Consider the following 44,532-nt stretch of genomic DNA (forward strand, 5'->3'; position numbering starts at 1 on the left):
AAATGATCCAAAATTACTCCATCTGTGAGATTTCCGCGTTGACGGCAGCCAAAGCAATGACCCCTGCAAGCCGATCTCTACTTTTCTGGCAGAATGAAACTGCAGAGTTTTTGAGCTTTTTCTACATCTGAGGTTTCCGTCTGACAGGCGTCTATTCTGTCCAGATTGTCATCCATAAAGCGCCTGCTCTAACCACGAGTTGTCATGTTTCAGGATTATCCACCGCTCTTATCTGGGCACCCATGTCAGCGGTTTTTTCTTCGACACCAAAAGATGCGGCTCCCGCTCCAACACCTGATGGCAGAATGGAAACCACAACAGGGCGCAGGCAGAATCCCAACCCTTGTAAAGCAGTGGGTGGTCACTCACGCTACAGCCCAAGGCAATAAGAATGTGCACTGATTGGCACCGTTGTTTTGATCTGTGGTCGCGCAAGTGCAGCTAGCGCTTGCGGATGAAGAACTGCTTTTAAAACCAGTTTGTATTGTAAGAGACTGGACGGATACCTGAGGATCAGGACGACACAGACCGGATAAAGCGCAAAACGCCATCCCCTACGTTCTGGTAGGCGTAGTTCTGGGCGCTACTATAGATGGTGAAGTCATTGGTCGGCACAATCTGGCTTTCCGTGTCAAAATCCAGCCGCAATGTGCCTTGCAGCACAAAAATCATTTCATGCCAGCCTTCCGGGTCCGGATCAGCCGTGTAGCGCTCGCCTACTTCCAGAGACCACAGCCAGAGCTGGGTATCATGCCGGGCAGGGGCAGCCCCCAGCAATGTGGCCTGACTCTGTGGTCCTACGCCACGCCACATCACTTCCTCCAGCCGCCGGATTTCACGCTCGGGGTTGCTGACCAGTTTCAGGAAGGACGTGTTCAGGGCTTCCGCCAGGCGGTCCAGCGTGCCCAGGCTGATATTGGCGTTGCCGGTTTCCAGATTCACAATCATGCGGCGGCTGATGCCGGAAGCCACGGCTAAAGCTTCCTGACTTAAGCCAGCTTCTTTGCGTAGGCGGCGAAGATTGGTTCCCACATGGGCAAGAACATCAGAACGCGGGGCTTGATTGTGCATTATAGTGCCCATATATGCTGCAAACTATGAACCGGATTCATCCCACCTCTGTGTCGCCAGTCAAGATGCTCTCCCGTCAGGAGATGATTTTGATTGGCATTACCATGTTGTGGGGGGCAACGTTCCTCATCATTCATAATACCATGCGCCATACCGGCCCGCTTTTTTTCGTAGGGGTAAGGTTCATAACGGCGGGTATCATGTCCGTGGTGCTGTTCCATAAATCGCTGGGCGGGTTCCGGCGGCATGAGGTCAAGGCCGGGGCCTGTATCGGGGTGGCGGTGTTTCTGGGCTACAGTCTGCAAACGCTGGGGTTGAAAACCATTCCCAGCAGCCAGTCTGCCTTTATTACGGCATTGTATGTGCCAATGGTTCCGTTTCTGCAATGGGCGGTCCTGCGCCGTAGGCCCCATGCCATGAGCTGGTTTGGCGTGGCCTGCGCCTTTGTGGGGCTTGTGCTGCTGACAGGCCCGAATGCCGCTACCGGCCTACAGTTCAGTGCCGGAGAAATCTCCACGCTGTTGTGTGCATTGGCCATTGCCGTGGAAATTATTCTAATCAGCCGTTTTGCGCCGGGCGTGGATAGCCGCCGGGTGACCATGGTGCAGCTTCTGGTGGCGGGGATGCTGGCTTTTTGTGCCATGCCACTTGCGGGTGAGGCCGTGCCTGCCTTTTCCTGGGTTTGGGTAAGTGCTGCGGTCGGGCTGGGAGCCATGACAGCCATTATCCAGTTTGCCATGAACTGGGCGCAGAAAACCGTCTCCCCGACCAGAGCAACCGTGATCTATGCGGGTGAACCCGTATGGGCAGGGTTGGTAGGGCGCATGGCGGGAGAGGTTCTGCCAGCCTCTGCTCTTGTCGGGGCAGGGCTGATTGTGGCGGGCGTACTGGCCAGCGAACTGCGCTTGCCCCGTAATCGCAAAAGGACGGCTGCCTCATCAATCGAGATAAAACAAGCGCAGTAGCGCAACCACCGGCCCGGCCAGAGCTTTACCCGCGCAGTACGTTGCGCGTGTAGCTTTTTGCCAGATCAGCCGCACTTTCCGCTTCGGGCAAAAGGGAGATTAGCTGGAGTTCATCACAATACTGGGCCATCTGTTCGCGCAGGGCGTGGCCGGTCACGGGGCGGATTGTTGGCTCACTGTTCAGCATGGCCAGCACGTTGTCTGGCGTCATGGTGGGGGTATCATCCGCAATCAGGGTGGCGGCCTCGCTCCGATGGGTGTTGGTCCACTTTGCAGCATCGCGCAGGGCGAGGGTGAGGGCGGTTGCGGCATCCGGGTCTTCTTCAAAAGCGCTGGCGCTCACGCCTAAAATCAGGTTGGTACGGTCCGCATAATGGCCGCTGTTACTGCTAACCAGTTCGGCAAACAGGCCATCGCTCTGGTTAAGGAGCTGCCATGCCAGCGGATCATGCGCTACAACGGCATCCAGTTCCTTGCGTTGGGCAGCACCCAGAAGTTCTTCAGCAGGCAGGGTTTTCCAGTTCACGCCAGCCATGGCGTTAATGCCCTTGCGGCGCATCATGATGGCAAAGAACAGTTTATCCGCGGCATTCAGGTCTGGCACGCCTACGGGGCGGTTAAGGAGATGATCCAGCCGGGTCACGCCAGAGCCGCGGCGCACCAGAAGGCGGAACACGCCGGGTTGAATGCCCAGCACAAGGCTGGCTTGCAGCCCCGCGTGCAGCCGGGGTAGCCATGTCAGCGCCGGGGCAACGGCATAGGCTGCCTTGCCATGTGCCAGCGCATCCAGCGCTTCAGAACCATCCAGAAAATCTCCGGCAGTTTCCAGTTCCAGACTGTAACGGGCAAAAAAGTCTTTCTGATACGCCACGGCCAGCACCGGGGCCGTGGTGGCGTGGGGCCATGCAATGGTGAGCTTTCTGTAACGGCCATCTGGCTGCTTGTGCGGAGGCCGGTGGGCGCGGTGGAGTTCATAACCACCCACACCGCCTGCCATGGCCAACCCCGCAAGGCTGGTAAACAGGATACGGCGGCGGAAAACCGGGCTGGAAGAAGGTCCGTTTGTGCTCATGAAGTCCTTCCTACACCGTGTTTTTCCGGGTGTCGTCCTGCAAGGGAAACCGGAAATGAAAAAAAATGAAAAAAGGGGCTTTACGACCCGCCGGGAACCCGGTTATACGGTGCCTCGCTGATCCCGAATAGCTCAGTTGGTAGAGCAAGCGACTGTTAATCGCTGGGTCGTAGGTTCGAGTCCTACTTCGGGAGCCAGCCAGATTTTCCCCTGACAATTTAAACGCACGGCCTTGTCTTGCATAAAATTATGCTTGCATGTGTGCCGATAATGCCGCCGCATTTTGTTGCGGTTGCGGTTGCGGTTGCGGTTGCGGTTGCGGTTGCGGTTGCGGTTGCGTGGGGCGGAGGCAGCTTTCAGAAAAGCCGCCCCCTTTCTGTTCTGCTGCTTAGTGCAGGGCGGCGATGCCTGTCAGTTCCACGCGCCATGCGGGGTTGGCCAGTTTGGCTTCCACAGTTGCGCGGGCCGGTTTGTTATTGCGGTCCAGCCACGCATCCCAGGCGCGGTTCATGGCGGCCATATCGCTCATGTCAGCCAGAAAGATCTGAACAGAAAGCAGGCGGCTTTTATCCGTGCCAGCCTTGGCCAGCAGGGCATCCACCTGCCGCAGAATATCGGCCATCTGGCCTTCGGCATCCAGAGAGGCATCCTCCGCTACCTGTCCGGCCAGATGCACAAGGCCGTTGTAAATAACGGCACCCGTCAGGCGTTCTTCGGGCTCAAGGCGTGTAATGGTCATGAATAAGGGCTTTCTTGGTGGGGTTGGGGGTGTCTGGAGCAGAATTGGCTCAGCACAGGGGCATGTTATCAATCAGCCGCACATCGCCAAGGCTTGCCGCCACAAACAGGCGGGCTGTGGGGTCTGATGGCTGGGTGAGCTGGAGGTTTTTTCCTGAGCGCAGTTCAAGGTAATGCACCGTGAACCCGGCTTCTTCCAGATCATGCCAGCATGTTTTCAGGCAGGTTTCCAAATTTTTTCCTGCCTTCAGTTCTGCAATACATGTTTGCAGGCTGGCGGGCAGGTGGGCGGCGCGGTCCCGCTGCGTATGGCTCAGCCTCCGGTTGCGGGAGGACAGGGCAAGCTGGTCTGCCTCACGCACGGTGGGTACCGGCAGAATGGAAACCGGCAGATCCAGATCCTGCACCAGGCGACGCACAATGCACAGTTGCTGGAAATCTTTTTCACCAAAAACGGCGATATCTGCACGGGTTTGCATGAATAGCTTTGTTACAATTGTGGCCACGCCGTTAAAATGGCCGGGGCGATCATTCCCGCACAGCATGGCGTCGAGCCCGGAGACAATAACGCGGGTTGAAAAGCCGGGGGCGTAAATCTGTGTTTCATCCGGCGCGTACAGAATATCTACCCGTCCGGTTTTTTCCAGTAACGCGGCATCTGCTTCCAGCCCACGGGGGTAGAGGTGAAAATCATCCGGGTTGTTGAACTGGATAGGGTTAACAAAAATGGTCACAATACGTCGGGTGGCCTTGCCATCCAGCGCTGTAACCAAGGCAAGATGGCCTGCATGGAGAGAGCCCATGGTGGGAACTACGCCAATAGTCTCCCCCGCGCGCTGCCACTCCGTGACACTCTCAGCCAGTTCCTGCCTTGTTCTAACAAGCTTCATTGTGTGTCCTGATAAGCAAAAGAAAAGGGCCGCGACAAGGCTGGGTGGCGTCATCCCATACCCCGCGCTTGCCCGGAATGCTTTTATTTTACGGCTTTTTTGTAAAAGGTGCCAGAAGCAGGCGGTCCGCAGGGCTTAGCCGGGCGGCGGCAGTGTTGGCCTGATGCCAGTAAGGATAAAGCAGGGGCGGTTTGCTGGCCTCATCCAGCCGTTTGATCTGATCTTCAGAAAGCGTGAGGCTGGCAGCTTTCAGGTTATCTGCAAGCTGTTCATCCGTGCGGGCACCGATAACCACGGATGTTATGGCTGGGCGATGCATGGTCCAGGCCAGTGCCACCTGCGCGGCGGAAACGCCCAGTTCTTCCCCCACAGCCACCAGCACTTCTACAATATCAAACAGCTTTTCCTTGTCATGCACCGGGGGTTCGCCCCAGTTTTCAAGCTGCCGCCCTTCTGGCATGGGCTTGTTACGCCGATATTTGCCCGAGAGAAGCCCCCCGGCTAGCGGGCTCCAGACCTGCACGCCAATGGATTTATCCACCGCTATGGGCAGCAGTTCATACTCTGCTTCACGTGCTTGCAGGGTGTAATGAATCTGCTGGGCCACCGGGGCGATCAGGCGGTTCTGCTCAGCAATGGAGAGCGCCTTCATCAGATGCCAGCCGGAGAAGTTTGAAACACCAGCGTAGCGGATCTTGCCTGCTTTTGTCAGCGTATCCAGCGCTTCCAGCGTTTCGTCCAGCGGGGTGATGCCATCCCACTCATGCAGGTAGTAGAGATCAATGTGATCACGCCCCAGCCGTTTCAGGCTGGCTTCACAGGCGGCAATCAGATGATAGCGGGAAGAACCCTCTCCATTTGGTCCATCATCGGTGCGGAAGCGGGCCTTGGTGGTTACCAGCGCTTCCTTGGTGCGGCCCTTGAGCGCCTGCCCCAGAATGGTTTCTGATTCGCCCGAGGAATAGATGTCCGCCGTATCAAACATGTTGATCCCGGCATCCAGACATTGGTCAATCTGGCGGGAGGCACCTTTTACATCGGTGTTGCCGGTCTTGGCGAAGGCCCCTTTTCCGCCAAAGGTCATGGTTCCCAGTGTGAAGGCGGACACAAGCAGACCGGAACGGCCTAGCTGACGATATTGCACGTTTTTGTACTCCGTCACGTTTTTGTAAGCCCATACCCTTGGGGAGGGGGCGTGCCATGGCAAGGGCAGGGCAGCGTAACACACGGGTTTTTGAGCCTGATGAATGGCTGCTCCGCAGAGCTTGCAAGGGCGGAAGAAAGTGGGCTGACTCTGTTTTCTGTGGCTGCTGTGTCAGCCCGCACGGTCACGGAAGGCTATAGGAGGGCGATGCTGCGCCGGGAGGAGAAGCGCATGGGGAATGGCGCAGGTATCTCCCCTTCCGCATGGTTTCCGCGTCCATAAAAAAGAGGGCGCATGGGGTGCCAAATAGGGGCCTGCAAGAGGTGAGATTTCGGGCGGGCTGTGGTAGGATCAAAGGATGTCTTACGCTGATTTTGTCCATCTCCGTGTTCATTCCGCTTACTCCCTCAGTCAGGGGGCCATTCGTGTGCCAGAACTGGCGGGGATGGCGAAAGACATGCAGATGCCCGCCGTGGCTATTACGGATTCGGGCAATCTGTTCGGGGCGTTGGAATTCTCACAGTACTGCACCAAATCCGGCATACAGCCCATTATTGGCTGTCAGGTTGGTCTGCCATCCCGAAATGACAAACCCGGCAGCCCGGCGGAACCCATTGTGCTTCTGGCCCAGAACGAGGTGGGGCTGACCAACCTTCAGTTTCTCTCCTCCGAAGGGTTCAAGGAATCTGATCCGTCTGACCCGACTGTGCAGTTGGAGACGCTGTTCGAGAAATCGGAAGGGCTGATGCTGTTTACCGGCGGCACACGCGGCCCGCTGTTCCAGATGCTGGCGGAAGGGCAGAAGGAAGAGGCCGAACGCTGGCTGGCGCAGATGCATGAAGCGTTTGATGATCGGCTGATTGTAGAACTGCACCGCCACAATCTTGCTATTGAAAAGGCCGTGGAGCCCGGCGTTCTGGCGCTGGCAAATCAGTTTGGCCTGCCGCTGGTGGCGACCAATGAATGTTTCTTTCCCAAGCCGGAAATGTATGAAGCCCATGATGCGCTGATCTGTATTGCGCAGGGCCGCACCATGGCCGAGCGTGACCGTTGGCGCGTGACGCCGGAACACTGGTTCAAGCCGCCTGCCGTCATGCGGGAACTGTTTGCTGATCTGCCGGATGCCTGTGACAACACGCTGGAAATTGCCCGCCGCTGCGCCGTGAAGGTGGAAACGCGCAAGCCGCTGCTGCCCATCTGCCCCAAGGTGCGTGAAGGGGCTACGGAAGATGAAACCCTGCGGGCCATGGCGTGGGAAGGGTTGGAAAAACGCCTTGCGGGCATGAATGTGGATGAGGAAACCCGCAAGAAATATAGCGATCGTCTGGCATTTGAGCTGGATATCATCTCCAAGATGGGCTTCCCCGGTTACTTCATGATCGTTGCGGACTTCATTCAGTGGGGGAAGGCGCATGATATTCCGGTGGGGCCGGGGCGTGGGTCGGGTGCAGGTTCTCTGGCCGCATGGGCGTTGACCATCACGGATATTGATCCGCTGCCGTTCAATCTGCTGTTCGAACGGTTTCTGAATCCGGAACGTGTGTCCATGCCTGACTTTGATATCGACTTCTGTCAGGACCGGCGAGACGAGGTGATAGCCTATGTGCGGCGTGAATACGGGGCAGACCGTGTGGCGCAGATCATCACGTTTGGAAAACTGCAGGCCCGTGCTGCGGTGCGTGACGTAGGGCGTGTGCTGGGGCTGCCATATGGCATGGTCAACCGTGTTGCGGAACTGATCCCCAACAACCCCGCCAAACCTGTTACCCTGAAGGAAGCCATAGCGGGCGAGCCCAAATTGCAGGAGATGCGTGAAAGCGATGAATCGCTGCGCAGGCTTCTGGAAATTGGCCAGCAGATTGAAGGGCTTTTCCGCCACGCCAGTACACATGCCGCAGGGGTTGTGATTGGTGACCGCCCACTGGTTGAACTGGTGCCACTCTACCGAGACCCGAAGAGTGACATGCTGGTCACCCAGTATAACATGAAGTTTGTTGAACAGGCCGGGCTGGTCAAGTTCGACTTTCTGGGCCTGACAACCCTGACCATTTTGCAAAGGGGCGTTGGTTTCCTCAAGAAAATGGGCATTGAGGTTGATCTCAGCCGCATTCCGCTGAATGACCCTGCAACGTATGAAATGCTCAGCAAGGGTGACACCGCAGGCGTGTTCCAGTTTGAAGGCGCGGGTATGCGCGACGTTCTCAAACAGATGCGTCCCACCCGGCTGGAAGATCTGATTGCCGCCGTGGCGCTGTATCGTCCGGGGCCGATGGCGAACATTCCCGATTACTGTCGCCGGAAACATGGGGAGGCGTGGGAGCCCCCGCATGAGGAAATCCGCGATATTCTTGAAGAGACCTACGGCATTATGGTCTATCAGGAACAGGTGATGCAGATTGCCCAGAAAATGGCGGGCTACAGCCTTGGCGGCGCTGACCTTCTGCGCCGTGCCATGGGTAAGAAGATCCGTGCGGAAATGGATACGCAGCGCGAGATCTTTACAGAAGGGGCCGTAAAACGCGGCATTGACCGTGACAAAGCCGTTGAGGTGTTTGACCTCATGGCGAAATTTGCTGACTACGGTTTTAACAAATCTCACGCGGCGGCATACGCGCTTGTTTCCTACCAAACGGCGTGGATGAAGGCTAACCATCCTGTTGCCTTCCTTGCGGGCTGTATGTCCCTTGCGCGGGAACGTACGGAAAAACTGGCGGCCCTGCGGCAGGAAGCCGAGCGTATGGGCATCAAGGTGTTGCCGCCGGATGTTAATAAATCGGAAGCCGATTTCTCGGTTGAGACATTGCCTGATGGTACCAACGGTATTCGCTACGCGCTGGCTGCCATCAAGAAGGTGGGGTTCAGCGCCATGGAAGCGCTTGTTGCCGCACGGGGCAACAAACCGTTCAAGGACATAACGGATTTTGCTACACGGGTGGACCCGAAGCAGATCAACCGCATGCAGATGGAAAATCTGGCCAAAGCGGGGGCCTTTGAGTGTCTGGATAAAAACCGGGCCCGTGTGTACCGCTCTGCTGATACCATTTTGCGGCGGGCGCAAAGTCAGGCGCAGGAAGCGGCGTCCGGCCAGATTGGCCTGTTTGGCGGTGGTGGGGACGTGGAGCCCCTGCGCATGGTGGATGGTTCCGACTGGCCGGAGTTTGAACGGCTGGCCATGGAAGCAGAAGCCATTGGCTTTCACATGACAGCCCACCCGCTAGACGCCTATGGCCCGGTTCTGCGCCGGTTGGGGGCAACAAAATCGTCAGCTCTTCTGTCTGCGGCGGAGGCTGGGGTAGGGCGTGTCAGCATTGCCGGATGTGTGGTGGACAAGAAAGAACGCCCCACGCGCACGGGCAACAAGATGGCATGGGTACGTCTGTCTGATGCTTCTGGCGGGTGTGAAGTGACCGTGTTTTCTGAAGTGCTCAGTCGGGTGCGGGAAAGTCTGGTGCCGGGCACGGCGGTTCTGGTTAAAGCGGATCTGAAACTGGAAGGCGAAGCCCTGCGCATTACGGCCAGTGATATTATGGAACTGGAGCAGGCTGCGGCACAGGGTGCGAGCGAAATGCGCGTGTGGGTGGAGCGGGAAGATGCGCTGGCCCAACTGAGCGCCCTGCTGAACGAACAGCGCGGTGGCCCCGGTCGCATTGTGTTGATGCCGGGGCTGGATGAAACCTGTGATGTGGAAGTGCGCTTGAAAGGTGGCTACCGCGTAACTCCTCTGCTTGGCCAAAAACTGAAGACACTGCCGGGTATTTCCCGTGTCGAGCAGGTGTGACGCCAGACAGAAAAATGGGGTCGGGGCTCTCTGTTTATAGTGCGGCGTGTTGGGCGAAGCACCACGCCTTTCAGGTGAGAGAACAGGCGTGAAAGACAGCAAGCCTGCGGTAGAGAGAACCGAACGTTGATCTCCTCCGCAGGCGCTTTTTATGGTTTTCCGCACAGGAGCCCGAAGACAGCATGAAGAGCGTGCGTGTATGGGCGCGTGAAGTGCCATGGCGGGAGCCGGAAACGGTTTTTGCCGCATGGGGGGAGGCCCCATGGTGCGCGTTTCTGGATAGCGGCGGTCCGGTGGTGGACAGAAGTCGCTGGCAGATTTTCTGCACGGCGCCACGTCATGTTCTGAGCGTGAAAAATGGTCTGATTATTCAGGATGCCGAGCCTGCCGCCCCCTTTACACCCTCCGATCTCTTCGCCCGGCTGAGGCGCATCATGCCTGCCGCCATGTGGGTGGACAACGAAACGGGCACTTATGCCCTGCCGTTTCATGGCGGATGGATTGGTTTTGCAGGGTATGGGCTAGGGCAGGCTCTGGAACAGATCAGGGTGAATCATCGTGTTTCAGATGAACCGGATTTTGCCGCCGGGTTTTATGATCACGCATTTCTGTGGGACCGTCTTGAAAAACGTGCCTTTATTACCGGGTTATTCACCAGTGAAACGGAGGGCGTTCCAGCCTCCGAACCATGGCAGGCGCATGTAACAGCCTGGCATGCTCTGCCTGCGGTTTCTGCTGCCTGTGCGCCGCTGCCAGCCGTCACGTTTGTGCCGGATCAGCCACGAGAGTCCTATTGCGCGGCGGTGGCGCGGGCGCGGGATTATATTGCGGCGGGTGATATTTTTCAGGTGAACATCACGGGCCGATATAGCAGCCATTTTCCAGAAGATTTTTCAAATGTGGCGCTTTATCTGGCGCTGCGTCAGCATGCTCCGGCACCTTTCGGGGCGTATCTTGGGTGCGGGGGTGGCTATACGCTGCATTCCACATCGCCTGAACAGTTTTTGCAGGTGAACGCGCAACGGGGTGTCACGTCCCGCCCCATCAAGGGCACGGCCCCACGCGGGCGCACGCCGGAGGAGGACAGGGCTTTTGCCGCCGCTCTGGCGCAGGATGAAAAAGAACGCGCTGAGAACCTGATGATTGTGGATCTGATGCGTCATGATATCGGGCGGGTGGCGCGGGTAGGGAGCATGAGCGTGCCGGAGTTTCTGGCGGTGGAACGCTTTGCCCATGTGCATCATCTGGTGTCTGAAGTGCGGGGGGAGTTGGCCGCGGGGCGGGACGTGTTTGATCTGCTGCAAGCCACCCTGCCGCCGGGGTCGGTGACCGGCGCGCCCAAACATAGAGCCATGGAAATTATAGAAGAACTGGAAGCCTCTCCACGTGGAGCATATTGCGGCAGCGTGTTCTGCATCGGGGTGGAGGGCAGGATGGAAAGTTCCGTCATTATCCGCACGGTTACGCGCGTGGCAGACCGCCTGACGCTGGCATCGGGTGGAGGGATTACCATTCTTTCCGATCCTGAAAAGGAATATGAGGAAATGCGTTTGAAGTTGGCTCCCTTCTTTTCCTTGTTTGGTGGTGCGGCATGACGTTTGTCTGGCTGAACGGGCAGGTGTGTGTGGCCGCGCAGGCCCATGTGAGTCTGGCGGACAGAGGGCTGACGCTGGGAGACGGCCTGTTTGAAACAATACGTGTCAAGAACAGAGATTTTCTCCATTTTGATCTGCACATGCAGCGCTTGCGGGATGGCGGCGCATTGCTTGCTCTGCCGGTCCCTTCAGCGGAAGAGGTGGCACAGGCGGCAAAAGCGCTTCTGTCTGCAACAGGGCTGCAAAATGGCTCCGCGCGCCTGACCGTAACGCGTGGCACGGGCCCCCGTGGCCTTGCGCCACCGCAGAATGTCCAGCCGACTGTGTTCATGACCGTTGCGGCAGGTACAGCGCGCGTGGCGTCCGTCTTGGTCATGACAAGCCGGTTGGTGCGCCGGGATGAGCAATCTCCGTTGAGCCGTATCAAAAGTCTGAATTATCTGCCCAATATTCTGGCACGGCAGGAAGCTGTGCGTGCAGGGTATGAGGACGCCTTGCTGCTGAACGTGCAGGGGCGTGTGGCGGAAACAACTGTCAGCACTGTTGTGGTTCAGGAAGAGGAGCGGTTTATCACGCCCTCGGTGGCGGAAGGCGCATTGCCGGGCATCGCGCGGAGCGTGCTGTTGCGCGCTGGTGTGATGACAGAAGAAAGTGTGGATTTATCTCGTCTGCAACAGGCAAAGGCCCTTTATCTTGTCAACAGCCTGGGGGTGCGTGTGGTATCTCTGCTTGATGGGCAATGGATGGAACCTTGTGCGTCCGGTTTACGCCGGTTGTGCACGCTGTTGGATGTGGCGCAGGGAGGGGTAGCTGGCGCGCGGAAAGGTTCCGTTTCAAGCCATGGCAGAACGTGAGAGCAGTGTTGCCCCGCGCGGACAGGGACGTGGGACATTTGCAAAGACTGCTTGCAAGATAAAACGTCTTTGAAAGGAACTTCTGCAAAACTGGTTAGTTTAGGTGATGAGGCTTCTCTATTATAACAGAACACAGAGAGACACATCATGGCTATCCGCTTCTATTCGCTTCTGCTGGGAGCCACACTTGTTGCGGCTCCGGCCTTTGCTCTGGCACAGGATGACAGTGGCAAACCCCCTACGGCAGATTCCGCAGCCGCTCAGGTTGGTAAATCACCACCTGCGGCACAGGACAAAGACGGTAAACGGATTGATCCATCCAAAAAGCTATGGACCAACCCGCGCACGCAGGCCGAGCAACCGGGCACGCAGCCTCCGCCGAATGACAGGCCAGCCGATTCCACGCCAACCACCAAGGAATCCATTACGCCACCTCATGCTTACCAGCCCGGCAAGTATCAGGGTGGCAAATATAGCCGCCAGAAACCCACGCCTCCTCATACGGAAACACAGCCTCAGAAGTGATAAAGCGGCTTCCGGGTAACTGTTAGACCCTGCTGTTGTGACAGTGCAGGTTTCTACAGGGGCTCCTGCGGCCCTTTTCAGGAGCTTTCCATGACGCTGCCTTTTCCTTGCGGCTTTGGTGCTTGCGGGGGAGGCAGCTTTTTTGCGTGACGTGATAGGCACGCCTCTTCTTCATGGGCTAATCTGGCATGCAGAGGCCGGGGTTGTATGATGGCAACCACAGGCTCAATCGTAACATGCAGGAATTGTGTGAGGTTGTGTTCGCACCGAACAGCAGCCTCTGGTCATGGGAAAGGACGGGCACGCCATGCTGGTGGAAGCTTCTCGGAGTGAAACGGCTCAACAGGCTGAAGCGCCGGAATATGATCTTCGGCAGATCGATAGTAATCCGAATTTCTGGTACCCGGTGGCGTGGGCGCACAAGGTGCGTCCGGGCAAGGCTTTTCCCACCCGCTATGCTGGCCACCCCATTGCGCTGATCCGCCCGGAAAAAGGGCCGGTTTATGCACTGGAAGACCGTTGCGCGCATCGTCAGGTACCCTTGAGCAAAGGGCTGGTGGAAGGCGACTGCATCAAGTGCTGTTATCATGGTTGGGCGTTTGACCGCGCAGGCAAATGCGTGACCGTGCCCTACCTGAACCGTTCGGACGTGGGGCGGCCCGTGCGGGCGTATCCGTGCCGGGAAAAGGCGGGCCTGATTTTCATTTTCCCCGGAGATCCCGCTCTGGCCGAGACTGTGCCGGTGCCGGATATCGCGCAGGTAGGGAATCCGGAATACAAGACGCGCCAGTTCGGCCCGCGTCTGAAATGCCACTACACCTTCATGCATGAAAACCTGATGGACATGAACCATCAGTTTCTGCACCGCCGCCAGATGGGCTCCATCACGGCGCGCTTTCTGGGGCAGGACAAGGGCGAGAACTTTCTGGAAGCCCGTTACAGCTTTGCCCGCAAGGGCGGCAACCAGCCGCTGGCCGAAGCCCTGATTTTTGGTAAGCACCATGATCTGGAGGGGCGGGAGCAGCCGGTAGAGGAAGTGGTGTCCATCCGCACCACCTACCCGTATCAGACGCTGAAAATTCATGACAAGGATGGCGATCTGATCATGGATCTATGGGCCTGTTACGTGCCGCTGGGGTCTGACCAGCAGGGCACGCAGGCGTTTGGTCTGTTGTCTGTCAAGAAACCCAAATGGGGTTTTCTGCTTGATCTGGCATGGCCCGCGCTGGGGCTGTTCACGCACCGTATCTTTGAAGAAGACCGCGAGATTGTGGAGCTTGAGCAGAAAGCATGGCGTGAACTGGGTGGGGACCACAATGTGGAAGTGTTCCCCATCGTCAAGGCGCTGCGGGCTCTGCTGGCCCGTGGGGGCGTGCCCAACAAGGCAGCCAGACCGCTGAAAAAGGGCTGAAAACACACTTTTTGCCTTGCATGGGCCAGCGAAAACCGCCATATCGGCATCGCTTGGCCCAGGCCGGGACGACGCACGCGAAGCCTTCACCCTCTGGTGTCCTGTTCACGCAGGGCAGTGCTTCGCGGAGGATTAACCAGAATGGTAGGAAAAACGCCCCATGGCGATGCCTGATTTCACACTCCGTCAGCTTCTGGAAGCTGGCGTTCACTTTGGTCACCACACCCGCCGGTGGAACCCGCGCATGGAGCCGTATCTGTTCGGCGTGCGCAACCAGGTTCACATCATTGACCTGCAGCAGACCGTTGGCCTGCTTGACCGCGCCCTGCAGGCAATCCGCAACACTGTTGCCGGTGGTGGCCGCGTTCTGTTTGTTGGCACCAAGCGCGCCGCAGCCGAACCGATTGCTGAAGCCGCCAAGCGGTGTGGCCAGTATTATGTGAACCACCGTTGGCTGGGCGGTATGCTCACCAACTGGAAGACCATCACGGGTTCCATCAAGCGTCTGCGCCAGATTGAAGAAATGCTGGACGGCGGCACGGCCGGTCTGACCAAGAAAGAAATTCTTGATATGACCCGCGACCGCGACAAGCTGGAACGCTCCCTGGGTGGTATCAAGGAAATGGGCGGCCTGCCCGATATCCTGTTCATCATCGACACCAACAAGGAAAAGCTGGCTGTTGAAGAAGCCAACAAGCTGGGTATTCCGGTTGTGGCCATTCTGGACAGCAACTCTGATCCGAAGGGCGTGACCTTCCCGATTCCGGGGAATGATGACGCCATCCGCGCGATCTCCCTGTACTGTGATCTGGTGTCCTCCGCTGTTCTGGACGGGATTTCCGCTGAACTCGGCGCTTCTGGCCAGGATTTCGGTGCTGCTGAAGAGCTGCCGATTGATCCGGCTCTGGAAACGGAAGCAGCTCCTGCTGCTGAAGCTCCGGCTGCAAACTGAAGTTGACTGACAGGCGGGCCTTTTGCCCGCCTGTTTCAGATAAGATGGGTGCCTGCGCGCAGGCACAAACAGCCCGGTGCGCGCCCCTACACGGGCGCGTTCCGGTTTTTAAGGAGTGACAGATATGGCGGCTATTACCGCTGCACTGGTGAAGGAACTGCGCGAAAAGACCGGCGCAGGCATGATGGACTGCAAAAAAGCGCTGAACGAAGCCAATGGTGAAATTGAAGGCGCCATTGACTGGCTGCGCACCAAAGGTCTGGCTGCTGCTGCCAAGAAGTCCGGCCGTACCGCTGCTGAAGGTCTGGTAGGCGTTGCGTCTGAAGACAAGAAAGCCGCCATGGTTGAGGTGAACGCCGAAACCGACTTTGTGGCCCGTAACGAAGCCTTCCAGAACTTTGTGGAAAGCGTTGCCAAGATTGCCCTGAAGGTTGGTGAAGATCTGGAAGCCATCAAGGCCGCTACGCTGGAAACCGGCCGCACGGTTGCTGATGAACTGACGCACCTGATTGCCACCATTGGCGAAAACATGTCCCTGCGTCGTGCCCGTGTGTTCACGGTGCCGTCTGGCGTTGTGGCAACTTATGTGCATGGCGCGCTGCGTCCGGGCCTGGGCAAGATTGGTGTTCTGGCTGCCATTGAAGCCCCCACGGCTGATGATGCCATTGAACAGCTTGGCCGTCAGGTTGGCATGCATGTTGCTGCTACTCGTCCGTCTTCTCTGGATGTGACCAGCCTGGACCCGGAAGAAGTTGAGCGTGAACGCGCCGTTCTGGTTGAACAGGCTCGTGCTTCTGGCAAGCCGGAAGCGATCATCGAAAAGATGATCGAAGGCCGTATCCGCAAGTTCTATGAAGAAGTTGTGCTTCTGGAACAGGTGTGGGTGCATGATGGCGAAACCCGCGTGAAGAACGTGCTGGAAAAAGCTGGCGTGAAGCTGGTTGGCTTTGACCGCTTCCAGCTGGGTGAAGGCATTGAAAAAGAAGCCGATGACTTTGCTGCTGAAGTAGCGAAAGTCTCTGGCGTCTGATTTCAGGCGAACCTGACTGATGCAACAGGGCGGGACTTCCCAGGATAGGGAGGCTCCCGCCCTTGTGCTTTCTGCCTTCCCGTTGGGGGAGGTCAACGCCCGCGTGCATGTGCTGACCGAAGAGAATGGTCTGGTGCATGGCGTGGCGTACGGCGCACGCTCCCGTGCAGGGAGTGCGCTGTGGCAACCGGGCAATGTGGTGAAAACCCGGTTTCAGACCCGCGGCGCAGGCACCATGCCCCGCCTGTCTGGCGAGATGCTGTACGGGTGTGGTTTTCGGCTGCTGGATGCGCCGCTGGCTTTGTCCATGATGCAGTCTGTGTGCGTTTTGGCTGATACGGCCCTGCCAGAAGGCGAGCCTTGCCCGGCTCTGTTTGCCCCTACTCTGAAATTGCTGACTTTTCTGGGAATGGACCCTGCCGTATCGCAGCAGGAAGGGCTGCCGCATGTTGTGCGGTGGGAACTGGCGCTTCTGGCCGATCTGGGGTTCGGGCTGGATCTCTCCTGTTGCGCGGTGACAGGGGCGAGGGAGGGACTGGCCTATGTTTCCCCGCGCACAGGTAAGGCTGTGACGGAAGAGGGTGCCGGGGAGTGGAAAAACCGCCTGCTGCCGCTCCCGGCGTTTCTGCTGTCTGACGAAGAGACCGGCACGAAGCAGGACTGGTTGGCTGGCCTCCGTCTAACCAGTTATTTTTTGGCGCGGGACGCCTACGGGCAACGCCATAGACCCATGCCCGCAGCACGGGAACGGCTGGAAGAGCGTGTGGCGCGTCTGGCCGACGCTGAAGAAAAGGCTGAGACACTTGTTGAGCATGATCAGCCGCCCGAAAAAAATGCTAATCCTTCCGAGTGAGGGGAATGAAGATCACTCCCGCAGGGGAATAAACACCCGTTCTCTCATAACGCCTCTTTCAGCAGTTTCTGGATGTTAGCTGATGAATGACTGCTCGTGCAGGAACTGTTCCGCCAGATGGGGCCATGTGAGGGTTGGGGTGCCGGGGCGGCCTAGCCCAAAGCCATGACCACCGGCGGCAAAAAGGTGCCGGGTGACAGGCACGGCATTCTGCTGACATGCTTGCTCTAACAGGGCTGTCTGGTCCGGGGCGGCAATCGGGTCATCCGCAGCCTGAACCAGAAAGAACGGCGGGCTGCCGCGCCGTATGTAAGGGGGAATGGACCATGCCCGCGCATCTGCCTGCGTGGGGTGCGGGCCGAGTAATGTGCGGCTTGTATGCGTATGGTTGTATGGCGGTTCCAGAGAAACAATGGGATATGCGAGGAGCGCCAGCGCTACCTTGATGGGGGCGGTGTCTGCGGTATCCGTGGGGGAGTAGGTCTGCCAGTCAGGGCGGGTGGCACATAACCCCAGCAGATGTCCTCCGGCAGAAAATCCCAGAATACCAATGCGGTCAGGGTCAATGCCATACTGGCGGGCATGGGTGCGGAGCAGCCGTATGGCGCGTTGGGCGTCCTGAAATGGCGCGAGGGACGCCGCACGCCATCCTTCCATCGGCAGCCGGTAGGTGAGCACCCCTACGGTTATGCCGAGTTTTTGCAGCCAGCGTGTGGCAGGCGTGGCTTCCTTGCGTTGCGTGATGTGTTGATACCCGCCCCCTGCCGCCACGATCATGGCCGCGCCATTGGGGCGGGCTGGACGGTAGATCTGAAGCACAGGTTCGGAAATGCCTGTCAGAGAGCCGGTGGGGGAAAGATGTGGCGTGTGATTGTCCGGGCCGCCTCCGCCGGGCGGTGTGGTGGGCCATAAGGGAAGCACCGTTGCATCGGGCAGGGAGATAAGGGGGGCCGCAGGCGTTTCAGCCCGCGCGCGGCTTCTGGTGATGACGCAGGAGGCTGTGCCTGTCAGAACCGTTCTGCGCGTAAGCCGGGGCATGGGGTGTCCTCAAGAAAAAGCGGTGGGGAAGAAACCGGCGGCACAGGCCAAAGAAAGTCTATCACCTTTTCCGACTCTTTGCTGAGGGCTGGAACAAAAGGGCAAGCAACGCTATGTGTCCAGGCGGGCGAGAGCCTGCACAGTGTCCGGGGAGCAGGAAATGAGCGAGACGTTTGAAGGCCATGTGGAAGAGACCAAGCTGGCGGATGCGCTGAGCGAACGGTATCTGGCCTATGCGCTGTCCACTATCATGTCCCGCTCTCTGCCGGATGTGCGTGATGGGTTGAAGCCGGTGCACCGGCGGTTGGTGTACGCCATGCACCAGTTGAAGCTGGACCCCTCGGCGGGCTTCAAGAAGTGCGCCCGCGTGGTGGGGGATGTGATTGGTAAGTTCCACCCGCATGGCGATGCCTCTGTTTATGAAGCGCTCGTGCGTCTGGCCCAGGATTTTGCCGCCCGCTACCCGCTGGTGGAAGGTCAGGGCAATTTTGGCTCGATTGACGGCGATAACGCCGCCGCCATGCGATACACCGAAGCCCGGCTGACTGAAGTTGCTCGTGCGCTGCTGGATGGCATTGAAAACGATGCCGTGGATTTCCGCCCCACCTATGATGGAGAGGAGCAGGAGCCGGTTGTGCTTCCGGCAGCCTTCCCGAACCTGCTGGCCAATGGGGCATCCGGTATTGCGGTGGGTATGGCCACCAGTATTCCCCCGCATAACGCGGCGGAAGTGTGCGCTGCTGCTGCCTTGCTGGTGCGCAAGCCCCAGAGCACCACGGAAGACCTGTTGAAGCTGATGCCGGGTCCGGATTTTCCCACAGGTGGCCTGATTGTTGAAGATTCCGACGCCATTCTGAAAGCCTATGAGACCGGGCGCGGCAGCTTCCGCATGCGTGCCCGTTGGGAAGTGGAGCAGGGCCGATTTGGCACGTGGCAGATAATCGTCACGGAAATTCCGTATCAGGTGCAGAAATCACGCCTGATCGAGCAGGTGGCAGATCTGCTGGAGCAGAAAAAGCTGCCGCTGCTGGGGGATATCCGGGATGAAAGTACGGATGTTATCCGACTGGTTCTGGAGCCCAAATCGCGCGGGATAGAGCCGGAAGTGCTGATGGAAACCCTGTTCCGGGCCACGCAGCTTGAAAGCCGTTTTGGCCTGAACATGAACGTGCTGGGCGCGGACCGTGCGCCGGGCGTGCTGGGCCTGAAGGATGTGCTTCAGGCATGGCTGGACCACCGGCACGAGGTTCTGGAACGCCGCAGCCGCCACCGGCTGGAGGCTGTGGAACGGCGGCTGGAAATTCTAAGCGGCTTTCTGGCCGTCTATCTGAATCTGGATGAAGTGATCCGCATTATCCGTGAAGAGGATGATGCCAAGGCCAGCCTGATCAGCACGTTCTCGCTGACGGATATGCAGGCAGAGGCTGTGCTGAATATGCGGCTGCGGAGCTTGCGCCGTCTGGAAGAGATGGAAATTCGCAAGGAGCATGACAAGCTCTCGGGTGAGCGGGATGAGCTTCTGAAACTGCTGGGTGATGAAAAGCTGCGCTGGTCCCGCATTGGCCGGGAACTGGATGGCATGGTCAAACAGTTTGGGGCCGGTGCACTGGGGCAGCGCCGTAGCACGCTGCTGTCCGCGCCCAAGCCGGTTGATATCTCCGTGGTGGAAACGGTGGAGCGCGAACCCATTACCCTGATCCTGTCTCAAAAGGGCTGGGTGCGGGCCATCAAAGGCCATACGACTGATCTGGAAAACCAGAAGTTCAAGGAAGGCGATGGTCTGAAACTGGCAGTGCCGTGCCAGACGACCGACAAGCTGTGCTTCTTTGGCACGGATGGGCGGGCCTTTACCCTCAAGGGGGCAGATCTGCCGCGTGGTCGTGGTGATGGTCAGCCGGTGCGCCTGCTGTTTGATCTGGGCAATGATGAAGATCTGATAGCGGTTTTTGCGGTCAAGGAAGGGGCAAAACGGCTTGTGGTATCCAGCGCAGGGCGCGGCATGCTGGTGGAAGAAGACAGCATGGTGGCCGAAAAACGTTCTGGCCGTCAGGTGCTCAATCTGAAGGAAGGCGAATACGCCAAGATTTGCAGCCCGGCGGAAGGTGATCAGGTTGCTGTGTTGGGTGATAATCGCCGCTTCCTGATTTTCCCGGCTGAGCAGTTGCCCGTCATGGGCCGGGGGCTGGGCGTGGCGTTGCAGAAATATGCAGATGGTGGTTTGCGGCAGGCCATGGTTTTCTCCTCCACGGATGGCCTGCTCTGGCCCGGTGCGGTGCGGGTCCGGCAGTTTGCGGATTTGCAGGACTGGGTGGGCAAACGTGCAGCAGTAGGCAAAAATGCTCCACCGTGGGCGGTTAAAAAGGCCTGACCGGGTAAAGGGCGACAACCCCAGCATGGTGCAATGGAAATGGGGCAGTCTGAAGACATAAGAAATAGGCTATAATATTATTTATTAAGCCTTTTCTTATGGCTCTTCAGGGAGGCAGTAGTAAAACGCTGAGACAGCGGGCTGAGGTATTTTTTAATGACATGCCTGCCCGATACTTAGTAATTTATTTCCACTATATTTTATCAGGAAATATTTATCTGAATGGATTTCTACCTCAAATTTTTTGTCGGGTGTATCTTGGGGTATTGAAAGTATCTTTTTTGTTCCTTCCTTTGAAGAAAGGAGCAGAGACATTTTAACAGAATGCGCGGTGGCCTGATAATCAGCTTTTTCTATTTTCGCGCATATTTCGCTTTGCGGTGCAGCATATACGTTTGAGACACTGCAAAACGAAAAATACAAACTGCAAATAACCATTGCTGTTCTGAAAAATGTCATTACTGAATTCCCCAATGTTCTCATGCAAAGAGAGTATATGCTTCTAGCGTAATAAAATATCTACCGAGTTGTCATGGGTTTTATTGGATGCATGGACGCATTTTTTCATGAACACACGAGGCCTGAGAGCTTGATTTTATGGCTCGATCAGGCAGTCTCCCGCTCTTCTGGCGGCGGGTTGTCCGGGTCAAGCGTGTGCCATGTGCCCTGACTGAGAATTTCGGCAGGGTGGTAGCGGGATTTGTAGGACATCTTCCGGCTTTTCTGCACCCAGTAGCCCAGATACAGATAAGGGAGTCCCAGCCGCTCCGTTTCACGGATCAGGGCCAGAATGGCGAAGCTCCCCAGGGAGCGGTGGGGTGCCGCGGGTTCATAAAAACTGTAAACGGCCGAAAGACCATCTTCCAGTTGGTCGACAAGGCTGACCGCCAGAAGCTGGTGGGTGGTATCCCGGAATTCCACCACCATGGTTTGTACCGTCGTGTCCTCAATCATGCCGCGATATTCTTCGGCGTTCATGTCGGCCATGTCGCCTTCTGCGTGGCGGGCACTCTGGTAACGGGTAAACAGATCATACTGTTCTTCTGTGGCCTTGGGGGCGGTGCAGGTGGCGGTCAGATCAGCATTGCGGCGCAGGGTGCGTTTTTGCGTGCGGTCTGGCGTAAAGCGCGCAACGGGCAGGCGGATGGGAATACAGGCGGCGCAGGTGGCGCATACGGGGGCATAGGCCAGTGTGTGGCTGCGCCTGAACCCCACGCGGGAGAGGCGGCTGTGCAGGGCATCTGCCGCAGGCACATTCAGATCAGCAATAACCTTCCGCTCCATCTGCCCCGGCAGATAGGGGCACGGCTGCGGTGCTGTGGTGTAGAAAAACTGCGGATGTCGCAGCGAGGAAACCATATCATCCTGTCCGGCAAAGATTGGAGCGGGCTGGGGCGCCGCCTAACAGCCTGCCGGACAAGTGTAACAGCATGCTGGCCCGACGCGCACTCTGTTTCAACACCAACAGAGTGCGCAGGGTTTAACCTTGACGTGAAATAAAAACGGATCAGACGCCGTAGATCTGTTTGATCCGTTCAGCGGCTTCAACTGCAAAGTAGGTCAGAATGCCGTTGGCGCCAGCGCGGCGGAAGGCCAGAAGGCTTTCCATCACGGCGCGTTCATGGTCCAGCCAGCCATTACGGATGGCGGCCATCAGCATCGCATACTCACCAGACACCTGATAGGCATAGGTGGGCACGGCAAATGTGTCCCGCACGCGGCGGATGATGTCCAGATACGGCATGCCGGGTTTGACCATGACCATATCCGCGCCTTCAGCAATATCCATCTCCACTTCGCGGAGGGCTTCATCACTGTTGGCGGGGTCCATCTGGTAGGTTTTCTTGTCACCCTTCAGCATACCGCCAGAACCCAACGCATCACGGAACGGGCCGTAGAAGGCACTGGCGTATTTGGCGGCATAGGACATGATACGGGTGTTCAGCAGCCCGGCTTCATCCAGCGCCACGCGCATGGTGCCAATTCGGCCATCCATCATGTCAGACGGTGCGATGATATCTACACCCGCAGCGGCCTGATTGATGGTCTGCTGCGTCAGAATGGTGACGGATTCCTCATTCACCACATACCCATCGCGGATCACGCCGTCATGGCCGTGGCTGGTGTAGGGGTCCAGCGCCACATCCCCGATCAGCCCCACATTGGGGAATTCCTTTTTCAGCAGACGGGCGGCCCGGCACATCAGGTTATCCGGGTTCAGGGCTTCCGTGCCTTCTGCATCCCGCACCTCCATGGGGGTGACGGGAAACAGCGCCACAGCAGGAATACCCAGTTTGGCGGCCGGTTCAACGTGGGCGGCCAAGCGGTCCAGCGTAACGCGATGCACGCCGGGCATGGAGGCCACTTCTGTCACGGTGTTTGTGCCTTCCGTGAAGAAGATAGGCCAGATCAGGTTGTTGATGCCCAAAGAGGTTTCTGCAACCAGCCGACGGGTGAAATCGTCAAAACGGTTGCGACGGGGGCGGGCCAGAGGGAAGCGACCGGCCTTCATGGGCGGAATCTCCTAGCGTGTCGGCGCTCTGATACGGCCGGGCAAGGAGAGTGCGACCGAATACAGGCAGGGCCAACGGGGTGAACGGCAGGGCGGAGTATGCTCTCCCTGCCGCGTTATGCAACCCCGCCCAGCGCGTATCAGGACCGTGCCAAAACGCTACGGTAACGCCCGTATCCCAGATAGATGACCATGCCGATGGCCAGCCACACCACCAGACGGATCCATGTCAGTTTATCCAGAGAAACCATGACGGCGCCGCAGCTGAGAATGCCCAGAACCGGCACAATATCCCCGCCCGGCACACGGAAGGCGCGCGGGGCGTCAGGGGATTTGCGCCGCAGGACCATCACGCCCGCACACACCAGCACAAAGGCCAGTAGGGTGCCGATGGATGTCATGTGCCCCAGTTCCGAGATAGGCAGAAAGGCGCTGAGCAGGCAGGTGAGCACCATGAAGAACAGGTTGGAGAGCCAGGGGGTCTGATACCGTGGGTGGGTTTTGCTGAACATGGGCGGCAGAAGCCCATCACGGGACATGGCGAAGAACACGCGGCTCTGACCCAGAAGCATGCCCAGCAGAACGGAGGTAAACCCGCAGATAATGCCGATTTTTACCGCCAGTTGCAGCCACTGGTAGGGCGTGCGGTTGATGGCGGTGGCCACGGGGGCGGCATCACCCAGCATGTCCTTGTAGTTCACCAGCCCGGTCATGACGAAGGAGAACGCAATATAGGCCAGAGAGCACACCAGCAGGCTGCCCAGAATGCCGATTGGCATGTCCCGCGCCGGGTTTTTGGTTTCCTGCGCCGTGGTGGAGACGGCATCAAACCCCACATAGGCAAAGAAGATGGTGCCTGCGGCGCGCATGATGCCAGACCAGCCATAATGGCCGAATGTGCCATCATTGGGGGGAATGAACGGGTGGTAGTTAGAGGGGTTGATGTAGGAAATGCCGAAGCCGATGAAGGCGGCAATCACCAGCAGCTTGATGGTGACAATAACGGCGTTGACCTGCGCGGACTGTGAAATACCGCGAATAAGGATCCAGGACACCAGACAGATGATAAAGGTGGCCGGAAGGTTCATCAGCCCTGTTACGGTGGAGCCATCAGCCAGTTGAATCGTTTCAAAGGGAGAGGCTGTCAGCCGGGGTGGTAGCACCAGCCCCCACGACTCCAGCAGGGAGACAACGTAGCGTGACCAGCTTACCGCCACAGTGGCAGCGCCTACCGCGTATTCCAGCACAAGGTCCCACCCGATGATCCACGCCATCAGTTCGCCCAGCGTAACGTACGCATAGGTGTAGGCGCTGCCGGCAATGGGGATCATGCTGGCCAGTTCACTGTAGCACAGGCCTGCGAATCCGCATGCGATAGCGGCGATCAGAAAGGAAATAACAACGGCCGGGCCTGCATTTTCAGATGCCGCAATACCAGTGAGGGAAAACAGACCTGCCCCGATGGTGGCGCCCACACCCAGCGCAACCAGACTGCCGGGGCCCAGAACCCTTTTAAGGCCTTGTGTGGATTCCAGCTTGTTCAGGGGCATACAGCGGGTAAAAGCCGAGGCTGCGGAAGAAGCAGGCCTTTGCGTCATTAAATTTTTCTCCTGTCAGAACCACGGCAAAAACGGTAAGAGAGCGCCGGGGTAGCCTTCTTTGCCCTATAGAGAGGCTAGTGTGCACATCTTAGCAAGATGTGTTTTGAACGTAATGAACTGGCACGGTGTCCATCCGGGCGGCGGCCGTGCCGGACGAAGTGATGAAATTCAAGGGAGCTCCTGATGAGCCAGACGGATCTGGATCGTTTTTTTCACGCACCGGTTACAGAAATTGATCCGGATGTTGCGGCCGCTCTGGCCAGTGAGCTGAAACGCCAGCAGGACGGCATTGAGCTGATTGCCAGCGAAAACATGGTTTCTGAAGCCGTGTTACAGGCTCAGGGCAGTGTGCTGACCAACAAATATGCGGAAGGTTATCCCGGCCGCCGGTACTATGGTGGCTGTTCTGAAGTGGATAAGGTCGAGGTGCTGGCCATTGAGCGCGCCAAGACCTTGTTTGGCGCAGGATTTGCCAACGTGCAGCCGCATTCTGGTGCGAACGCCAACCAGGCTGCCTTCATGGCGCTGGCCAAACCGGGCGATACCGTTGTTGGTATGAGCCTGGCTGCTGGTGGCCATCTGACCCACGGTGCGGCCCCTAACTATTCCGGCAAATGGTTCAATGCCGTGCAGTATGGTGTGCGCCGTCAGGATGGTCTGCTGGACTATGACGAAATGGAACAGCTGGTTCGGGAAAGCAAACCGACCCTGATTGTTGCTGGTGGGTCTGCCTACCCGCGCATTATTGATTTTGCCCGCTTCCGCCGCATTGCCGATGAAGTTGGCGCGGCGCTGATGGTGGACATGGCGCATTTCGCTGGTCTGGTCGCTGCCGGTCTGTATCCCAACCCGGTTGAGTATGCGGATGTCGTGACATCCACCACGCACAAAACTTTGCGTGGCCCGCGTGGCGGCCTGATCCTGACCAATAACGAGGCGCTGGCCAAGAAGATCAACTCTGCCGTGTTCCCTGGCTTGCAGGGTGGCCCGCTGATGCACGTGATTGCGGGCAAGGCCGTGGCGTTTGGGGAAGCTCTGCGTCCGGAATTCAAGGAATACCAGAAAGCTGTTCAGAAGAACGCGAACGTGCTGGCTGAAGTGCTGGTGGAACGCGGGTTTGATATCGTGACCGGCGGCACGGATTCCCACCTGCTGCTGGTTGACCTGCGGCCCAAGAAAGTGACCGGCAAGGCCGCCGAGCAGGCTCTGGAACGCGCTGGCATTACCGCCAACAAGAACGCCATTCCGTTTGATCCGGAAAAACCCGCCATTACTTCTGGCGTGCGTCTGGGCAGCCCTGCTGCTACGGCCCGCGGCTTCCGTGAAGCCGAGTTCCGTGAAGTGGGTGAAATGATTGACGAAGTGCTGACGGCCCTTGCCGCTTCTGGCGGAGAAGGCAACACGGAAGTGGAAAACGCCGTGCATGAACGCGTCAAAGCCCTGTGCGCCCGTTTCCCGATCTATTCCAAATAAGACGGTCTTCGTTCTACAAAACGGCAAGAAGGGGCAGGCTGCGGTCTGCCCCTTTTTTGTTCTGGGCGGGGAAAGCACTCGCCCTGGTGCCTTGTCTGTCACACCTGAGTAGGAGTGGGATCGGGTAGGGCCAGCCCTCATCGCCCTGAGGCCGCAAACGTGAGTGCAGCTTCATGGGCCTGCCAACAGGACCCTCTTCGTGCGTTATCCGTGTGGGCCAAAGACTATAGAGGCGAGTATAGTGTATTGTAGAAACAGTATTTGTATCATTTCGTTTCATTGAGATAAAATATCCAGATTATAACTGTTCCGGAATAACTATTTGTAACATCTATAGTATAACTGTTTTATTGGTTGATTTGCTGAAAAGCGTTTTTTTGCTGTTTGTTGCACGCATGTTACAGTGCGGAGCGACGCAATGAGCGCGATATTCCTCTCTTTTCCAGAGAGCATCTTCACCACTCATCATCCTGACAGATCTGGTCGTCAGCGGCAATGTTGCGGAATTGGCCTGACAGTTCTGCTGATGCCTGTGGCCTGCATCATGGCCCATGCCGCACCGGCCTCGTCTTCCACGCGCCAGTCCGGCTCCAGAACAGAAAATCTCAGGTCTTCCGTGCCCAAGACGGATATGTCTGTGCCCAACAGCAGCCAGATGAAGCCCGTGGGGAAAGAGTATTTCATAACAGCCCCTGCGTTTTCCTTGCAGCCGGAGCCCCCTGCCGGGTTGAAACGTTTTGGCGCAGTGACTTTCGAGCAGAGTAACCACAGCTTCATGCCATTGGAGACAGGCCGGACAGTGACCGCCGCCTATCCCGTGAAAGGTGTGCCGGGAATGGATCTGACCGTCAGCATGTTTGCCGGGCATCGGGAAACCAATACAGGCAGCGATGTGGGAACTGCGGCTGTCATTGCCGGGATGCGGTTCAAATGGTGAGCAGAAAAATGCCAGTTCTCCACGTGAAAGTGTCCCTATCATGACGGCGGAACGCCCCAAGACCATCTCGGCCCAGACTGTCTATGAAGGTGAAGCCCCGGATACGGCGCTTCCGGCCCTTGTGCGGCTTAATGCCTATACCCGTTTGGTTGCACTTCAGACCGGCATCCGTATTCTTTATTGGGATGCTCGCACCGAGCATGATTTCAGTTACTCGGTCAGGCATGATGATGATCTGATCTATTTTGGAGCCTACACGGGCGGCAAAGCCCATCTTGAGGCCCGCTGCCGTGATGGTCTGACACATTATGAAACGGATGGCGGTCTGCATGATGCGTACATCGCCTATCGTCCGGGGTGTCGGATTGATTTTACCAAAACGGCAGGGATGGGCGCTGGTGTGACCATTGCCCTCAGCCCTTCGGTTCTGGCTGACCTGTCTGCGGAAGATGCAGCGTGCCTCGATCAAAAACTACGGTCAGGGCACTATTTCAATCAGGTGCGGGGCGGGCGGCAACTTCTTGCTTTTGCAAACGGATTGCGTGCAGCTGGCAGCACAGGCAGCACAGGCAGCACAGGCAGCACAGGCAGCACAGGCAGCACAGGCGAAGGCGAGCGACCGGGCAGCCAGTTGCAGATGCTGGGGCAGAGTTTGTCTTTCATGGGGCTGCTGCTGGAACAAATGTTTCAGGGGGAAGCGTCTGATACCTCCTTATCCAGGCAGGATATATGCAGGCTGAATGATATTCGTGACATGCTGCTGGCGGATCTTGCCGCACCGCCTCGTCTGGATAAACTCGCCCGACAGGCGGGGATGAGCGTGTCCCGCCTGCAACGGTCCTTCCGCATGCTTTTTGGAACCAGTGTGTACGCCTTTTTTCAGAAGGAACGCATGCAGGAGGCGCATCGGCTGCTTCTGAGTGATGAGGAGTCGATCCTCGGGATTGCGCTCCGCATGGGATACTCAAACCCCGGTCATTTTACGGCCGCTTTCCGTAAACAGTTCGGGCTCAACCCCTCAGACCTTCGGCACTCATCGCGCCTCAGGCGATAACCACAGCGCCACCCGTGTTCAAACCCGGCTCACGCCAGAACGTCTGGTGCGCCATGCGCTCGACAACATGAGGCGGCAGGATCAGCCGTTTCTGGGTGGGCTCCACACGCGGGTGGACGCTATGCAGGCCCGGTGTGTTGAGGGCAGCATCAAATGTTGTGGTGTCCGGTGGGGCAATATGCCGGAAATTATAGGAAAAGGGCGGCAACCCGAGCAGACGTTCCAAATGGTTCATGACACCGCTGGGAGAAGCCACAAGCCGGTCATACTCCACAACAATGACGTGGTGCGCGTAGGGGCCGAAAAACACCTCGTTCAGCAACCGCCATGCGTAACCAAAGGCACCCTCGCGTGAGGCCAGATAGTCAATGCGGTCATGCTGGGTGGCGCGGTGGGCCATGGGTACAAGTTTAGAACCCAGTAGAGGATCACGGGTGATCAGATGCTCGAACGAGTTGAGAATCCACACGGGGTCTCGCACACAACAAATGATTTTTGCTTGCGGGTAAAGGGTTGTCAGAAGCCCTGCATGTGCACTCCAATCCCGATTGATGTCGATCAGGAATGGGTTTTTGGCTTCTGGGTCAAGATAGGTTTGCAACACGCCGCGCATGATGTTCTGCCATTGGCCTTGAGCAAACGCGGGCTGATATTCCCCCTCACTCATAAGAGACATTATGCGGATGAGCATGGGGGCGACAGGCGTGTTGTGGGCTGCGGTTTTTACATAAGGGTTCTGCCGCAGAAGTGCCGCAAGCAGTGTTGACCCGGACCGGGGCAACCCGGAAATGACATGCACGGAAGGAAGGGCGTTTGACATGCCCGTGACGTCACCCCAAAACCGTCACGTCGTCTTCCCGAAAAAAGGATTTCAGTACCCCAATCCGTTTTTTGACACTGCGCAAAGTGGCGGCTTCCGGGCCAGATTTCGGGTGATGACGTGGCGTCACCGTGCCGTAAGGGAGTGTCCCGAGAGAAAATTCCTACTGCTCGACACATTTAATAATTGGGCCACAGGCCGGGGGTGGCGAATTCCAGAAGGTGGCCGTCGGGGTCTTCAAAATACAGGCTTCGGCCGCCTGCGGGCCATGTCATTTCGCCCCGGAAGGGAACGCGCTCGGTTTGCAGATGGTGCAGCCATGGTTGGTAGCTTTCTGCAGGAATGGCGAAGGCCATGTGCAGGGGGCCTGAACCATCGTGCCCCGGCACAACGCCATGGCTGTTGGGTCTGTCGGCTTTTGATGCACCGCGTTTGAAGAGAAGTAGCACCCCCTGACGCCCAGCATCAAACACACTCAATACCTCGCCGCGCTGCATGCAGGGCAGATGGAGCACCTGTTCGTAAAACAGAACAGCGCGGGCCATGTCATCCACATAAAGCGACGTTTCAAGGAGGCCGGTAATTGTCAGGGCGGTATAGGGGGCTGTCATTTGTCCGTCCTTTAACAGTGTGTTTGTGTTGTGAAAGTCCATGGCAAAGTGGCAAAAAGGGCGCGGAGCCCTCCCTTTTTCTCGGTCAAGCATCAGTCACACTGGCTGCGGCTGTACCTTTTCCGGCTGTAACGCATGTCTTTAACAAGCGTTTGGGGAGATCTGTTCTGTTTTTAGCTGGGACAGTCAGGGGGTAGGAAACTCCAGTGTCAGCCCCCAGGATGAAGGGGCGCTTGAACAGGCCGCAAGAAACGACGGCAGGCTTTCTGGAGTTGAAGCAGGCATAGTGGGAGCTTGATAGGTGCTGCGGGTTCCAGAAGTTATCCGCCCTCCTTTTCTCTTTCCGAAGTTTTTGGGCGTGGCGGCGTGTCTTCAGGAGTGTTTAAAAAAGCGGGGGGTGAGGGGTGCCGGGACGTTTCCATGGTGCGACGGTGGGCTGTGTGACAGAGAAGCCGTGATATGGACGGAAGAAGGAAACGCAACCGCGTGTAAAAGAAAACACAAGACATAGTATGGTTATTTTTGAATCTTTCTCTGTAGATGGTATTGAAATAATCACATTTCAGAAGATGATTTTGTGAATGCTTCCGTAGCAAGGTTGCGCTGGATACTGCATTCCTGCGCCAGAAAATCCAGCAGGGCACGCACGGCTGGCACCAGTCCACGACGGGACGGAAAAACGGCGTGCACAATGCCAGCCCGTGGGCTCCAGCCGGGGAGCACGCGCACAAGCCGCCCGGCTTCAATATCCTGCCAGATCATCATGGTGGGCAGTTGCACGATGCCAATACCGGCGAGCGCGGCTTCACGCAGCACGGCCATATCATCCGTTACCAGTCGGGGGTCATGAAAAATGGTGGCGGTCTGTCCGTCCTGACTTTCCAGCAACCACGAATGGGCTCCCGGCGTGGTGTGTAGATCAAGACTGGGGAAAGCAGTCAGATCAGCCGGGGAGGCAAGGGGGTGTGGCACCAGTGCGGGGGAGGCAATCAGGCATTGGGTGCTGGTATCAAGCGTGCGCATGACCAGATCAGAGGATGGCAGCGGCGGAAACCGGACGCGTATGGCCAGATCCAGACCTTCTTTCAGCACATCCACTCGCCGGTTGGTGCTGTCCAGATGCACGGTGACAGCGGGGTACCGTTGCATGAAGCGCGCCACAAGCGCCCCGAACTGAAAGTTGAGCAAGGCCACAGGGCAACTCAGGCGGATGACCCCGCAAGGCTCCGTCTGGAGTTGCGCAACGGAGCGCTCTGCGGTGTCGGCTTCGGCCAGCATGGCCACGCAGTGTTCGTAAAAACGGTGGCCTGTTTCCGTCACACTGAAATGGCGGGAGGAACGCTGGATCAGGCGCGTATGCAGCCGATCTTCCAGCAGGCGGATGCGCCGGCTAAGGAGGGATTTCTGGAGCCCGGTTGCACGGGCGGCGGCGGAAAAACCGCCATGTTTCACCACCTGCACAAAATACTCGAAGTCGTTAAGGTCTCTCATCGTTCCTTCCATAGAACGCATCGTTCGATCTGATAGTCTTCATGAGACAATCAGAAAAGCCCATGTTCATCTTCAACGGAAGAGGCATTGGGCCGTTCTTTCTCTCATCAACAGGACAAACCACCATGCAGAAGAAAATTCTTGGTCGTTATGGAAATGATCGTGGCCATTGGGTGGGAGATGGGTTTCCAGTGCGGTCCCTGTTTTCCTACAGTAATTTTGGCGAGCACCTCAGCCCGTTTCTGCTGCTGGATTACGCAGGCCCGCATGACTTCAGCCCCACGGACAAACGCCGTGGCGTAGGAGAGCATCCCCACAAAGGCTTTGAAACCGTCACCATTGTTTATGATGGCGAGGTCGAACATCGGGACTCCTCAGGCGCTGGCGGCGTGATCGGGCCGGGGGATGTGCAGTGGATGACAGCGGGGAACGGTATCCAGCATCAGGAATATCATTCTCCGGCCTATGCCAGAACAGGCGGTCCGTTCCGGATGGTGCAGCTATGGGTCAATCTGCCTGCAAAGGATAAAGGAGCGCCTGCTGGCTATCAAACCCTGCATGCAGTGGATATTCCAACCGTGCCGCTGGCCAATGGCGCGGGAAGCCTGAGGGTGATTGCCGGTGACTATAACGGTGTGCACGGTCCAGCACGGGTATTTTCGCCATTGAACGTGTGGGATGCCACGTTGCCGGAAGGCGCTCAGGCCATGCTTGATCTGCCGGAAGGGCACAATAGCGCCATTGTCTCTCTGGAAGGACGGCTGATTATCAATGGCACGGAGGAAGTGGGGAATGCGCAGTTCGTCCTGCTGGGGCGTGAGGGCGCAAGCGTGACGGTGCAGGCCGCAGTGCCTTCCAGCTTTCTGGTGCTGACAGGCCAGCCATTGAACGAACCTATTGCCGGTTATGGCCCATTTGTCATGAACACGCAGGACGAAATCCAGCAGGCGATCGAAGATTTCAGAGCCGGGCGGTTTGGCGGTATCCCGGCCTGATGGAGGCACGGTGTAGGAGCGATAGTGGAGAGGCTGGTGTAGCAGGGAGGAAAGGGGATCAGCGTCTTTTCTTCCTGCTGCCTGACGATGCAAGCCTCACACCATCCTGCATGCAGAGGAAAGTGTGAAAAATAAAAACGCGCTGCATCCTTCAAGGAAAATTCTGTCTGGAAGAATGCCTCTTCTGGAATACTCAAACAGGTAAAGGACACACAGGACCATGACACAAGAGACACCATTTCGGTTCGTCACGCTTCTGGGCAGCCTGCGTAAGGCGTCTTTCAACGGTATTGTGGCGCGTACGCTCCCTGACCTCGCGCCGGAGGGCGTGACCATCACGCCGCTTGGGAGCATTAGTGCATTCCCACATTATAATCAGGATGTGCAGGACACGGATTTTCCGGCTGAGGTTCTGGCCATGGCTGATCAGATACGTGCTGCGGATGGCGTTATTATTGTCACGCCTGAATATAATTACTCCGTGCCGGGTGTGCTCAAGAATGCGCTGGACTGGCTTTCCCGCGTAACGCCGCAGCCGTTTGCAGGCAAACCGCTGGCAATTCAGACTGTCTCCCCCGGTGCCATAGGGGGTGCGCGGGCGCAGTATCATCTGCGGCAAAGTCTGGTGTTTCTGGATGCCTTTGTTCTTAATCGCCCGGAAGTGATGATAGGGCAGGCCACAGGCAAGTTTGATACCGAGCGGCTGGAACTCACGGATCAGAAAACCCGGGACTTTCTGGTGCGGCAGATCATGGCGCTGGCGGAACTGGCCCGGACAGTGAAAACACAGCCCAGATCTGACTGATATAGTCTGTAAGAATATTTTTTCGTAAAAAGCTGAGGAAAGGAGATTAAAAAAGAGCGGCGCTACGCCTCATGCTGTCAGCAGGTTACCCCAGTGAGTGTGATGAGAGACAATGCATTCATACTCAAATAGATAAAAATGTATGTCGTTCATACAGCTTCCCCAAGTCTGGCCAGCCTTACAGCAGTGTGTCCACGCATGGGGCGTAGGTTGGGCAGCACCAGCACGCAGTTGCCATAAGGGGTTCTGATTTCATCTGGGCCATCAAATGCCACAAGGCTTCCGGCTTTTTTGACAACATCTCCGTTGCGGAAGGCGCGGGTGAAAACAAAGCGGCTGCTATGGGCCTGCACGGTGTGGGTTACAACCGCGCATCGCGGTGGGGCTGGGGGTGTTGCGCACAGTGTTCGGGGCGGCAGCAGGCCCATCTGTTCCAAAAAAAGCTGGGCGGTTATACGGGCCGTGGTAACGCTTTCGGGCAGCCAGTGCTGGCCAGCTTCCAGCAGGCACGCGGTTGCTGCCGTGCGGTTGGAGGCAAAGCGTTCATAATCAATCAAGCGTGGCCCTTCCTCGTGCCCGCCATCCTGTACCACCAGCGGCGGTTTTGGCTGGGCGGCGGAAAGGGTGCAGGCCAGCGCATGGCTTTTTTCCGTCAGGCCACAGAGGTAGGCGGGCGGAGAGGGCCAGAGCATGGAGTGCAGGTCCAGCAGGGCATCCACGGTTTCCATAATGGGAAAAACCTGCCGCACACGCTCCATTTCCACGGAGGAATGGTTGGAGCGGACAAGATCAGCGCACCACAGGCGGTTCATGTCCTCTTCCACAAAACGGGAGAGGGTGGGTTTTTGCGGGTCGAACCGGGAAAAAGCCTCCAGATTCAGGAAAATCAGACTCAGCCGCCCGCGTTGGGGGCGAATGGCGCGGGTAAGCAGATCAGCCAGCGCACAGGCACCGCTATACTCATTGCCGTGCATCAGGGCCGTGAGGGCCACATGCGGGCCGGGTTGACCTGCTTCAAAATGATGCACGCCGGGAATGCCGCAATTACCCGCTTCCCATGGAGAAAGATCGGGTGGGGGCACGGCAATTCTGAAGTGGGGTAACTGTGTCTGGGGGGGCGGTAAGGTTTCAGAAAGCGTGCGAACACGAATAAGGCCCCGCTCCGGGTTATGGCGGCGGGACGCGCAACTCATGATATGGCGGGCTCTGGTGGCGTAACCGCGCCAGCGGCAGCAGCGGGCAGCCTCTTTTGCGGCATGACTGCCAAGGCATGTGCCCACACCCATAAAGGGGCAGTAAAGGGGGCGATGCAGACAGGGCAGTTGCAATCAGTCACCATGGGCTGGGCAGTATTGTCTGGCTTGCGTGTTGGTGCAATCCCTCTCCCTTCTGGGGGTAGGCGCTTTAATACGTTTCTGACACAATAAGCGCGTGACGTCCGACCTGTCCCTTTTTCATCGCCTGTGGCGCCTGTTGCCGGTGGAACGCCGCCGCCGGGCGCTGGCCCGCATAACGGCAGCACTGGCCCCTAAAGCCACATGGCCCGCGCCTGTGTGTGATGGCAGGGTGGTGGTGGCGGGAGAGATCGGGCGCGGCTCGGGCCTAGGGGAAGGGGCGCGTCTTCTTTTAAGAGGGTTACAGGCCCATCATGTGCCCGTTGAGGCTGTTGAAGCGGGGCTGCTGGCACCGCGTCCAATAATGGCGAAGGTGCCATTTCTGGCGGAAAAACAGGCGGCTCTTTTATTGCACGTCAACAGCCCCCAAACGCCAGCGGCCTTGCTGCGCTTGGGCCGTAAGGCCGTGCGGGGGCGGCGCATTGTGGGTTACTGGGTGTGGGAACTGCCCAAGCTGCCGGAAGAATGGCGGGCGGGTCTGGAGTCGGTGCATGAAATCTGGACGCCCTCCCGTTTCAGTGCCCGCGCGTTGGAAGAACTGGCACCAGGACGTGTGCGGGTGGTGCCGTATCCACTGGTGGATGCACAGCCTCAGCCCTCCGCGCTAACGCGGCAGGATTTTGGTCTGCCAGAACAGGCCGTAGTGGTGCTGACATCCTTTAGTCTGGCCTCAAGCTTTGCCCGCAAGAACCCTTTGGCGGCTATTGCGGCATTTCGGCAAGCCTTTGGGGAGCGTCCGGACCGGGTGCTGGTTATGAAAGTCTCCAACGCCACGCATTATCCGGACGATATGCAAAGATTGCAGGCGGCCACGCAGGGGGCGGCCAATATCCGGTTTGAGACGCGCACCCTGCCCATGCCGGATGTGCATGCCCTGACGCGCTGCGCCGATATTGTGCTCTCCTTGCATAGAAGTGAAGGGCTGGGGCTTGTGCCTGCGGAAGCAATGCTGCTTGAAAAGCCTGTGGTGGCGACAGACTGGTCTGCAACAGCCGAGTTTCTGGATGCCTCCTGCGGCGTGCCTGTGCCCTATACGCTTGTTTCCGCGCAGGATGAGCGTGGGGTCTATCAGGTTGCGGGCGCGCAGTGGGCGGAAGCCAATGTGGGCGCTGCGGCACAGGCCCTGCACAGGTTGGCGGAAGATGCCCCCTTGCGGCGCAGGCTGGGTATGAATGCACGGCAGACTGTGCTGAAAGCCTTTGGAGCAGCCCCTTTGCTGAACGCTGTAGCGAGGCTGGGGCACGGGAAGGGTAACGGAGAATAATGCGCGTTCTGGTCTGGCAATGGGGGCGGCGTGGTGCAGGCCCTAAAATGGCCGTGGAACTGGCGCGGGGCCTGAACGCGCTTGAAGACTGTCAGGCCGTGCTGTCTCTTTCAGAAAAAGCGGAAATTCTGCGCGCCGATCCCTCAGTCACGAATGATCTGTCCGTGCGTACCTATACAACGCTCATGTCCCTGCTGGGGCGTGTGCTTCAGGCCCCGTGGCTGGTGCGCCAGCTAACGGCCAGAGTGCGGCGTATCAGGCCAGACCTTGCCATATGCGCCATGCCGGGCCCTCTTGATCTGCTCATGGCGCAGGCTCTGCGCCGGGCGGGGGTGCCGGTTGTGGTCATTGTGCATGATGCACAGGCACATCCGGGGGATGGTTTTCCGGGTCAGATCATGTTGCAACGTCTGCTTGTCTGGCGGGCGGATGCTGTGGTGGCGTTGACCACTCATGTTGCGGCTTTGCTGGAGGTGCAGCGCTGCATGCGGGGGCGTAAGGCCATTGTGGCGTCTCATCCGCCCTTTGCGTTTGAAGGTGGTACGGCGCTCGCCCAGCCGCTGGCGCATGGCGGGTCAATCCGTCTGCTCGCCTTTGGCCGGTTGCTGCCCTACAAGGGGCTGGACCTGCTGGCGGATGCCTTGCAGGAAATGGGTCAGACACAGCCCGGTTATGTGTGCCGGGTTGTGGGGAAAGGGCCGGATGCGCCTTGGTTGCATCGGTTGGCGCACGTGCCGGGTGTAAGTGTTGAAAATCGCTGGGTGCCAGAGGGCGAGATCGCCAGTTTGCTGGCGTGGGCTGATGTGCTGCTTCTGCCTTACCGGGAAGCGAGCCAGAGCGGTGTTGGGGCTGCGGCTCTGGCCGCGGGGCGTTGGGTGCTGGCCACCAATGTAGGCGGTCTGGCAGAGCAGTTCCGCAGTAAGCCGCAGGCCGTGCTCTGTGCACCCACAAGTGCGGGCATAGCGCAGGCCCTGCGGCAGATGATAGCTCAGCCGCCCCCCGTGCCGGAGCCGGAGGGCAATGCGACTGTCAAGGCGGATTGGGCCTCTATGGCCGGGAAGCTGCTTTCGGACCTTTGGTGCGTGTTGCCTCACCCTGCTGGGTCTTCTGCTGCGGGGCCAGTGGCGGCAAAGCCTGCTCCTCGGACAAAATCCTGAGCTTTACGGAGGCTCCAACCTCTATTTGCCGGAGTTTTTTGCGCTCTGTCAGGCTGCATAGCGTCAGGGCCGTGCCGGTTTTGCCGCCCCGGCCCGTGCGCCCGATACGGTGCAGATACGTTTCCGGCTGATCCGGCGGGTCCATGTTGATGACGGTACGGATATCCGGCACATCCAGCCCACGCGCGGCAATGTCCGTTGCTACCAGTACGGGTGTGCGGCTTGCGGCAAAGCTGGTGACGGTGGACGTACGCTGCGCCTGAGAAAGGTCTCCGTGCAAGGGGGCTGCCCCCACGCGGAGCTTTTTGAGCGCACTGGCCAGTTGATCCGCTTCCGCTTTGGTTTTGACAAATATCAGGGTGCGGCTTTTGCGGTCACGGTTGAAAAACGCCTTGAGGAACGCCAGGCGCTCGGCGGGCTCCACAAAATATGCGCCCTGCCGGATTGGCCCCCGTTTTTCGGGTGAGGGTTCAATCTGCACTTCCACCGGCTTGCGCAGAAGTTTCTGCAGGATGGGGGGCAGGGTTTTTGGCAGCGTGGCGGAGACCAGCATGGTCTGGCGCACCGGCGGCAATCCCTCCACCACGGTGGCGCTTTCTTCAAAAAATTCGGGGGAGAACAGGCGGTCTCCTTCATCCAGCACCACATGGGTGCAAGTGGCCAGATCAACCTCGCCCGTGTGGGCAAAATCCAGCAGGCGGCCGGGGGTGGCAATCAGCACACGGGGGCCATCGTGCAGCAGGTTTTCCGCCTGCGGGGCACGGTCCACCCCGCCATACAGGGTAATAATACCAGGTGTTCCGGCTTTTTGCCGGTTGTCTCTGGGGTTCAGCCCCAGACAGATGCGAAACACGCCTGCCGTTTGTAGAGCCAGTTCCCGCGTGGGCACCAGCACCAGCGCATCCTGAGGGCGGCGCGCCTTGAGCAACTGATGCAGCACCGGAAGGGCATAGGCTGCGGTTTTGCCCGTGCCCGTGGGTGCTATGGCCAGAACATCCCGCCCGGCGAGCGCCGCCGGAATGGCCTGCTGCTGGATGGGGGTAGGAGTGGCCATGCCTGCCTGCGCGGCGTGTGCGCACAAGGACGGCAGAAGGCCCATTGCCTCGAAGCTGTTGGACATGCTGATTTTATCCGCCTTGACCCGGTTCAAAAACATGCTTTGCATGGCGTGCTGCCGCTCTGGCTGCTCTGCAATATGCAGGCACCGGGCCGGACAGCGCATGAAAAGCGGGGGAGATCGCCTGATGGCTGAAGACGTATATGCTGGAAAGGCGACGGTTTCAAACACTCTCTTGCACCAGGACGCTACCGGGGCAGCGGTGCCTGTGTCTGCCTTGGTGGTGGGAGAGGATTTTGCGGGCATGCGCTCGCAGGCGTTGGGGTTGGTGAGCCGGGCAGGCTGGCAGAGGCAGTTTCATGCCGTGCGGCCTTCGCGTATCGCACGGCTGGCGCTGCGGGGTCCACAGTGGCTGCGCCCCCGCTTTCTGGATGATGGTGCAGGCCAGCCTCTACTCTCTGCCGCTGATCAGGCACGGGTTGTGGTGAGTATTGGCGGCAAAGGGGGGGCAGTGGGGGCGGCCCTGCGTGCGCCGGGGCGGCCCGTGGTGCAGATTCAGCACCCGCGCCAGCCGCTCTCCAACTTTGATCTGATTGTGGCGTGTGTGCATGATGAGATCTCAGGCCCCAATGTGCTGCTGGGCCGCACCGCCCTGCATGGGCTGACGCCGGACAGATTGGCGCAGGCACGTGAAACATGGATGCCCCGTTTTGCCCATTTACCCCGCCCGTTGATTGCCGGACTGATAGGGGGCTCCAACGGACGGTTTCAGTTTGGCGTGGGGGAAGCTGCGCGGCTGGGGGCCATACTGGTTAAGGCCGTTGCGGAGCAGAAAGGCAGCCTGATTGTCACGCCCTCCCGCCGCACAGACCCCCAGGCGCGGGAAATGCTGAGTGATCTGGTGGATTCGGTGGGCGGCACATTGTGGGATGGTGAGGGCGAAAACCCTTATGTGGGCCTTATTGCCTGCGCTGACCATCTGGTGGTGACCATAGATAGCGTGTCCATGGTGTCTGAAGCTGTGGCGGGAGAGGCTCCTGTCTCGGTTTTTCCGTTGCCTGGAAAATCACGCCGTATCACCCGTTTTGCGGAAGAACTTGAGCGTTCAGGCCGAATACGGGTGCTGCGTGAGCATTCCCCATTCAGAAAACTGGAGCCATGGGCTGTGGAACCACTGGATGATACGCCCGCGCTGGTGGCTGAGATGCACCGGCGGCTGGGGTTTTAGGGCGCGTGGTGTGCCCCTTTAGACCCAGATGGTGCCCAGCAGGATGAGTGTGCCGATAATCAGGGCAGCCACGTGGCGCATGACGTGTTCAGGCGAGTCTGGGGGGAGGGTCAGGTAATACTGGAAGCAGTAAGCCATCAGCGCGCAGCCCACCAAAGCCAGAAAGACGCGCACAAACGGAAAGGAGGAAATGTTGCGTCGCGGGTCGAACTGCATGGGGTGATCTCCTTCCTCTTTCTGGCTTGATGGCCTGCTCTTTATGCGCCTGAAAACGCTGAAGCCGGATAGCCTTGCACAAACAGCGCCGTGCGTAGTGAGGTATGGTTGATCTGCGCTGCAATGGCATTGCGGATGATGGGTTTGGCATAAAAAGCCAGACCAAGCCCCGCTGCCTTCAGCATGGGCAGATCATTCGCACCATCCCCAATGGCCAGTGTGGCGTTGGCCGGAAGAGCGTGTTTTTCCGCCAGAGAGGTCAGTAACGCCAGCTTGGTATCTGGCCCCAGAATGGGGTGCCCGGTTTCTCCGGTCAGTATGCCATCCGCAATGGTCAGGGTGTTGGCGTGGTTTTCCTGAAACCCGCATAGCGCTGCCACGCGGGAGGTAAAGAACGTGAACCCGCCAGAAACCAGTGCTGTATGGGCACCGTGGGCGCGCATGGTTTGCACCAGTTCCTTTGCGCCTTCGTTCAGTCGCACATCGTTCCAGGCTTTTTCCAGCAGGGAAGCAGGAAAGCCTTTCAACAGGGCCACCCGTTCGCGCAGGGCCGTGGCAAAATCAAGCTCGCCATTCATGGAGCGGGCCGTGATTTCGGCAATTTTTTCACCAATGCCCGCATGGGTGGCCAGATCATCCAGCGTTTCGTTCGCCACAATGGTGCTGTCCATATCAGACACCAGCAGGCGTTTGCGTCGGGCATCCTGATGTGTCAGGACCGCATCAACCGGCTTGTCAGCCAGCGCAGCGCGCAGGGCGGGCAGGCGGTCTGCCGCGGTGGCGGGGCAGGGAATGTCCACCGCTTCTCCGGCGGAGAGTGTGGTGACAGTCTGCGCGCCATCCACGGTGTCCCGCGCCAGGGCAATGGTTGCGGCATCAAGTGTGGCGGCGTCGCGCTGTGCGACAAGTGTCAGGACCAGGCTCATCATTTGGAATTGGGTGTGACAGGAATACCCGCATGAAGCAAGCGGAAGACCAGAGAAACAGCGTTGCGGAACGCGGGCAGGTTGCCCTGATCATTGCGGGCCCCACATGCTCGGGCAAATCAGCCCTTGCGCTGACTGTGGCGCGAAAATTGGGCGGCACCGTAATCAATGCGGATTCCATGCAGGTGTATCAGGACCTGCGGGTGCTGACCGCTCGCCCCCCGCCGGAGGAAGAAGCACTGGTGCCGCATCGGCTTTATGGTGTGTTGCCAGCGGCGGAAAAAGGCAGCGTGGCCTGGTGGCGTGCGCAGGCTCTGGCCGCCATGGAGGAAGCATGGCAGGCGGGGCGACTGCCCATTCTGTGCGGTGGCACCGGCATGTATATGCGTGCCCTGACAGATGGTCTGGCCGAAATACCGGATTGCGGAGAGGCTGCCCGCACCGAGGCGCGACGTCTGGTGGCGGAGGAGGGGCCGGAAGCCCTGCATGCCAGACTGGCGGATGTTGATCCGGATATGGCCAGCCGCCTGCGCCCGGTGGATTCTCAGCGGGTTTCCCGTGCGTGGGAGGTCTGGCGAGGCACGGGGCGTAGCCTTGCGTGGTGGCAGGCCCAGCCCGGTTTGCCACCTGCGCCCTGCCGCTTTGTGGCTGTGCGCCTTCTTCCGCCACGCTCAGACCTACGGGCCAGAATTGCGGTGCGGTTTGACCATATGATGCAGCATGGAGCCATAGAAGAGGTGGAAGCCCTGCTGGCGCAGCATCTTGACCCCGCTTTGCCTGCCATGCGGGCGCATGGTGTGCCGGAACTTTCAGCCTTTCTGCGTGGTGAAATTCCGCAGGAGGAAGCCATACGGCTGGCGGTGCTGGCAACGGGAAAATATACCCGCAGGCAGGCCACCTGGTTTGCGCATCACGCACTCTCTCAACCGGGGCTGACATACGATCTTGATATGTGCATGCCACCTTCCGAGCAATTTTCGGAAAGAAAATTCAGTGAAATTATTTCTTTTATTCTATCCGGGATTGACGATGCCAGCAGGGTTCCCTAAAGATGCCGCCCAACCCGCTTTTGGGAGATAGGAAGAAATGACACCGAAAACCGCTTCTGCCACCATGGCCGCACAGACCCCCACCACCCTACCGGGTGCGGAAGTCCTTATGCGTGCGCTTGCTGAGCAGGGCGTTGAGGTTATTTTCGGCTATCCCGGTGGGGCTGTCCTACCTATTTATGATGCCCTGTTCCGCCAGAACCATATCCGGCATGTGCTGGTGCGGCATGAGCAGGCGGCTGTGCACGCGGCTGAAGCCTATGCCCGTTCAACCGGCAAGGTGGGCGTGGTGCTGGTTACCAGTGGTCCCGGTGCCACCAATGCCGTAACCGGCCTGCTGGACGCCATGATGGATTCCATTCCGCTGGTGTGTCTCTCCGGTCAGGTGCCCACGGCGCTGATCGGGAATGATGCCTTTCAGGAGGCAGATACCACCGGCATTACCCGCCCGGTGACCAAATACAATTATCTGGTACGTCGCCCGGAAGATCTGGCCCCTGCGGTGCATGAAGCATTTGCCATTGCGCAGTCTGGCCGCCCCGGCCCGGTGCTGATTGATCTGCCCAAGAATATTACAGTGGGTGATGCGCCGTACGTTGGGGCCGATCAGGTCAAGCCGCGCACAGGCAAAGTGCAGGTTGACCCCGAGCGTGAGGCCGTGGCCCGTGCCGTTGCCGCCATGAAAAAGGCGCGTCGTCCGCTGTTCTATACAGGCGGTGGCGTGATCAACTCCGGCCCGGAAGCCAGTGAAGGCCTGCGCAAGCTGGCAAAGCTGACGGGCTTTCCGGTTACCTCCACCCTGATGGGGCTTGGTGCATTTCCGGGCACGGATAAGCAGTTCCTGGGTATGCTGGGCATGCACGGCACGTACGAAGCCAATCTGGCGACGCACGGATGTGATGTGCTGATTGCTCTGGGCAGCCGGTTTGATGATCGCGTAACCGGTCGGCTGGATGCGTTTTCACCCGATTCCTTTAAAATTCATGCGGATATTGATCCTTCCCAGATTAACAAGATCATCCATGTTGATCTGCCGATTATCGGCGATGTGGGCCGGACTATCGCGCTGATGATTGAAGAGTGGGAAAAACAGCCTGCTTATGAACACAAGGCCGAGCTGGCGGCGTGGTGGGAGCAGATTGAGGCATGGCGGGGGCTGAACTGCCTGCGCTTTAATCAGGATCACGCACCCGAAGCCATTATCAAACCGCAGCAGGCCATCCAGCGTATTTATGAACTGGCGCAGGAAACCGGGCGCGATACGTTTGTCTCCACGGAAGTGGGACAGCATCAGATGTGGGCGGCTCAGTTCTTCAAGTTTGATGCCCCCAACCGTTGGCTGACGTCTGGCGGCCTTGGCACCATGGGGTATGGCCTACCCGCCGCCGTTGGGGCGCAGATTGCCCACCCGGATGCGCTGGTGCTGGATGTTGCCGGGGAAGCCTCAACCCTGATGAACATTCAGGAACTGGGCACCATTGCCCAGTATCGCCTGCCGGTTAAGCTGTTCATCATCAATAATCACTATATGGGCATGGTGCGCCAGTGGCAGGAACTGCTGCACGGCTCGCGCTATTCTGAAAGCTATAGTGATGCGCTGCCGGATTTTGTAAAACTGGCGGAAAGCTTCCACGCCAAAGGGCTGCGCGCCACACAGATGGACCAGCTTGATGGTGTGATCCGTGAGGCACTGGCGCATGATGGGCCGGTGGTTGTGGATCTGTGCGTGGCGGAAGGGGAAAACTGCTTCCCCATGATTCCATCCGGCGCTGCGCATAACGAGATGATCCTTGGGCCGGAACAGGAAGAGCGTGGCGCAAAGGTCACGCGTGAGGGCATGATGCTTGTCTGACGCCCCACCTTTTTGTTCCGTGGCGTGATGATACGCCTTTAGTCTTGCGTGATTTTCAGGAAGTTTTTCAATGCAGCAGAATGCTCCCGGCTCTGCGGTTATCTCCCTGCTGGTAGATAACGAAAGCGGTGCGCTGGCCCGTATTATCGGTCTGTTTTCAGGGCGTGGATACAATATCCGCAGCCTGACCGTGGCTCCAGTGGATGAAGAGGGACTGGTGTCCCGCGTTAATATTGTCACCACCGGCACCCCGGCAGATATCCGGCAGGTGAAGGCGCAGATCGAACGTCTGGTGCCTGTCTCCCGCGTGGTTGATCTTTCTTCCGCCGGGCCGCATGTGGCGCGGGAGATGGCGCTTATCAAGGTTGTGTCCTCTGGTGAGCCGCGTACCGAGGCGCTGCGTATTGCGCAGGCGTTCCGTGCCCGCGCGGTGGATACCACGGCCTCTTCCTTCGTGTTTGAACTGACCGGTTCAACCGACAAACTTGACAGTTTCATTGAACTGATGCGTCCGCTTGGGCTGGCTGAGGTTTCCCGCACCGGAATCGCGGCAATCTGCCGCGGACCGCAGACAATTCAGAGTCACTGAAGATAACAGAGCGGCAGGAAAAACCCCTGCCGTGGTAAGGAGAAAAACAATGTCTATGCGTGTTTATTACGACCGTGATGCGGACGTGAACCTGATCAAATCCAAAAAGGTTGCGGTTATCGGGTATGGCAGCCAGGGCCACGCCCACGCCAACAACCTGAAAGACAGCGGCGTCAAGGACATCGTGATCGGTCTGCGTGAAGAATCTTCCGCCGTGAAAAAGGCGCAGGATGCTGGCTTCACCGTGATGACGCCTGATAAAGCCGCTGCCTGGGCCGATGTTGTGATGGTGCTGACGCCTGATGAAGGCCAGGGCACGCTGTACAAAGAATCTCTGGAAAAGAACCTGAAGCAGGGTGCCGCTCTGGCGTTTGCTCATGGTCTGTCCATCCACTTCCGCATCATTGAAGCCCGTCCTGATCTGGACGTGTTCCTGATCGCACCGAAGGGCCCCGGCCATACCGTGCGTTCCGAATACCAGCGTGGCGGCGGTGTTCCCTGTCTGGTGGCTATCGCGCAGGATAAGTCCGGTTCCGCTCTGGAAATCGCGCTGTCCTACGCATCTGCTATTGGTGGTGGCCGTGCAGGCACCATTGAAACCAGCTTCAAGGAAGAAGTGGAAACCGATCTGTTTGGTGAACAGGCCGTGCTTTGCGGTGGTCTGGTTGAACTGATCCGCGCTGGTTTTGAAACGCTGGTTGAAGGTGGTTACGCACCGGAAATGGCGTATTTCGAATGTCTGCACGAAATGAAGCTGATCGTGGATCTGATCTACGAAGGCGGCATTGCCAACATGAACTACTCCATCTCCAACACGGCTGAGTATGGTGAGTATGTGTCTGGCCCGCGTGTGATCACGCCGGACACCAAGAAGGCCATGAAGGACATTCTGACCGACATTCAGAACGGCACCTTTGTGCGTAACTTCATTCTGGAAAACCAGTCTGGCAACATTGGCTTCAAGGCTACCCGCGCCATTAACGATGCCCACCAGATTGAAGCCGTTGGTGAAAAACTGCGTGGCATGATGCCGTGGATTTCCAAATCCCGTCTGGTTGACAAAACCAAGAACTGATCAGCCAGCCTGTTCTTTCAGGTTTCTGACAAAAAGCCCTGCCGTGCTTACGCGGCAGGGCTTTTTTGTTTGAAAGACCAAAGACTTCGCGCAACGCTCGCCCTCAGAGCAGAGCAGAGCAGAGCAGAGCAGAGCAGAGCAG

General features: G+C 58.2%; 39 protein-coding genes and 1 tRNA gene. 23 read left to right on the forward strand and 17 right to left on the reverse strand.

Features of this window, described 5'->3' with window-relative positions; translation table 11 throughout:
- Window positions 1-513: 513 nt before the first annotated feature.
- The gene (locus AD944_RS06860) at window positions 514-1,071 is read right to left on the reverse strand and encodes a helix-turn-helix domain-containing protein (protein WP_201785454.1); all 558 of its coding nucleotides are present in this window, start codon (window positions 1,069-1,071) and stop codon (window positions 514-516) included.
- 65 nt (window positions 1,072-1,136) lie between these two features.
- Between AD944_RS06860 and AD944_RS06865 the strand changes: the two genes are divergently transcribed.
- Window positions 1,137-2,036 carry a DMT family transporter gene (locus tag AD944_RS06865; protein WP_082741266.1) on the forward strand — a complete coding sequence of 300 codons (900 nt, stop codon included), beginning with the start codon at window positions 1,137-1,139 and terminating at the stop codon, window positions 2,034-2,036.
- Window positions 2,037-2,061: 25 nt separating this feature from the next.
- Here AD944_RS06865 and AD944_RS06870 read toward each other — a convergent pair whose 3' ends face one another.
- On the reverse strand, window positions 2,062-3,108 hold the full coding sequence (locus AD944_RS06870; protein ID WP_045542741.1) for an ABC transporter substrate-binding protein: 1,047 nt from the start codon (window positions 3,106-3,108) through the stop codon (window positions 2,062-2,064).
- A gap of 121 nt (window positions 3,109-3,229) precedes the next feature.
- Here AD944_RS06870 and AD944_RS06875 point away from each other — a divergent pair.
- A tRNA-Asn gene (locus AD944_RS06875) sits at window positions 3,230-3,305 on the forward strand.
- A 191-nt stretch (window positions 3,306-3,496) separates the two neighbouring features.
- Here AD944_RS06875 and AD944_RS06880 read toward each other — a convergent pair.
- From AD944_RS06880 to AD944_RS06890, 3 genes are all read right to left on the reverse strand, one after another.
- The gene (locus tag AD944_RS06880) at window positions 3,497-3,847 is read right to left on the reverse strand and encodes a RidA family protein (RefSeq protein WP_045542742.1); all 351 of its coding nucleotides are present in this window, start codon (window positions 3,845-3,847) and stop codon (window positions 3,497-3,499) included.
- A gap of 49 nt (window positions 3,848-3,896) precedes the next feature.
- Window positions 3,897-4,736, reverse strand: coding sequence for a pantoate--beta-alanine ligase (gene panC / locus AD944_RS06885; protein ID WP_045542743.1), 840 nt, complete (start codon window positions 4,734-4,736; stop codon window positions 3,897-3,899).
- 88 nt (window positions 4,737-4,824) lie between these two features.
- Window positions 4,825-5,880 carry an aldo/keto reductase gene (locus tag AD944_RS06890; protein WP_045542764.1) on the reverse strand — a complete coding sequence of 352 codons (1,056 nt, stop codon included), beginning with the start codon at window positions 5,878-5,880 and terminating at the stop codon, window positions 4,825-4,827.
- 358 nt (window positions 5,881-6,238) lie between these two features.
- On the opposite strand from AD944_RS06890, the gene dnaE reads away from it, so the two are divergent.
- The 8 genes from dnaE (at window position 6,239) to recO (ending at window position 16,878) form a co-directional block, all read left to right on the forward strand.
- The gene (gene dnaE / locus AD944_RS06900; RefSeq protein WP_045542745.1) at window positions 6,239-9,658 is read left to right on the forward strand and encodes a DNA polymerase III subunit alpha; all 3,420 of its coding nucleotides are present in this window, start codon (window positions 6,239-6,241) and stop codon (window positions 9,656-9,658) included.
- A 182-nt stretch (window positions 9,659-9,840) separates the two neighbouring features.
- The gene (gene pabB / locus AD944_RS06905; protein ID WP_045542746.1) at window positions 9,841-11,253 is read left to right on the forward strand and encodes an aminodeoxychorismate synthase component I; all 1,413 of its coding nucleotides are present in this window, start codon (window positions 9,841-9,843) and stop codon (window positions 11,251-11,253) included.
- Window positions 11,250-12,107 (forward strand): aminotransferase class IV, encoded by an 858-nt coding sequence (locus AD944_RS06910; protein ID WP_045542747.1) that lies wholly within the window; start codon window positions 11,250-11,252, stop codon window positions 12,105-12,107. The genes pabB and AD944_RS06910 overlap by 4 nt, the downstream gene beginning before the upstream one ends.
- A gap of 147 nt (window positions 12,108-12,254) precedes the next feature.
- Window positions 12,255-12,632 (forward strand): hypothetical protein, encoded by a 378-nt coding sequence (locus AD944_RS06915; RefSeq protein WP_052051376.1) that lies wholly within the window; start codon window positions 12,255-12,257, stop codon window positions 12,630-12,632.
- Window positions 12,633-12,939: 307 nt separating this feature from the next.
- Window positions 12,940-14,043 (forward strand): aromatic ring-hydroxylating dioxygenase subunit alpha, encoded by a 1,104-nt coding sequence (locus AD944_RS06920; RefSeq protein ID WP_045542748.1) that lies wholly within the window; start codon window positions 12,940-12,942, stop codon window positions 14,041-14,043.
- Between the two features lie 160 nt (window positions 14,044-14,203).
- Window positions 14,204-14,995, forward strand: a complete 792-nt coding sequence (gene rpsB, locus AD944_RS06925) for a 30S ribosomal protein S2 (protein ID WP_035380481.1) — start codon at window positions 14,204-14,206, stop codon at window positions 14,993-14,995.
- Window positions 14,996-15,119: 124 nt separating this feature from the next.
- Complete coding sequence (tsf, locus tag AD944_RS06930; protein WP_045542749.1) at window positions 15,120-16,025, forward strand: translation elongation factor Ts; 906 nt, start codon at window positions 15,120-15,122, stop codon at window positions 16,023-16,025.
- A gap of 19 nt (window positions 16,026-16,044) precedes the next feature.
- Window positions 16,045-16,878, forward strand: coding sequence for a DNA repair protein RecO (recO, locus tag AD944_RS06935; RefSeq protein WP_045542750.1), 834 nt, complete (start codon window positions 16,045-16,047; stop codon window positions 16,876-16,878).
- 75 nt (window positions 16,879-16,953) lie between these two features.
- Here the strand turns inward: recO and AD944_RS06940 are convergent, their stop codons facing one another.
- Window positions 16,954-17,916 carry an alpha/beta hydrolase gene (locus tag AD944_RS06940; RefSeq protein ID WP_045542751.1) on the reverse strand — a complete coding sequence of 321 codons (963 nt, stop codon included), beginning with the start codon at window positions 17,914-17,916 and terminating at the stop codon, window positions 16,954-16,956.
- Window positions 17,917-18,076: 160 nt separating this feature from the next.
- On the opposite strand from AD944_RS06940, the gene parC reads away from it, so the two are divergent.
- Complete coding sequence (gene parC, locus AD944_RS06945) at window positions 18,077-20,284, forward strand: DNA topoisomerase IV subunit A (protein WP_035380474.1); 2,208 nt, start codon at window positions 18,077-18,079, stop codon at window positions 20,282-20,284.
- A 153-nt stretch (window positions 20,285-20,437) separates the two neighbouring features.
- Here the strand turns inward: parC and AD944_RS16735 are convergent, their stop codons facing one another.
- The 4 genes from AD944_RS16735 to AD944_RS06960 all read right to left on the reverse strand — a co-directional run bounded on the left by AD944_RS16735 (window position 20,438) and on the right by AD944_RS06960 (window position 24,394).
- Complete coding sequence (locus AD944_RS16735) at window positions 20,438-20,743, reverse strand: hypothetical protein (protein ID WP_140329641.1); 306 nt, start codon at window positions 20,741-20,743, stop codon at window positions 20,438-20,440.
- Window positions 20,744-20,890: 147 nt separating this feature from the next.
- On the reverse strand, window positions 20,891-21,643 hold the full coding sequence (locus AD944_RS06950) for an arginyltransferase (protein ID WP_035380473.1): 753 nt from the start codon (window positions 21,641-21,643) through the stop codon (window positions 20,891-20,893).
- A 148-nt stretch (window positions 21,644-21,791) separates the two neighbouring features.
- Window positions 21,792-22,796, reverse strand: a complete 1,005-nt coding sequence (hemB, locus tag AD944_RS06955; RefSeq protein WP_045542752.1) for a porphobilinogen synthase — start codon at window positions 22,794-22,796, stop codon at window positions 21,792-21,794.
- 140 nt (window positions 22,797-22,936) lie between these two features.
- A complete protein-coding gene (locus tag AD944_RS06960; protein ID WP_035380471.1) occupies window positions 22,937-24,394 on the reverse strand; it encodes an amino acid permease in 1,458 nt (485 codons plus the stop codon).
- A gap of 186 nt (window positions 24,395-24,580) precedes the next feature.
- Between AD944_RS06960 and glyA the strand changes: the two genes are divergently transcribed.
- The 3 genes from glyA to AD944_RS17250 all read left to right on the forward strand — a co-directional run bounded on the left by glyA (window position 24,581) and on the right by AD944_RS17250 (window position 27,861).
- Window positions 24,581-25,870 carry a serine hydroxymethyltransferase gene (glyA, locus tag AD944_RS06965; RefSeq protein WP_045542753.1) on the forward strand — a complete coding sequence of 430 codons (1,290 nt, stop codon included), beginning with the start codon at window positions 24,581-24,583 and terminating at the stop codon, window positions 25,868-25,870.
- Window positions 25,871-26,288: 418 nt separating this feature from the next.
- Entirely contained in the window at window positions 26,289-26,807 is a 519-nt protein-coding gene (locus AD944_RS06970) for a hypothetical protein (RefSeq protein WP_061138867.1), read from the forward strand.
- Between the two features lie 40 nt (window positions 26,808-26,847).
- Entirely contained in the window at window positions 26,848-27,861 is a 1,014-nt protein-coding gene (locus AD944_RS17250) for a helix-turn-helix transcriptional regulator (protein WP_045542754.1), read from the forward strand.
- Here AD944_RS17250 and AD944_RS06980 read toward each other — a convergent pair.
- The 3 genes from AD944_RS06980 to AD944_RS06990 all read right to left on the reverse strand — a co-directional run bounded on the left by AD944_RS06980 (window position 27,851) and on the right by AD944_RS06990 (window position 30,783).
- Window positions 27,851-28,681: a sulfotransferase family protein gene (locus AD944_RS06980; protein WP_045542755.1), complete on the reverse strand. Its 831-nt coding sequence runs from the start codon at window positions 28,679-28,681 to the stop codon at window positions 27,851-27,853. The two genes, AD944_RS17250 and AD944_RS06980, sit on opposite strands and share 11 nt — an antisense overlap.
- 179 nt (window positions 28,682-28,860) lie before the next feature.
- Window positions 28,861-29,292 carry a VOC family protein gene (locus AD944_RS06985; protein WP_045542756.1) on the reverse strand — a complete coding sequence of 144 codons (432 nt, stop codon included), beginning with the start codon at window positions 29,290-29,292 and terminating at the stop codon, window positions 28,861-28,863.
- Between the two features lie 555 nt (window positions 29,293-29,847).
- Window positions 29,848-30,783 (reverse strand): LysR substrate-binding domain-containing protein, encoded by a 936-nt coding sequence (locus AD944_RS06990; protein WP_045542757.1) that lies wholly within the window; start codon window positions 30,781-30,783, stop codon window positions 29,848-29,850.
- A gap of 125 nt (window positions 30,784-30,908) precedes the next feature.
- On the opposite strand from AD944_RS06990, the gene AD944_RS06995 reads away from it, so the two are divergent.
- Together AD944_RS06995 and AD944_RS07000 are read left to right on the forward strand one after the other, a co-directional pair.
- Window positions 30,909-31,778 carry a pirin family protein gene (locus tag AD944_RS06995; RefSeq protein ID WP_045542766.1) on the forward strand — a complete coding sequence of 290 codons (870 nt, stop codon included), beginning with the start codon at window positions 30,909-30,911 and terminating at the stop codon, window positions 31,776-31,778.
- A gap of 220 nt (window positions 31,779-31,998) precedes the next feature.
- Complete coding sequence (locus tag AD944_RS07000; RefSeq protein ID WP_035380459.1) at window positions 31,999-32,583, forward strand: NADPH-dependent FMN reductase; 585 nt, start codon at window positions 31,999-32,001, stop codon at window positions 32,581-32,583.
- A gap of 149 nt (window positions 32,584-32,732) precedes the next feature.
- Here the strand turns inward: AD944_RS07000 and AD944_RS07005 are convergent, their stop codons facing one another.
- Window positions 32,733-33,911, reverse strand: a complete 1,179-nt coding sequence (locus AD944_RS07005) for a M14 family metallopeptidase (RefSeq protein ID WP_231551702.1) — start codon at window positions 33,909-33,911, stop codon at window positions 32,733-32,735.
- A 103-nt stretch (window positions 33,912-34,014) separates the two neighbouring features.
- On the opposite strand from AD944_RS07005, the gene AD944_RS07010 reads away from it, so the two are divergent.
- Together AD944_RS07010 and AD944_RS07015 are read left to right on the forward strand one after the other, a co-directional pair.
- Window positions 34,015-35,241, forward strand: a complete 1,227-nt coding sequence (locus AD944_RS07010) for a glycosyltransferase family 4 protein (RefSeq protein ID WP_045542758.1) — start codon at window positions 34,015-34,017, stop codon at window positions 35,239-35,241.
- Window positions 35,241-36,398, forward strand: a complete 1,158-nt coding sequence (locus tag AD944_RS07015) for a glycosyltransferase (protein ID WP_045542759.1) — start codon at window positions 35,241-35,243, stop codon at window positions 36,396-36,398. Before AD944_RS07010 ends, AD944_RS07015 begins: the two co-directional genes overlap by 1 nt.
- Here AD944_RS07015 and AD944_RS07020 read toward each other — a convergent pair.
- Window positions 36,289-37,563 (reverse strand): DEAD/DEAH box helicase, encoded by a 1,275-nt coding sequence (locus AD944_RS07020; RefSeq protein ID WP_248845811.1) that lies wholly within the window; start codon window positions 37,561-37,563, stop codon window positions 36,289-36,291. The two genes, AD944_RS07015 and AD944_RS07020, sit on opposite strands and share 110 nt — an antisense overlap.
- Window positions 37,564-37,642: 79 nt before the next feature.
- Between AD944_RS07020 and AD944_RS07025 the strand changes: the two genes are divergently transcribed.
- Window positions 37,643-38,683 carry a mitochondrial fission ELM1 family protein gene (locus AD944_RS07025; protein ID WP_373317181.1) on the forward strand — a complete coding sequence of 347 codons (1,041 nt, stop codon included), beginning with the start codon at window positions 37,643-37,645 and terminating at the stop codon, window positions 38,681-38,683.
- An 18-nt stretch (window positions 38,684-38,701) separates the two neighbouring features.
- Here the strand turns inward: AD944_RS07025 and AD944_RS07030 are convergent, their stop codons facing one another.
- Together AD944_RS07030 and serB are read right to left on the reverse strand one after the other, a co-directional pair.
- Window positions 38,702-38,899, reverse strand: a complete 198-nt coding sequence (locus AD944_RS07030; RefSeq protein ID WP_035380451.1) for a hypothetical protein — start codon at window positions 38,897-38,899, stop codon at window positions 38,702-38,704.
- 41 nt (window positions 38,900-38,940) lie between these two features.
- A complete protein-coding gene (gene serB, locus AD944_RS07035; protein ID WP_045542760.1) occupies window positions 38,941-39,828 on the reverse strand; it encodes a phosphoserine phosphatase SerB in 888 nt (295 codons plus the stop codon).
- Window positions 39,829-39,857: 29 nt separating this feature from the next.
- On the opposite strand from serB, the gene miaA reads away from it, so the two are divergent.
- The 4 genes from miaA (at window position 39,858) to ilvC (ending at window position 44,390) form a co-directional block, all read left to right on the forward strand.
- Window positions 39,858-40,874, forward strand: coding sequence for a tRNA (adenosine(37)-N6)-dimethylallyltransferase MiaA (gene miaA / locus AD944_RS07040; RefSeq protein WP_045542761.1), 1,017 nt, complete (start codon window positions 39,858-39,860; stop codon window positions 40,872-40,874).
- A gap of 37 nt (window positions 40,875-40,911) precedes the next feature.
- Window positions 40,912-42,726 (forward strand): biosynthetic-type acetolactate synthase large subunit, encoded by a 1,815-nt coding sequence (gene ilvB / locus AD944_RS07045; protein ID WP_045542762.1) that lies wholly within the window; start codon window positions 40,912-40,914, stop codon window positions 42,724-42,726.
- Window positions 42,727-42,796: 70 nt separating this feature from the next.
- Window positions 42,797-43,315 carry an acetolactate synthase small subunit gene (gene ilvN, locus AD944_RS07050; protein WP_006560244.1) on the forward strand — a complete coding sequence of 173 codons (519 nt, stop codon included), beginning with the start codon at window positions 42,797-42,799 and terminating at the stop codon, window positions 43,313-43,315.
- A gap of 55 nt (window positions 43,316-43,370) precedes the next feature.
- Window positions 43,371-44,390 (forward strand): ketol-acid reductoisomerase, encoded by a 1,020-nt coding sequence (ilvC, locus tag AD944_RS07055; protein WP_006560245.1) that lies wholly within the window; start codon window positions 43,371-43,373, stop codon window positions 44,388-44,390.
- The last annotated feature ends 142 nt before the right edge of the window (window positions 44,391-44,532 follow it).

This window comes from Acetobacter tropicalis (assembly GCF_001580915.1).
GTDB lineage: Bacteria > Pseudomonadota > Alphaproteobacteria > Acetobacterales > Acetobacteraceae > Acetobacter > Acetobacter tropicalis.

Bases quoted from the DNA above. Each gene is read 5' to 3' on its own strand.
- ilvC (WP_006560245.1), top strand. From the start codon at position 43,371: ATGCGTGTTTATTACGACCGTGATGCGGACGTGAACCTGATCAAATCC.
- AD944_RS06865 (WP_082741266.1), top strand. From the start codon at position 1,137: ATGCTCTCCCGTCAGGAGATGATTTTGATTGGCATTACCATGTTGTGG.
- parC (WP_035380474.1), top strand. From the start codon at position 18,077: ATGAGCGAGACGTTTGAAGGCCATGTGGAAGAGACCAAGCTGGCGGAT.
- miaA (WP_045542761.1), top strand. From the start codon at position 39,858: ATGAAGCAAGCGGAAGACCAGAGAAACAGCGTTGCGGAACGCGGGCAG.
- AD944_RS06915 (WP_052051376.1), top strand. From the start codon at position 12,255: ATGGCTATCCGCTTCTATTCGCTTCTGCTGGGAGCCACACTTGTTGCG.
- dnaE (WP_045542745.1), top strand. From the start codon at position 6,239: ATGTCTTACGCTGATTTTGTCCATCTCCGTGTTCATTCCGCTTACTCC.
- panC (WP_045542743.1), bottom strand. From the start codon at position 4,736: ATGAAGCTTGTTAGAACAAGGCAGGAACTGGCTGAGAGTGTCACGGAG.
- AD944_RS06990 (WP_045542757.1), bottom strand. From the start codon at position 30,783: ATGAGAGACCTTAACGACTTCGAGTATTTTGTGCAGGTGGTGAAACAT.
- AD944_RS07015 (WP_045542759.1), top strand. From the start codon at position 35,241: ATGCGCGTTCTGGTCTGGCAATGGGGGCGGCGTGGTGCAGGCCCTAAA.
- AD944_RS06960 (WP_035380471.1), bottom strand. From the start codon at position 24,394: ATGACGCAAAGGCCTGCTTCTTCCGCAGCCTCGGCTTTTACCCGCTGT.
- AD944_RS06940 (WP_045542751.1), bottom strand. From the start codon at position 17,916: ATGCCCCGGCTTACGCGCAGAACGGTTCTGACAGGCACAGCCTCCTGC.
- tsf (WP_045542749.1), top strand. From the start codon at position 15,120: ATGGCGGCTATTACCGCTGCACTGGTGAAGGAACTGCGCGAAAAGACC.
- serB (WP_045542760.1), bottom strand. From the start codon at position 39,828: ATGATGAGCCTGGTCCTGACACTTGTCGCACAGCGCGACGCCGCCACA.
- AD944_RS06970 (WP_061138867.1), top strand. From the start codon at position 26,289: ATGAGCGCGATATTCCTCTCTTTTCCAGAGAGCATCTTCACCACTCAT.
- rpsB (WP_035380481.1), top strand. From the start codon at position 14,204: ATGGCGATGCCTGATTTCACACTCCGTCAGCTTCTGGAAGCTGGCGTT.
- AD944_RS16735 (WP_140329641.1), bottom strand. From the start codon at position 20,743: ATGACATTTTTCAGAACAGCAATGGTTATTTGCAGTTTGTATTTTTCG.
- ilvB (WP_045542762.1), top strand. From the start codon at position 40,912: ATGACACCGAAAACCGCTTCTGCCACCATGGCCGCACAGACCCCCACC.
- pabB (WP_045542746.1), top strand. From the start codon at position 9,841: ATGAAGAGCGTGCGTGTATGGGCGCGTGAAGTGCCATGGCGGGAGCCG.
- ilvN (WP_006560244.1), top strand. From the start codon at position 42,797: ATGCAGCAGAATGCTCCCGGCTCTGCGGTTATCTCCCTGCTGGTAGAT.
- AD944_RS07000 (WP_035380459.1), top strand. From the start codon at position 31,999: ATGACACAAGAGACACCATTTCGGTTCGTCACGCTTCTGGGCAGCCTG.
- AD944_RS07020 (WP_248845811.1), bottom strand. From the start codon at position 37,563: ATGCAAAGCATGTTTTTGAACCGGGTCAAGGCGGATAAAATCAGCATG.
- AD944_RS06980 (WP_045542755.1), bottom strand. From the start codon at position 28,681: ATGTCAAACGCCCTTCCTTCCGTGCATGTCATTTCCGGGTTGCCCCGG.
- AD944_RS06880 (WP_045542742.1), bottom strand. From the start codon at position 3,847: ATGACCATTACACGCCTTGAGCCCGAAGAACGCCTGACGGGTGCCGTT.
- AD944_RS06985 (WP_045542756.1), bottom strand. From the start codon at position 29,292: ATGACAGCCCCCTATACCGCCCTGACAATTACCGGCCTCCTTGAAACG.
- AD944_RS06995 (WP_045542766.1), top strand. From the start codon at position 30,909: ATGCAGAAGAAAATTCTTGGTCGTTATGGAAATGATCGTGGCCATTGG.
- glyA (WP_045542753.1), top strand. From the start codon at position 24,581: ATGAGCCAGACGGATCTGGATCGTTTTTTTCACGCACCGGTTACAGAA.
- AD944_RS06870 (WP_045542741.1), bottom strand. From the start codon at position 3,108: ATGAGCACAAACGGACCTTCTTCCAGCCCGGTTTTCCGCCGCCGTATC.
- AD944_RS07030 (WP_035380451.1), bottom strand. From the start codon at position 38,899: ATGCAGTTCGACCCGCGACGCAACATTTCCTCCTTTCCGTTTGTGCGC.
- AD944_RS06950 (WP_035380473.1), bottom strand. From the start codon at position 21,643: ATGGTTTCCTCGCTGCGACATCCGCAGTTTTTCTACACCACAGCACCG.
- AD944_RS06860 (WP_201785454.1), bottom strand. From the start codon at position 1,071: ATGCACAATCAAGCCCCGCGTTCTGATGTTCTTGCCCATGTGGGAACC.
- hemB (WP_045542752.1), bottom strand. From the start codon at position 22,796: ATGAAGGCCGGTCGCTTCCCTCTGGCCCGCCCCCGTCGCAACCGTTTT.
- AD944_RS17250 (WP_045542754.1), top strand. From the start codon at position 26,848: ATGACGGCGGAACGCCCCAAGACCATCTCGGCCCAGACTGTCTATGAA.
- AD944_RS07025 (WP_373317181.1), top strand. From the start codon at position 37,643: ATGGCTGAAGACGTATATGCTGGAAAGGCGACGGTTTCAAACACTCTC.
- AD944_RS06910 (WP_045542747.1), top strand. From the start codon at position 11,250: ATGACGTTTGTCTGGCTGAACGGGCAGGTGTGTGTGGCCGCGCAGGCC.
- AD944_RS06920 (WP_045542748.1), top strand. From the start codon at position 12,940: ATGCTGGTGGAAGCTTCTCGGAGTGAAACGGCTCAACAGGCTGAAGCG.
- recO (WP_045542750.1), top strand. From the start codon at position 16,045: ATGCAACAGGGCGGGACTTCCCAGGATAGGGAGGCTCCCGCCCTTGTG.